This window comes from Colwellia sp. MB3u-45, from assembly GCF_014077005.1.
Lineage (GTDB): Bacteria > Pseudomonadota > Gammaproteobacteria > Enterobacterales > Alteromonadaceae > Cognaticolwellia.
This window is the reverse complement of record NZ_JACGVC010000042.1, coordinates 1-57,671: the sequence shown is the minus strand read 5'-3', so window position 1 is coordinate 57,671 and position 57,671 is coordinate 1. Positions and strand designations below refer to the sequence as shown.

The following is a 57,671-nucleotide window of genomic DNA, read 5'->3' as shown; positions in this document are numbered from 1 at the left end:
CCTTGAAGTACTTTCACCATGTCTTCAGATTTTGCGTACTTTAAATGATAGACCCGTGTGTTACCGTTCGATTCTAATTCACTGTCCAAGCGCGACACTAATCTTGCCACACGCTCACGTGCTTTGACTTCGCCGCTAACAATAACGCTATTGGTGCGTTCATCAGCCACAATTTTAGGGATTAAAAAAGTCGGTGTAGCAGAGCCTTGACCTTGGCCAGATTTGTTCATTGCCTCAATGATACGGACCATTTCGCCAGCCGATGCATATTTAAGACTAATGATTTGTACGTCTTGATCGCCCGCTTTATCAACCCGTTCAATAATTTTTACCAAGCGATTAACGACAGCTGCGGTGCCCGTTAACATAATAACGTTGGCAGGATCATAGTTAACCACGTTGCCGCCGCCAGCTTGATCTGATAATTGGCGCAGCAATGGCGTAAGCTCACGAACTGTGACGTTTTTAACTTCAACCACACGGGTAACCATTTCGTCACCTGCACCGGGGTTTTCATTACCAACTACTGGGATAGATGAGGTTTTTGCATCTTTATTTCGAATAATTTTGACAATATTATTGTCCATTGATACGGCAGAAAAACCATAAACTTCTAAAACATTTAGGAAAAATTGATAATATTGCTCTTCAGTTAATAAGTCATAACTACGAACATTCACTTTGCCGCGTACGTTCGGATCGACAATCATGGTTTTTCTTAAGTTTTTACCGACAATATTAATAAATTCCCCAATTTCTGTCCCTTTGAAATTGGGCGAATATTCTGCAGCACTAATATTGGCAGAAAGCAAAACACTATTGAGTAAAACTGCAGTAACAACCCCGGTAAAGCTTCGCTTATACCAAGGCGCGCTTAATAATTTGCGCATTTATTATTCCTTTTATTCTAATTGTCTATACTGAAGAGTATTTCTGTTATGTCACCATTACGGTCAAGTAACAGCGAAACTTCGCGTTGTTCTTTTAAAGATTGTAGCGCTTGAGCTGCCTCTTGTGGCGCGGTTAAATCGAAACCATTCATTTGTACCGCAACATCACCGGACTTAAGACCCGCACTTTGAAAAAAAGTTGGATCTTTTGCCGGCATTAATTGATAGCCGGTAATTTTACCATTTTCTCGTTTAGGAGAGATTTTTAGGTAATCAGTAATGTTACCGGGGTCGCTAGCCAATTCTGTTCGCAGCGACTTGGTCACTTGCGCTAGCGCTTTATTATCTCGTTGATCAACAATATTGGTGGGTGAAAAATCATCAGGTGAAGACTTTTGACTGGTATTTTCTGTTGGCTGCGTCACAGATTGCTGGTTGTAACGTGGTTTAATAATATTAATGTTTTTATCAAATATTAAGCCTTCAAACATTAAGGTTTCTAAGCCACCTGATACTTTTAACAGGACACGATCGTGAAAAACATCTTCTAGCACGGCCCGAGTGCCTTTAATATTTTCACCGATACTATAGGTTTCTTGCTTTCCACCACTTTCTATTACGGCCGCGGCAGTCGCTTTGTTAGTACTGGCAACCACACCGGTTAGAATGAGTTGCAGCCGTGTTTCTGGCGCGTCTTCAACAACCTCTTCAACACGATTTACGTTTTGCTGAGAAAAAACACCAAAAAGATTCAGTACTTGAATGGCTTTTACCTGAACTTGTTCTTTTGGCGCTACTGAAACAGACGATAAATCATTAAGTGTTAAGTTTGCATTATGATCGCTCTTTGCTAACCCAAGCCAAGTTATTTGCGCAAAGAGAAAGGCAATATAACTAAGCAACACCAAGATAATGACTTGGGTAATTTTTTGTTGCGGCAGCTTAGCAAGCTGCTCAAAAGCGTTTGATAGGTTATTCGATAATGTCATTTTTTATAATTTTTTATTATCTGGAAATTTAAAGTCACTTTGATGATACTTGACCAAACGTCTGGCAACAAGACGTCATATTATTTTTTACCTATAATTATGCCATTTTTCATGATGTTTGTGATCTAGTTGCGCACAGCAAAAGTAAATCAGGGTAAGTGTTCATTGCTTCAAACTAAACATAACCGGCGCTGTCTTAGTGTATTTTAAGCAATAAAGGTGAACAATAATTTAATGACCTTATTTAATGACCTAGTATAAGCTTAAAAATGTAACCAAATGCATTCTAACTAGCGTAAACATTACCGTTATGTTAACTTTCGCCAATTTATAATGCCTGCACGGGATATAAACAAAACAATGAACAAACCTAACGTTATCGAGACAAACGATACCCAGTCAACCCGCTTAGATAAGTGGTTGTGGGCAGCGCGCTTTTATAAAACCCGAGCGATTGCAAAACAGATGATCGATGGCGGTAAAGTATTCTATAATGGCCAACGCAGTAAATCAGGCAAAGCTGTGGTTTTAGGTGATCGCGTTACCATTCGCCAAGGTTTTGAAGAAAAACATGTTTTGGTCATTGCTTTGGCGGATAAACGCCGAGATGCAAGTTTTGCTCAAACACTTTATCAAGAAACGCCTGAAAGCGTTAAAACCCGTGAGAAAAACAACTTAGCTCGCCAGCAGGGTATTTTGCTCAGCCCAGCCAGTGACACTAAACCAGATAAGAAACAACGTCGACAAATTCGGCAATTAAAAGAAAGGATATAAACAGTGACCATGCAAAAAGATATCTTAAATCGCTATTTGTTTGACAACCTACATGCTCGAGGCGAATTGGTTAACTTAAGCCAAACCTTCCAAGACATTGTTGCTGCACACGACTACCCGCTGGGCGTAAAGCAATTGTTAGGTGAATTGGTGGCAGCAACTTGCTTATTAACGGCAACATTAAAATTTGAAGGTGAAATCGCTGTACAACTTCAAGGCGATGGCCCAATAGGATATTTAGCCGTAAATGGCAGTAATCACCAAGAAATGCGCGGTATTGCACGTATGGTGAGCGAAACCGATGCAACAGCGCTGAAAGACCTTATCGGTAAAGGCAATATGATCATCACTATTCGGCCGAACAATGGCGAACCTTATCAAGGTGTTGTAGCGCTTGAGCAAGATACCTTGGCCGAATGCTTAGAACACTACTTTGATGTTTCAGAACAAATCCCCACTAAAATCTGGCTATTTAGTGATGAGCAAAGCTCGCAAGTAGCAGGCACCTTAATTCAATTACTACCTGATGGTGATGATAAAGAGCAACAACAAGCCGATTTTGAGCACTTGTGCCAACTAACCAATACGATTAAATCTGAAGAGATATTCTCATTAGCTAGCGAAGACTTACTTTACCGGTTATATCATCAAGAAGAGGTTAGACTCTTTGAGCCACAAGCCGTTAGCTATCAATGTAGTTGCTCAGAAGAAAAGTGTTTAAATACCATTTCTCAAATTGAACCGAGCGAACTTGAAAGTATTATTGTTGAGCAAGGTAGTGTCTCGATGACTTGTGATTATTGTCTGACCACTTATGAATTTAAGCGTCCTCAATTAGCACAATTTATTGACGGTACAACCCATTAAGTAAGTCTAAGCTAAGTTCACCCTCTGATTAGCTTACGAATTACTCGTAGGCTATCAAAATTAAAAGCTATATGTCCCTACACAACTTCTTAAACATACCTACTGATTTCAATCAAAATATTACCACAGCCCGCATTTGATTATTAAAGCCCCCCAAAAAATAAAGTAAAGTAAATCCCTCAAACTCTAGCGTTAAACAAAAATACAAAGTAACTTACCGACTAATTGTCAGCCTAAAGACGTGTGTTTTTCAAACACAAGAAAAATTAAATAAATATTTTGTAGGCACTGTTTGCCACTTTAAATGCTGATGATAATAATGAAGTAAATATTTTAAATCTAAAAATTTACATTTAATTTACACATGGTATATTAAATTTTCATATTTTTAGAATTCTTAAATTGTTTTTATATACAATCAATTAAGAATAAATATGCAACCTAATTTGAATATAAACGGCTAAAGTTTGTATCAGTTAAATATAATAAAATGCGCTTGTATAAGCGTAAAGGAGATTATCATTGAAAAATAAAGTCGCATTAGCTGTTTCTACAGCAATAATGACCGCATCATTAAGTTCTATGGCAAGTATCAATGATGCTCGTCAAATAATTGCTTCAACAACACATAGCAAAGGTGCTGTAAACAGCCCAGTTGCTAAGAAATTCTTTTTTGAAGCTGATTTAGCTCAAGGCCAATACACTTACATTGTTCGTTTAAATGATATGGCATTAGCTACTTATGATGGCAGTATTACTGGTCTTGCAGCAACCAACCCTAAAATAGCTAAAAAAGATTTATATGCTAATTTAGCAAAAAGCAAAATGTCATCTCAACAAGTTCGTGATGCGTTGCGTTTGGACACGAAGTCAAAAGAAGCGATTCAATATGCTAATTTTCTTGAAACTAAGCAACAAGACTTCCTGGCGCAAGCATCTAGTAAGATAGGAAAAAAAGCAGAAGTTGTTTACCGTTATAAAAATGCCTTAAATGGCATGGCTCTTCGCCTAACACAAGCACAAGCAGCGAAACTATCAAGGTTAAGCAGTGTTGCATTTGTTGAGCGTGAGCGCATGGAACACATGGACACTGATACAGGTCCAATCCATATCGGTGCAACAACAGTATGGGAAGGTAAAGGCCCATCAGCAACGAATATGGGCGAAGGCGTAATAATCGGTGTAATTGATAGTGGTGTAAATTCAGATCATGATTCCTTCGCTGATGTTGGCGGTGATGGTTATGATCACATAAATCCATGGGGCGCTGGCGTTTATGTTGGTGACTGTGCCGGTGATTTCGCGTCAATGTGTAATGATAAGTTAATTGGTGTGCGTTCATACTCAGTGGTTACAGATAACTATGATGATACTGCTGTATTTGGTGATACTCCACCAGCCAAAAACGGTGAAGATTACGGTGGACACGGTTCTCACACGGCAAGTACAGCCGGTGGCAATATTTTAAAAAATGTTCCTTTAGTTGATGCAGAAACAGGTAAAGCCGAAGGCGATGGCATAAACACAACAGGTTTCGAGTTCGGTCAAATTTCAGGTGTTGCTCCGCACGCAAATATTGTAGCTTACCAAATATGTAACGCTGGTGACCAAGGTGATACCTATTCAGGTTGTCCTGGTGCAGCGATTATTGCAGCACTAGATGACGCATTAGCAGATGGTGTAGATGTACTTAACTATTCAATTAGTGGTGGTGGTGATCCGTGGAGAAGTTCAACAGAACTTGGCTTTTTAGCGGCACAAGAAGCAGGTATATTCTCTGCAGTATCCGCAGGTAACAGTGGACCAGATGCATATACAACCCCTAAAAGTGCCCCATGGTATACCGTTGTTGGTGCCTCAACCCACGGTCGTGAAGTGGCTTTTGATAAAGAAATTGGTGACTTTACTGGTGGTAATACAGATCTAGCAGCTATTGAAGGTAAAAGTGCTTCTGGTGGTATTACAGCAAGTATCGTTTGGGCTGGTGATTACACTAACAGCAACGACCCTGATGGCGATTCTGCACAATGTTTACAACCTTTCCCTGCGGATACTTTTAGTGGCGAAATCGTTGTATGTGACCGCGGCGAAATTGCTCGTGTTGCTAAAGCAATTAATGCTGCTGCAGGTGGTTCTGGTGGTTTTGTACTTGGCAATATTGATGGCGGTTCAAATAGCATAGCTAATGATGTTTATGTTGTTCCAGGTATTCATATCGATAGTGCCAGCGGTAACGCTTTACGTACATGGTTAAAAAGTGGCTCAGACCACATGGCAACCATTACAGCTGCAGAAGGTGAGCTTAAAATTGGTCAAGCTGATGATATGGCTGAGTTCTCGTCACGCGGTCCTAACAACACTGTTGCGGATATCATGACGCCATCAGTGACAGCGCCTGGCGTATCTATTTATGCTGCCTATTCAGATCAACAATTTGGACATGATGTAACTGGCACAGCTCCTGCAGATTTTGCCTTCTTGCAAGGTACTTCTATGTCAGCTCCACATACTGCAGGTGCAGGTGCGGTATTGAAATCAGCTCACCCAACATGGACACCTGATAATATTCGTTCAGCATTAATGTTGACTGCTGTTACTGATGTTCGTAAAGAAGATGGTGAAACTGCGGCTGATGTATTTGATATGGGGTCGGGTAGCATTCGTGTTAATTTAGCAACGGATACTGGTTTAATCATGGATGAAACTTTTGCTAACTACATGAAAGCAAACCCTGCTGTTGCAGGTGTTCCTTCATCATTAAACATCCCTTCAATGTCTAACACTAAATGTATCGATACCTGTTCATGGACTCGTACATTTACAGCAACTAAAGATGCAAATTGGACAGTTACAGCAAACACACCAACTACCGGCACTGTAGAAGCTCCAATTGTGAGTAAAATGGCGTTAACCGTTACACCAACAAGCTTCGATATTAAAGCGGGTGAAACACAAACCATTACAGTGACTTCTGACGTTAGCGAAGCTGAAGTAAGTGCATGGAACTTCGGTGACGTGACCTTAACTTCTGAAGCTATTCCTAGTGCTAGATTACCCGTAATGGTGCAAGTATCAGGTAATAACCTGCCTGCAGAAGCATCTGTTGTTGCCAACCGTGCTGATGGTTCTATTACTTACACAGGTTTGAAAGCCAAAAACCTGACAGGCACAGTAACTGCTTCAACATACGAAGCGAAAGTCATTGAAGAGCGTACATTAGCGGTTACAGATGGTGATTTTGATTTATTTTCAATTACCTTTGATGCAATTATACCTTTAGCTGTATTTTCGATGATCTCTGATGAGGCGCCAGATGCTGATTTAGAAATATATGATGGCAACGGCACATACCTTGCTGGTAGCTTTAGTAGTAGCTCTAATGAAATGGTATCTTTAACAGATTTACCGGCTGGGGATTATTTGGTTGTAGCAAGAGCCTACACACCATCTGCACCTGGTGCCACTGATGCTGTCGATGTAAAAGTGTCTACAACGCAATTGGTTGACGGTTCAATTAGTGAAGTTGTCACTACATCGGTAATTCAAAATAATGCAGATTTCGACTTAACACTAAGCTGGACAGGCGCAGAAAATATAGCTGGCTTGATTGAATTAAAAGATGCTGGTAGTAATATCGTATTACCTTGGTCAATCACATTAGGTGAACCAGATGTTGTAGAAAGTGTATCGGATGAGCTAGAAAATGGTGTGCAAACAATAACACCAGGTGAAGCACATCCTGTAGCTTTCAACATTGCTCCTAACTTCACTAACAGTGATAAAGTTTACACGCTAGTTGCTGAAGTCACTTCAGGTCAGGAAATAGCAAACGTAAATAACGATGGTGTTGTTGCAGATAACACTGTTACTTGGACAATTACTCGTGCTGTTGGCATGTCAACTGAAATGTTGTCAGTTGGTTTTGACTTAATTCCTCGTACTGCAAGTATGGATAATGAAGTTAGACTAACGAACACTTTAGGCAGTGATGCAATAGAGTCTGTTTATACGTTTGGTGTGGTTGAAGTGGCTCCTGTAGCTTTAATTACAGGGTTTGCAACAGCAATAGAAGGAAGTTCAGTAACTGTTGATGGTTCAACCTCTTCAGATGCTAATGCTGATGCATTAACCTATTCTTGGGTTCAACTTTCAGGTACGCCTGTTGGCTTTGATGCAAGTGCTGCATCATTTACCTTTGTAGCGCCAAAAGTATCGAAAGATGAAACAGTATCTTTCCAACTAACGGTTAATGATGGAAACGGCAACACTAATACAACAGCGGCGTCAGCTTCAATTGTTAATAAGAAAGAAAGTGGTTCATTCGGTTGGTTAATGCTACTACTAACACCTATGTTATTTACTCGTCGCAAAAAAGTATAGTTTCATAGCTAGGTTGTTAATTCAAAACCTATAAAAGTAAAAGCCATCAACATTAAGTTGATGGCTTTTTTATTATTTATTCAACAGCAAGAGTATTAAAACTTTATTCACTCGTTAAACGTCCCTCTTATTAAGCCATTAGCATCAAAAAGTTAACCGAAGTAAGTGACTTACTGCTTAAGCTAGCTAGCTAATAAGGCATTATCACTACCTCTGCACCCTAGTATTTATCAACGCATTGAAAGTTAAATACATCTAAGCTAAATGTTTAATCTAGCGCTTTAACATTGATAAGGAAGGAAGCAGGCATCTGCATTAGAAAAGACGGCCAAAGCGGTTAATAATACCAATTCAATTATTGCCCTCGTGTGCGGGTTAAAATATACCATGACAGTGTTACTCGCATGAATGTGGGTACTTAGGTTTTTCCTAGAACTAAAAACCTTTACGCTCTCCATGATAGTAAGCGATTGCTGAGTCGAGCGTCTTGTCCTGATATATTTCACCTAAGCACAACAGCTTTAAGCATGTGCTAAGTTTCTTATGCTTCTGAGAATAAGTAATCGCTTGGTTTGCCGATAAGGTGCCAAAAAATGCTTTAAATACACATATTCTCTGGGGGAAATAAAGTGCACTATCATTAATCCCTAGTACTAAATGGCATTTGACATGACTATAGAGAATAGCGTGATTCAAATAATAAAAAACAGAGCTGATTACTCAACTCTGTTTTTTATAATGTGACTAACTTAACGCGTTAAAAGTGAATAGTGGTACCAATAAACACACCGTCAAATTCAATATTGGTGTACAAGTCATTTAAGTCATCTAACTCTAACTTAACGGCACGGTAACCGGCATTAATATTGACATCAACCACTAGGTTATCAACAAGCTCATAGCTCACGCCGACTTCATAGTCGTAAAGTGTATGGTCATCAAATGATAAAAAGTTACCTTGGGCATATAGATTTAACCCCGTTAAAGGTAAGCCAACGTTAGTTCTCGCATATAACATAGGTACTACGTCAGTCACTTCAATGCTAGCTGATTGTGTAACCGATTCAGCCCCTGAATTGGCTTGTGCTGATACCGTTACGTCACCATCAAAATCACGGGCGGTCAAACCAAAATCAAATGATAATAGATCATTATCAAATAACTCATAATAAAGTGTGTAATCAAGATAACTGACATTAAAATTAGCATTAATATTAGCATCTGTGCTAAAAGTTTCACCTTCAAATTCAAAGTCAGTCGTTAAGCTTGTGTTACCTATAGTCTCTAGTGAAGTAGAGGCAATACGTATATTTGGAATTAACGGCACAGGGTGCTCAAAGGCAATAAAAAAGCTGTTTTGTTTTTCATCTGCTAAGTTAAAATCAATTTGTGAGCTACCATCGCCAAAAGTGCCAGAAGCTTGGTTGTCCCATAGTTGACCACCCAAATAAATACCTAAAGCATCCGCTTGAACATTAGTAGATAAAATCGATGCAAGTGCTGCTGCTAGTGCTATTTTTTTCATGTTTTATTACCCTTGACTCAATAAGTCGTCTAAATCAATCAGTGCTGCATTTGCACGTGATATATAATTGGCCATTACTAACGAATGATTTGCCAGCACACCAAAGCCATCCCCATTTAAAATCATGGGACTCCAAATCGGTTCTTGGCTTGCTTCTAGTTCGCGAATAATTTGTTGTACACTCACTTTAGCATTCTTCTGATCTAGGACATCATTGAAGTCTATTTCGATGGCCTTCAAAAAGTGCAATAAGGCCCAACAAGCGCCACGGGCTTCATAAAATTCATTATCTATCACCCACCAACTTGTTTTTAACGCCATGCTTGCTGCGCTTGATGTTGATTGTTTTGCGACTCTATCGCCAGCAAGATCAACGTTAATTTGTTCACGGCCAACACTGGCACTTAAGCGTTGAGAATAACTGCCTAAACGTTTAGTGGCTTCTTGGATCCAAGCGCGTAAATTATCAGAACGCGCGTAAAACTGAGCTGATTGATTATTTACCTGAGTCAATGCAGTTCTGTAGGCATATAGCTCATTCACTGCTTTTTGGTATTCACCCTCAGCGCTAGGAATAGCCCAACTGGTGTTATCAATATTGAGCTGTGGTTGAGCCACTTTTAAATTTTTGTTTTCAACTGACTGAGATTGCGATCGACTAAATTCTTGGCGCATAACCAACGACATATCTCTTATCATTTCAAGTGCGCCAAACTCCCATGCGGGGATATTATCTAAAAACACTGACGGTGGCAGCGCATCATTAGATAAATAACCACCTGGCTTATGCAGTAAGGTTTCAGTAACACGAATTAATGCTGTTGTGGTGGTATAACCCACAACAGGAGTGACATTTTCTGCTGTTGCTGCTTTTGTCACTTCAGCACGAATATCGAATTGTTCTGGTTCAAAGCTCCAATAAACGCCAAGTAAATACAGCACAAAAAATAGCGCTAAAAATCCTGAAATAACAGTTTTTATTGAGATATTAACTTTCATAACTACTCCTAATGGTGCTCATGCTTTTTCTGTTTAAGACCTTGAACCGTATAATTTACATCTCTGCTAGATTGATCGTCAAAAGACAGGGTAATTATAATATTTTCTTTCGCCTTTAATGGTTGTTTTAAATCAAAAATCATTAAATGAAAACCTGAAGGCTGAAATACGGTACTATTTTGAGCTGAAATTTCTACATAGTCACGTTGGCGCATACGCATTAAGCCATCAGACATGGTATGTTGATGAATTTCAATCCGGTCGCTTACTGCACTTGCTGCGCCGATAAGTCGAATATTTTTTGCTGATAAATTTTTTATCGTCATATAAGCAGAAGAAATCGACGTGCCGGGGATACTCTCCCTTGCATAGCCATTTTCAACTACCAGCTTAGCGTTCTCACTTGCCAAGCTTACATTGGCAAAAACACTACTCACTACTATCATCAGTAAAATTATGGGTAAAAGTACATTCCTCATAAGCTGCTATACATCCTTTTTATTCATATTATGATTCGTTACTATCATTGTAACTAAGCTTGGGCGAAATGGATAACTTAATTATTTCAAATAAACCCCTGGGTATTCTGCTCATCGGCATTAACTCCTTAATAAAAAAATCCATATTGAGCTCTGTGGTTTATTTACGCTGAGGAATACCAGTGATGAAATTTTCTGGATATTGACCCAAGATGAAAAAAAGTGGTTTCGTGTAGGTAATGACTTCAATGACTTTATTAAGTGTAGCTAATGTAGTTAATAGCAATCAGTAAGCTATTTTAACGACCTTCTGCTCATAGCTTTATGGGCCATAGGTTCAATATAGAAAGCTGAAAGCTAATACTACTAACTACTAACTACTACTATTAGTGTCAGTGTTTTTGCTGTGAACATAAGTGTAAAGATCAACTAGCTATGTTGAACATTTTACTATTTTTAACTTTTCTGCTGACATTTCATCTCCACTAATATTAATATCCGCAGAAAAGCATTAGCATTGAACAGAGCTTTTATCTCGTGTGATTAACCAAATAACACCAGCCACTAAGAGTATTGGCCAAAACACACCCACCAATAACATAGCGCCGCCACCTAGCAACAGCATAACAATAAAAATCAATGAACCAAATACACTCATCGCTATTGCTAAGGCAACTAACACCAGTAGCACCACCACTAATGCTGAAATACTAATGGCCTTTAAAGGTTCAACCAATTGCTCTCCCATATAAATGTCAACATCAAATAAATCTATAAAGCTGACACCTAACACATAAGTTAAAAATAGTGTGGCAAAAATGGCTAGAAATAATGATTTAAAAAATGACATAGCTGGCTCCCTTTAATATCTTCAAAAATATATTCAAACAAATTTAACGCGTTAAGCTTTAGTCGGCATTAACATGGTAGCGACTAAATAGGCGACACCTGTGGCAACAGGAAACATCAATAAAGCGAGAATAGCGCCTACTCTAACGGCTATTCGAGGCAAATTGTAATACTTAGCAATACCACCACAAACACCTGATAATTTTTTATGTACTACATCTTTAGTTAAGGTTTTATTAACTGAATACTCGCGATTAAAGCTCATCACTTACTCCTCGTGCCCAAGCTGAGCACTTTTATACATTAAATTGAAAAATATTAATAACACGCCAATAAAGTAACTAACCACAGGCGTTATAAACATAACACTAAGGATTATCCAAGATCAAAGCGCGGCCTTAATAATGACTGCCCGTTAACTTTTAGCTACCTTTAGCTACTTTTTGCTTTAATTGCGCTAACGCTTGCTCAATGGTTTCATCATTTTCTAACGCGCGAAACTGGCTATCTAAAGATTTTGATGATGTCATATCATAGGCTTCAACTGCCGCTTCAACACGGTCAATTTTTTGTTGATAAAGCTCAAATTTACTGATCGCTTGGTCCATATTATCAATGGCAACTTTCTCACGCACTTTCAAGCACACTTCTGCAGATTGTTGGCGTATTGCAAAGGCCTCCTGCTTGCGCTTCGCCTCCGTTAACTTATCTTGCAAACGTTGACTATCTAGCTGAAGCGCATTTAAGTACTCATCAAATTGGCTTAACTCTTGATTAAATTCTGCTAGCTTTTGTGTACAACTTTGTTTTTCAACTAGCGCAGATTTGGCTAAGTCTTCACGACTCTTATTTAAAGCAAGTTCAGCTTTTTCTTGCCAATGTGCAACGCGACTTTCCATTGCACGGATATGACGCATCACTGTCTTCTTTTCAGCAATCTGCTTAGCCGCTGCTGAACGTACTTCAACCAAGGTTTCTGCCATTTCTTCAATGATCAACTTGATCATTTTTTCTGGTTCCTCTGCCTTATCTAACATGGCGTTAATATTGGCGTTAATAATGTCGGTAAATCTTGAAAACATGCCCATGGTATATCTCCTATTAATACGCTGAAGTTTGTTGTTTTTTTGTCACTAATTTTTTTTGCTTTGAAACTGCCGCTAACTCTTGAGTTTTCACTGTGCTGTAACGAGTCGAAAAACGATCTAACTCAGCCTTAATTGAATGTGCGAGTTCTGCAGATAAATCAAGCTGAACTTTTTGTTTTTGTGCCTGCACGCTTAAGGTTAAATTTTGCGCTAAGCCGGTATCTTGCGCATAAGTATTGATCGTAAATAGCAACGTACAAGATAATAAAACGGCGCGTAATGTCTGTTTGTTTTGTAATAGTTTCATTATTAATATCCTTATGTGAGTAACATGAAGCGTGAATAGTTAACGCTTCATCTTGGTATCTGATATTACTATTACAAGTGCTGTGCCAATTGCTTAAAAACATTTAACTAATTGTTATTATTACTATTATTAAATTATAGAGATAAAGCCCCATCGCAAGACATAATATGTCAAACTATAATATGGTCAATATCTACACTGAAATTAGTGAAATTGACCAATAATTAATTTAAGATTTTACTTGGCCGCTTTGTAGCTATAATCAAATTTATAGCTAGGCCATTAGCAGGTAGATTTGTGGCTATGATGACAGAAAAATAAACGCTGGTGTCATCATAGTTGGGTTGGCGGGACAGTACTGATAACCTTATTTTTACTCAAAGTTATTCGTGGCGGTTTCAACGATGGTGTTAGGTAACGAGCCCCATTCGCTCCAAGATCCGTCATATACTCGCACATTTTTATGACCGATAATGTCTGCAGCCAGCGCCAAAATGCAAGCGGTAACACCTGAGCCGCAGCTCATGATCATCGCTTGTTTATTAGCGTTAATATGCGCAAAAATTTTGGCTAATTCATCAGGTGATTTAAACCGCCCTTGATTGAACAAATGCTTGTAGGCTAAGTTTTTTGCATTTGGCATATGGCCACTACGCACACCCGCACGAGGCTCTGCATCTAGTCCCTTAAAGCGACGTTCAGCACGCGCATCGAGAATAAGTTCAGCTTGCGAATCAGTTTGAGTGGCAACTTCACGCCAGTTACAAAAGTAGCCTACTTGCTCTTTGGCAACAAAATTACCAATAACTTGGTGCTGCTTAGCATGGATATTGGTTTGGGGATCCGCGACAGGTTTCTTCAATTTGAGCCAATAAGGTAAACCACCGTCTAATACGGCAATATTTTTATGGCCCATGGCTCTAAACATATACCAAGCCCGCGCGGCAGAAAATAAACCTAAATCATCATAAACCACAATTTGGCTTTGCTGGTTAATGCCTAACGCTTTTGCAGCTAGCTCAAAATGACTCGCTGATGGCATGGTGTGGGGTAAATCACTAGCGAGATCTGAGAAGTGTTGATTTAAGTCGAAACGGCGAGCGTTGGGCAGACGATATTCAGGCCAACTATATGCTGGTGCAGTCATGTTACCCACAGGTGGAATACTTGCATCTAACACCACAAGGTCTTTACTCCCTAGTATTGCGTGCAAATCGATACAGGAAATTAATTGCTGAAAATACGTCATAATCTAAACTTTTGCTGATAAGCGTAAAGCAAAATTAGCCGAGTTAAACACGAAAGTACAGTATTTAGCTAAAGAGAGCTTTCAAAAGCGTAATCAAGGTATAAAATGCAGTTAGATTGGTGAGTTATATTACTAAATAGCCATAAACAATTTTAGGTCATTTTTCGTTAGCTTTACGTTTTAAGGTAACAGATAACAAGGATTAATTACCTTGTTCTAAATGAGCGACAATCAATGAGGTCGCCAGCACACAAACACTAGGCAACATAAATAGCGTAAATAATAGCGTGAAACTTAGCATGGTATAATTCCTTTTAAGCTGTTTATAACACTATATTTTTAACGTGTTATTAAATAAGTTATATAAACACTTACAAAGGTTATGCCAAGATTTAAATGAAACCTAATTCATTGTTTTTAAAGTTAATTTATTTTAATACAAACATTAACTAGGCTAAGTAGACGCTAATATCCCTTCGATGTGGTTAAATTTACTAATATATAGTGAGATTTGTGCAAACATCAATTAAACAAAACCCTACTGATAAAATGATAGCGAAGTCCCAAAATCGAGTACAGACTTTCCGGTATTGGGACCCTTAAAGCGCTAAATAGCGCTAAGTATTCAGCATATAAAGTACCTAGTTCAGTGATAATAAACCGACATTAAGGCTAGATCACCTTTAGATCACTGTTAGCTCAGGGTTAAGTTGTAATACTTTATCAAAAGCTTGTTGCAGTACTTCACCACCGACATTTTCGCCATTGGCATTTTCACTTAAATAACGACGAAATTGTTTAGCGCCTGCTAAGCCATTACATAAACCTAACATATGTCTTGCCACATGCCAGGCACGACCACCACTGGCAACGTGACGGTCAATATAGTCAACCATTTCATTGAGCACGGCTTGTCGTGACTTAACCTCAACACCAGCTTGCCAAATTTCATTGTCAGCTTCGGTTAGCATATAAGGATTTTGGTAAATTTCGCGGCCAATCATCACGCCATCAATATGCTGCATGTGCTCATTCGCTTGTGCAAACGTTGTTATACCGCCATTAATTGAAATATCTAACTGTTGGAAATCTTGTTTAAGTTGATAAACCCGCTGGTAATCAAGTGGTGGAATATCTCTGTTTTGTTTTGGGCTTAAACCACTTAACCAAGCTTTGCGAGCATGAATAATAAAGTGCTGACACCCCGCCGCACTAACTGTTGTTAAAAACTGCTGCAAAAACTCATAACTGTCGAGATCGTCAATACCAATACGAGATTTTACCGTTGTGGGGATCTTAGTCGCGTTTTGCATACTAGCAACACAATCGGCAACTAACGCTGGCTCAGCCATTAAACAAGCACCAAACTTGCCATTTTGCACTCGGTCTGACGGACAACCCACATTGATATTGATTTCGTCGTAACCTTGCTGCTCAGCAATTTTTGCACATTCAGTCATCGCCTTTACATCACTACCACCAAGCTGCAACACCAATGGGTGCTCCTGCTCGTTATAGGCCAAGTAATTACCTTTTCCGTGCAATATTGCCCCCGTAGTAACCATTTCGGTATACAAGACCGTTTGCTTAGACATTACGCGATAAAAATAACGACAATGGCGATCAGTCCAATCGAGCATAGGGGCAATAGAAAGTTTATGTGAAATCATAAAGTGATAAAAAACCTTTAAGTGTAAAGCGAAGGTAGCTGTAGATAACAACTCCTGAAATATTGACTAATTATAAAGGCTTTAGTGATGCGAAACAAAAGAAATTATATTGTGCTATGGCACTTAAAATACCAATAGCTTGCAATTTTTTGTTTAAATATGACTAACAAGACAAGCTTAAATAATTAAATTTAGCTAATCATTAATGAACAACTTATCACTTAAGCTGCTAAATACTGCTTAAGTTTAGCCCTTAATTCTTCGTTAGACTTACCCAATATAGCGATATCAGCTAACGCTAGTTCTAACTCAGCTTGCACAGCCAAGATGTTACTTATGGTCTTTTTTTTATCTGCCTGTGCTGAAACCTCACGAGCTTTTACTTTAGCTAATTGCGCTTTGGTTTCGCCCAACAGCGCTAGTAAGCGAACCACATCTTTATTTTCTTTAACTATTTGGTCACTGCCTACTTTAACTATCATCGGTTCATCTGCGTCAATAAACTCATCGGTTTTATTGAGTAAATAAAGCATCGACAAACGCAGAATAAAAAATAATAGGGTCAACAATAACACCAGTACATATTGATGAGAATGTTCAACTAATGCAGCATTTAATCGTTCTGTAAAACCACCATGACTGACAAAAAAAGTAATAAAAATTTGATTGTGCCAAGCCAGTGATATTAAAAGATAGATGAGGATAAAGTTTGGCGCTTTATTTTCTGAACGATTAAAAATTAGCACTGATTTTAGAAATTTTGAAAACATAAAAATCCTTTTTTATAGATAACAGGGGTTAATATCGCTGAATATCGCTGAATAAAGCTGAATAAAGCACTGGTTCTGCATACTTTACGACTACAAAAAATTCGTGAAATTTAACCGGCCTATTCTTGTTATAGATTACAAAACGCTAAGAGCTTTTAAAATAATTCATCTTGTATTCACTATACCAAATAAACAAACTTATACTGCTGAAAAAACAACAGATTTTAATCGGTCAGTGCAATCTTTTCATCTTCATTAGCATGAGTTAATCATAACTTTCGCTGCATTATCTCTTCAACAGTTCGAGGTTAACATAGTTTTTAAGCTCAGTAATATCACTAAAACCTAGGTGTTGAATGGCGTGATATTTTGTCTATGACTTGAATCCAATAAACAATTTTTTGATAGAAATGCTGTAACTATTGGATACCAGAATGTTAACAGCTGCCAGAAAGTATTGAGTAAAGTGCTGGTATTAATCCTTAGTGCCTAATCGGTTCCGTCACGATAAACATTCAACAGCAACAACTTAACCTATTTATTGTGCAATTTGTCGCATATTTCACTTCACCAACCTGACCTATTGGTTAAAAAAGTGTTATAACGCATGATTATTAAGAAATTACTCGGTTTACAACTATCAGGGGAATCATGAAATATTCAATTAAATCAGCCTTACTTTGTGTTTGTATTGCTGCTAGTGGCCAGGCCTTAGCAAAAAACAGCATAAGTGACGATAAATTTCGTCAACTGGAAGAGAGCTTACCAACGCCAAATACTTATCGTACCGCGTCTGGCGCACCGGGTCATCAATATTGGCAACAAGATGTTGATTACAAAATTAATATTCGATTAAATGACGAAAAGCAAACCCTGTCAGGTGATGAAACTATTGATTACACGAATAATTCTCCTGATACCCTGCGTTACTTATGGATGCAGTTAGACCAAAATAAGTTAGCCGAAAATTCCGGTGCAAAAACAACACAAACCGCGCCTAAGAAAAAAGTGACTTACAGTAGTTTCCGCAATGCCATTCAAACAGACGAGTTTCAGGGCGGTTATGATATTACTCAGGTTACTGGTGCAAACGGCAAAGCCTTAAGTTATGTCATTAATGGCACTATGATGCGCATCGATCTGCCAAAAGTACTTAAATCTGGCGATAGTGTCGAGTTAAACATTAATTGGAATTACCAATTACATGAGCAAAAAGTACTAGGTGGCCGCTCAGGTTACGAATACTTTAAAGAAGATGACAATTACCTTTATGAAGTTGCTAGCTGGTTCCCACGCGCGGCAGCCTATTATGACGTAATGGGTTGGCAAAATAAGCAGTTTATTGGTAGCGGTGAATTTGCCTTAGAGTTTGGTGATTATAACGTCAGCATTACTGTTCCTGCTGATCACGTTGTTGCGGCAACTGGTGTCTTGCAAAACCCGAAAGAGGTCTTAACAAAAAATCAGCGTAAGCGTTTAGAAAAAGCTAAAAAATCTGATAAGCCCGTTTTAGTTATTACCCCTGAAGAAGCGTTAGCAAACGAAAAGTCTCGCGCGACTAAAACCAAAACTTGGCAATTTGAAGCGAAAAATGTTCGTGACTTTGCCTTTGCCTCAAGCCGTAAATTTATTTGGGATGCACAAGGCTATCAAGAGGGTAAAACTGACACTATGGCAATGTCTTACTACCCGAATGAAGGTAATCCATTATGGGAAAAGTACTCTACTGAGGCCATTATCCATACGATGGAACAATATAATAAGTATACCTTTGCTTATCCATATCCTGTTTCTATCTCAGTAAACGGTCCTGTTGGTGGCATGGAATATCCCATGATCACTTTTAATGGCCCACGCCCGACGTTAGATAAAGAAACCGGTGAAAAAACTTATTCTCGCAAAACTAAATACGGCTTAATTGGCGTTATTATTCATGAAGTAGGTCATAACTATTTCCCCATGATTGTTAACTCTGACGAACGTCAGTGGACCTGGATGGATGAAGGATTGAACACTTTCCTACAATTTGTCGCTGAGCAAGCATGGGAAGAAGGCTATCCTTCTCGCCGTGGTAATGCCGCTAATATGATCAGTTACATGAAAAGTGATAACCAAGTGCCCATCATGACTAATTCAGAGTCAATTTTGCAATTTGGTAACAACGCTTACGGCAAACCAGCAACCGCATTAAACATTTTACGTGAAACTATTATGGGTCGTGAATTGTTTGATTTTGCTTTTAAAGAATATGCCCAACGTTGGAAGTTTAAACGCCCGACCCCTGCTGACTTTTTCCGTACCATGGAAGATGCCTCAGGTGTTGATTTAGACTGGTTTTGGCGTGGTTGGTTCTACACCACAGATCATGTTGATATTGCTTTAGGTAACATTCACTTGTACCGTCCAAATAGCCAAAACCCAGATACGGAAGAAGCTTGGGAACGAGCACTATACAACGAACAACCTGATTTTATTAGCAAAATTCGCAATAATGGCCAGTGGCTTCGCACGGATGATAAACCTCAATTGTTAGATTTTTACAACGAACATGACAAGTTTACCGCGACAAACAAAGCACGTAATAAATATAACAAAAGCCATAAAAAATTAGAACAATGGCAAAAAGACCTACTACTTGACGAAAGAAACTTCTATATTGTTGATTTTGAAAATAAAGGTGGCTTAGTTATGCCGATTATTTTAGATCTTACTTATGCTGATAACAGCGTTGAACGGGTCACAATACCCGCTGAAATCTGGCGTCGTGACAGCAAAAAAGTGTCTAAATTATTTATTCGTGACCAAGAAATAACTGGCATTGCGATTGACCCTAACTGGGAGACAGCGGATGTAGATGTTAGTAACAACTACTGGCCTGCACGTCTAATTAAGTCTCGCTTTGATTTATACAAACGTAAGAAAAAAGACATGATGCGTGATTACAACGTTGAATTAAAAAGTGCTGATGAAAAAAATGCAGAAGCACAAGCGGAGGTTGAACAGCAATAATGTTGTTAAACCTAGCTAAACAAATTTTTGTTTTGCTATTGTGTGGGTTAGCCGTTAACGCGGTTGCCCACCGTTATTTTTTTAGCATGACGGATTTAACCTTAAATGAGCGTACTCAGTCGATTGAAGTTATTCACCAAATAACCGCTCACGACATTGATAACGCGATTGCAGAATCAAAGCAGATCCATTTTTCAATTGCTCATCCAGATTACGAAAATATTATTCGCCAATATATTGAAGAAAATTTTCAGCTTTATTATCAAGGCCAAGCAATACCCTTGAACTGGATCGGATTTGAAGTTAATAAAGGCAAAATTTTTCTTTATCAAGAAGCGGCGTTCGATCATTCGTTGATTGGACTAAAAATAATCAACAGCTTGCTAACCAAGCGTTATCCACAACAGGTCAATACCGTTAATTTTTACAGTACAAGGATAAAAGGTAGCTTAACTTTCAACAAATCAGTTACTATGCATCACATTAAAATTAATGATTAATATAGTTACATTTAGGTTTTGCTGATAAATGTGCAAAATCAAGTAACTACATTAAAGAAAAGCTTTTGGAAAAACATTTATGAATGTAGACTTTATCAACCCCTTTCTTTCTTCAATGCTAAACGTTATGTCAACCATGGCGCAAATGGAATTAAAGCCTGAAAAACCTCGTTTGAAAAAAAATGAAATAGCAAAAGGCGATGTTTCAGGTTTAATTGGTATGGTAGGCAAACAAACTAAAGGTTCTTTATCTATTACCTTTGAAGCCAAGTTAGCACTGGCCACTATGAAGAAAATGGTTGGTGAAGGCCCAGATGAAATCAATGACGAAATTACTGATTTAGTGGGTGAAATTACCAATATGGTTACTGGCGGCGCAAAACGTATGCTAAGTGAGAAAGGCATTGAGTTTGATATGGCAACCCCTATAGTGGTTTCTGGCATTGATCACACTATTCATCACAAAGCTGACGGACCCGTTATCATCATGCCGCTAACGTCTGAATACGGTAATGCGTATATTGAATTTAGTTTCAATAAATAATCGCTTTGCATAACAATATTTAGCCTCGTTTAATACGGGGCTTTTTTATGTTCAGAAAAAACTAATTACCTAAACTAAGTACCTGCATACAAACACGTGGGATTCGTTCTAGTCACAACCCAAGTATCAAGATCCATGTCGCTACAGGTTTATGGTTTAAGCAAACATTAAATCAACATTACATATAGCGCCTATGGCAGGCTATATAGTGTTTGGCCATTTCTTTAGGTCGAACTTCAGTCTGTCAACGTGACGGGCCAAATATAAACAACCCAGTTAATTTCATCTGAGGCGTCAACCATTAACCACAACAAAGCGGCATATTAAGACCTGACTCTAACGACCTATATTCATCCCACAACATACACCTCAATGTAAAAAACCTATACACTATAATAATACGTTAATTAAAATTACCTTTGGAGAAGCCTCATGTGGCAACAAGTAGAGTTAACACTACAACCTTATCAACGTGGTTTTCACTTAATCACAACTGATATTGAGCAAATACTCGCTGAGCTCTCCCCCGTGCGTTTTGGCTTGTTACATCTTTTCATCCAACATTCTTCAGCATCGTTAACGATTAACGAAAATGCTGACTCAACAGTGCGTGATGATATGGAACGTCACTTTAATCACTTCGTCCCAGAAAATGCCTCTTATTATCGTCATACTTATGAAGGCCCTGATGATATGCCGGCTCACATTAAGGCAAGTACCTTAGGCAGTAGTGTCAGTATTCCGTTAAAAAATGGCCAAATGAACTTAGGACTTTGGCAAGGAATTTATCTAGGCGAGCACCGTGTTCATAGCAGTGCAAGAACCCTAATACTGACCGTGAGTGGCGAGTAATGTATCGCCATATTATACCAATCTCATTACGTTATTGCCCACTTGTGCTGGTTAAAATACACCAAGGCTAAGGTGCTCTCAATCACAATAGCCAGCTATTGCTCAATCAAGCGTCTTGCCCAGATGCATTTTCTCTGCGCACAACAAGATCACAAGCTTAATGAAAGTGGTATTATACCAATCTCACTAATTATCTGATCATGTTTACTGGTTAAAATAACCCACTACTGCGTTATTTATTTAATAATTAGAACAACTAGTTATTAAAATAAATGCCTTATATTTGGCCATTTTTCCTGCGTATAAAGTAGACCACCTAATTAATGAAATTGGCATTACTCGGCTACACACTAGATTTCTGTGGTTAAAAGTTTAAAACATAGCTATTTATCTGCTATCGAAGCATAGTTTTATAAGTGTTTTACCATGCCTATTTGAGCGATTGAACTTAAAAATACCCTTTGGTACAATATAGATATTCAAACAAAGTGAACGGATATTGTTGTGGTTAGTGGTCGCAAACGCAAATTTAATGAGCAAACTGCATTGCAAGCAGCAATGGAAGTGTTTTGGGCGAAAGGTTTTGTGGGCGCTTCTTTAGCTGATTTAACAACGAGTATGAATATTAACAAACCTAGTATGTATAGCGCGTTTGGTAATAAAGAAAGCTTATTTATTAAAGCGACTCAACACTATATAGAAAATAATATGAAAGCCCACCTTGGCGCTTTATACGCACCAAACATACCCTTAAAAACGCGTTTAAAAAACTATATGATGTCAATTGTCGGTATGCAATGCAGCACTGAGCAACCCAAAGGTTGTTATCTGGTACTGTGTCAATCAGAAGTTGCTGGTGGTGATATTCCAACAGAAGCGGCAAAGTTACTTATTGACATAGAAGCAGCGCCCAAAGCTTTATTGACCGAGTTATTCTCCACTGATGAGGAAGCAATATCCTTAGGCTTAAATGAAAATTCAGCCGGTAACGCCTTAAGTTTATACACGGCACTAAAAGGCACCGCGTCGATGGCGCGCTCAAAAGTACCACCAACAGAACTTGAATTTGTTATTGATACTATGTTGACTGGCGTATTTAGTACCGGTAAAAACCATGCTGCGCCAACACCAAAATTACCCTAGTATTCTCTACTACCTGCCTCAACTTTACTGCTGAAATTCGAAGGCCCTATACCTATTGATAGCCATTGATATGCATTATCGTGAGTTCAGCTTAGCGCTACAACTGCCTACGCTTTATTTCCTTGCTCAACTTTAATTACGCTTATTCAACTTCAGTAACTCTAAATCAAGTTTAATTACTAATAATCAAGGCAATATTAAATACCATATACATACATAACCACATGATTTTATAACTTAATAAATATTTTACTTAACAAAGCCCTAACAAACTAAATTATTTATATTGCTGGCTGTTGACTTAAGTATACCGATCGGTACAATAACAGGCAATTACTTACCGACCGGTATGTTAAATATATTCTTAACTGGTTGGTCAATTTTTTAAGCATTAAATAACAATAAGCTTGTTGCAACAGCAATCTGTTGTTACAAGCTGCTTTTATAAAGGAAATTTGATATGACGACATTAACTACACACACGATTGAATCAGCACCACAAGAAAGTAAAGCCCTATTAGAAAAATCAGTTAGTGCATACGGTATGTTACCTAACTTGCACGGCGTGTTAGCTTCGTCACCCGGTTTATTAAGCGCATACCAAACATTACATGAGCTTTTTGTTAACTCTTCATTTGACGCAGAAGAACTCACCGTAGTTTGGCAAGGTATCAATGTTGAGCACGGCTGTACATATTGTGTACCCGCTCATACCGGCATTGCACACTCAATGAAAGTAGATCCTGATTTAACGCAAGCATTGCGTGATCAACAAGCAATGCCTACGGCTAAACTGCAAGCTTTACTTGATATGACCTTAATTATTGTTCGTAATCGAGGCAATGTTACTAATGAAGAATTAGCGACATTCTATGCTGCTGGTTACGGTGAGCAACAGTTGTTGGAGATTATTTTAGGTTTATCACAAAAAGTGATCAGCAATTATACCAATCATATTGCCGAAACACCTGTTGATGATGCATTCAAGCCATTCGCTTGGGAAAAAACAGCCAAGTAACGGGCGTTTTTATTTAGCGACTAAACCATCTACATGGCTTTAGTCGCTATTTTCTGTGCTAACAGCAAAAGGCAAAGTGTACGATTGATAACCGCGCTATTATAAAATGCAATCTAGAACGGCTTCACTGTCATAGCCTAGCCACTTTTTATAACTTTTTATAACTTTTAAGAGTGAATGTTTATTGTTACTTTGCCAGCTGAATATGCACACGACGGGTAATATTACACAAAAGTTCGTAAGGAATAGTTGTAGCAAATTCAGCCACTTCTTCAACTGCTAAACCTTTGCCCCATAACGTGGCAATATCGCCAACGCTATCTTGGCTTTGAGCGCCTAAATCTACCGTGATCATATCCATAGTTACTCGACCAATAAGCGGCACACGTCGACCATTAATTAAAACCGGTGTACCGTTAGGGGCATGGCGGGGATAACCATCACCATAGCCAATAGCAACTACACCTATAATAGTGTTACTTTCACTCACCCAAGCACCGCCATAGCCAACCGCAGATCCTGCAGCAATTTCACGTACAGAGATCAAACTTGATTGCAAAGTCATGACTGGGGCAATACCGTCTATGTAGCTATCTGCTGCTAGTGGTGAAACACCATAAAGTAATAAGCCAGGTCTAATCCATTGATAATGGCTTTCTGGCCAAAGTAAAACGCCAGCAGAATTAGCTAAACTTTTTTCGAGGGGTAAATCAGCGCTAAGTTGATCAAATAAGGAGATTTGTTTCGCTGTTGCTAAGTTGTTTTTATCATCCGCACAACCTAAGTGGCTCATCAGCACTATGGGCTGCTGAACATTTTTTGATTGACTTAACGCTTGATAAAAATGTGCTAGTTGCTCGGGATTAATACCCAGTCTATGCATGCCAGTATCGATTTTCAGCCAAACTTTTAGCGGAGCATCCAGCTTAGCATCCAAAATGGCCGCCAGCTGTTGCTCGTTATGCACTATGGTTTGTAAGTTACTCGCCGCCAGTATATCAATATCTTCTTTAGCAAAAAAACCTTCAAGCAATACAATAGGTTTTACAATGCCCGCGGCTCTAAGTGCCAACGCTTCATCAATACGCGCGACACCAAAAGCATCGGCATTGGGCAGTGCTTTAGCAATCAGCTCTAAACCATGACCATAACTATTCGCTTTCAGTACCGCTAAAATTTTAGCCTTAGGCGATAATGACTGAATAAGCTGGTAATTATCACTTAGTGCATCTAAATCAATAATCGCCGTGGCTGTGTGCAATGTCATGGGCGTTTAATCTTCGCCTAATACGTGCGGGCCAGCATAATTATCGAAACGAGAAAATTGTCCTTGGAAGGTTAAAGGTACTCGACCAATAGGGCCATTACGCTGTTTACCAATAATAATTTCAGCCATACCTTTGTATTCAGAATCATCGTGATAAACCTCATCACGATAAATAAACATGATTAAGTCGGCATCTTGCTCAATTGAACCTGATTCACGTAAATCTGAGTTTATTGGTCGTTTATCAGAACGCTGCTCCAAGCCACGGTTAAGTTGAGATAACGCCACTACTGGCACTTCTAATTCTTTTGCCAAGGCTTTTAATGAACGAGATATTTCAGCAATTTCCAAGGTTCTGTTATCAGAAAATTGTGGCGCACGCATCAATTGCAGGTAATCGATCATGATCATACTAATACCGCCATGATCTCGGGCAATACGTCGTGCTCGCGAACGCACATCGGTTGGTGTTAAGCCCGCCGCATCATCAATAAACATTTTACCTTTTTCAATTAACAAGCCCATGGTTGATGATAACCGCGCCCAATCTTCATCTTCTAATTGACCGGTACGAATTTTAGTTTGGTCAATACGACCAAGTGACGCCAGCATACGCATCATTAGTTGCTCTGACGGCATCTCTAAGCTGAAGATTAACGCGGGTTTATCTTCAGTCATGGCAGCATGTTCGGCCAAGTTCATGGCAAAAGTCGTTTTACCCATAGACGGACGGCCAGCAACAATGATGAGATCAGATTTTTGAAAACCTGCAGTCATTTTATCTAAATCAGTAAAGCCACTTGAAACACCAGTAACACCGTTAGTCGGTGATGCACAAAGTTTCTCAATACGATCAACCGTTTTTTCTAAGACTGAATTAATATTTTCTGGGCCTTCCGACTTATTAGCACGTTGCTCGGCAATCGCAAAAACCTTAGTTTCGGCAAAATCGAGTAAATCGGCACTACTACGCCCTTGTGGATCATAACCCGCTTCTGCAATTTCATTGGCCACACTGATCATTTCGCGCGTTACCGCACGTTCACGCACAATAGTCGCATAGGCGGTGATATTGGCGGCACTTGGTGTGTTTTTCATCATTTCAGCGAGATAAACAAAACCACCAACATCATCAAGCTTTTGATCGTTTTCAAGCGCTTCAGATAAGGTGATCAAATCGACCGGCTCACCTAACTCAATTAACCGACCAATAGTCTCAAAAGTAATACGATGTGATCTACTATAGAAGTCTTGTGCAACAACTCGTTCACTTACGCGGTCCCAAGTTTCGTTATCTAACAATAAACCACCTAGCACTGATTGCTCTGCCTCTAAAGAATGTGGCGGAACTTTTAACTCATCAATTTGTTTGTCTCGAGGAAACTGATTGTTTTTACTAAACTTGGTTGGCTTGCGATCGGCCATATCACACCTTAAATGCTTGGCGATAATCTCTGCTTATTGGCGAGCATACTGGCGCAATAAACTTTATAAAATTATTCGAAAATAAAGAGAGCAAATATAGCAGAAATTCCCCATAAGCAAAATGATATTAACAAGAAATATTTCACTATTTTAGCCGCCAAACAGGATTGAATTTTCTTGTTATAACGTCAATAAATAAAGCACTACTCACCGTATTTAACGCGCTATTTAGCTATTTCAAAGCGTCGAGATCCACGCGTATGTATATTTTGTAAGGTATTTAGCAACTCTGCTATATGGCCAAATCACGTGATTTAGCTATGATGAACAACTTAAAGCGATCTTGGCAGTTAAGAAAAATAACAAAATTTATTTTAAGCGACGTTAAGAGGATAAAAATGTTGAGTTAACATGACACACAAGCTTAATTTTTGACAAAAAAAAAGCACCTAAAGGTGCTTTTTTCTACTGGTATATTAGCAGAATTACTTCTTGCTAAGAGCACCAAAACGCTTGTTGAATTTATCAACACGACCACCGGTCTCAGCAGATTTTTGCTTGCCAGTATAGAATGGGTGACATTCTGAACACACGTCAAGATGTATGTCTTTAGTTACAGTTGAACGAGTTGTAATAATGTTACCACAAGAACAAGTTGCCTTGAACTCTGTATAATTTGGATGGATACCGTCTTTCATGGGAAACCTCTGTTAAGGCCGCATCGCCACTCGGTCAGTCATTATTGCTGCCAAGCACCATACGAGTTAAAAATAATGGAGGCGAATGTTATAGTATCGCTCCTCCTATGGCAATAAAAATTGCTAAAAAATTGAGCAATAAATTGCTTAATTTCATAAAAATCCTCCTAGTCGAATTTTCGAGCTTGGCATTACGTCATTAAGCAGTAGAATATGCATAACATTTTATTTCTATATGACAGTATTTTTGGCAATAACTTCAACAGATATATACCTGCAAGTTGCAATACCCGTTCCTATGCGCCAGTTGTTTACTTACAAACTACCGGCGGAACTCAACACTAACGCCGTGCAATTAGGTGAACGAGTTATTGTGCCTTTTGGCTCTCGCCAAGTGGTTGGTATTGTTTTGTCGATAGATGAAAGCACTGAATATGCAGCTAAAAAATTAAAATCAGTGCTCAGTCGAGTTAATGACAACTTCAGTTTTTCACCTCAATTACTGCATTTTATTCAACGCTGTAGCGACTACTACCATCATCCTATTGGTGATGTGTTCCAACAAGCATTACCGGTTTTATTGCGACAAATAAAACAACCTGATGTTGAGCTACCGCAAGTTTGGTTAACAAAAGCAGACTTAAGCGAGGAAGAACAAACAACTACCGCCAAACGCTCACCCAAACAAGCTGAGTTACTCACTATGCTTAACCAGCATCAAGGCATGACATGGTCAGAGCTATTAACCCTTGGCTTTAATAAAGCACAGCTTAATGCGCTGGAGAAAAAAGAATTCATTTATAGTAAAAGCCGTGCGGTAACTTTATTTCAATGGCAAGAGCAAGCATTACAGCAAGATAACCGACTAGAATTATCAACAGAACAAGCGCTAATTGTCGCCACGGTGAAAGAGCTGCAAGCGCAGTTTTCTTGTCACTTAGTTGATGGTATAACCGGTAGTGGTAAAACCGAGGTTTATTTACAGGCCATGGAGCAAATACTGGCCAACAACAAACAAGTGTTAGTCTTAGTACCTGAAATTGGCCTAACGCCGCAAACCTTAAGTCGCTTCGAACAACGCTTTAATGTGCCGATAAGCCTGCATCACTCAGGTTTGAACGACAAAGAACGCTTACAAACTTGGCTAGAAGCACAACGAGGAACCGCGGCGATTGTTATTGGTACCCGCTCGGCTATCTTTACTCCGCTTAATGATTTGGGCATGATCATTGTTGATGAAGAACACGATGCTTCATTTAAACAGCAAGACAGCTTTCGCTATCATGCGCGCGATATTGCCATACTCAGAGCTAGACAACTTAATATTCCCATTATACTCGGCACTGCCACACCCAGTTTTGAGTCACTGCAAAATGCCTTGAGCGGAAAATATCATTATCATCAATTACGCAAACGTGCCGGTAATGCCTCAACAGCAAAAATCAGCTTAATAGATGTGGCGCAACAACAAATGGAACATGGCCTTTCCGGTAGCTTAAAACAAGCCATAAAAAATACCTTAGCCCGTGGTGAGCAAGCATTAATTTTTCTTAATCGTCGTGGTTATGCCCCCGCTATTAACTGCCAAGAATGCCATTGGATTGCTGATTGCCAACGCTGTAATAAACCTTTTACCTTACATCAAGGCCAAGGGTTGCTGATTTGCCATCATTGCGCCAGTCAAAAACGCATTCCACCACAATGCCCAAGTTGTGGCAGTGTTCGCATTAAACCCTTAGGACAAGGCACAGAGCAATTAGAAGAAAAAATTGGTGAATTGTTTCCTGATTATTCTACCGTGCGCATTGACCGAGACAGCACGCGTAAAAAAGGTGCCTTAGCTAAGTTATTAACCGAGGTCAGTAATAAAGAGCATCAACTCTTGATTGGCACACAAATGCTAGCAAAAGGCCATCACTTTCCTGATGTCACCTTAGTTGCTGTGCTTGATGTTGATGGGGCTTTATTTAGTTACGACTTTCGCGCGGCTGAACATATGGCACAACTTTTAGTACAAGTGTCAGGCCGAGCCGGTCGAGCAAGTAAGCCTGGTAAAGTCATGGTACAAAGTAAATTCCCTGATCATCCATTACTGCAAGACTTAGTACAAAATGGCTATCAACACTTTGCTAAACAAGCGCTTATTGAACGCCAACAAGCCTTATTGCCACCCTTTAGCTTTCAAGCATTATTTAGAGCTGAAGCAAACTACCCTTCTTACCCGGAAAAATTTTTACGCGCTATGACCCAAATAGCCTTTGAAGGTTGCCAGTTTGCTGGGCCTGTGCCAGCAGCAATGGGAAAAAAGGCGGGTAAATTTAGATTCCACTTAATTTTGCAAGCCAAATCTAGAAAGCAGCTGCATCAAGCAGTATTTAAGCTAATTCACCATAGCGCCACAAATGAATGGCAATCAAAAGTTAAATGGTCAATTGATATCGACCCAGTAGACTTAAGCTGGTAATTGCTGCGTCGAAAAACACAGCCTAGCAGCCTATTTCACAAGCAGTAAATTGGGAGGACTGCAGAAGCAAAAACACAGTAACAACAAGCTCAAAGCTTCTTTAACTTACTGACAGCTGACAGCTAAAAACTTGTCTTTAAACTTCCCTTAATCCCTACTCATGTTTAGCCTAGGCTGAGTTTTATGCAATTAATGCACTCAATGGGTGATATTTCTTTAGTAGTTGGTTAGAATTGACGAAAGTTTTCTAGTATAAAGTTTTTCATGGCACATCAAGATTACGTTTCCCGCTCTCGAGTAAAAAATAAAAAACAAAGCCCATATAAAAAAAATGTTGAACCAGCTCAAGGTAGCTCATTGAAAGTAAAATTAATTGCCGCTTTTTTAGTGATCGCTTTGCCCAGTTTTGGCTACCTGCTGTGGAGCATTAAAGACAAGCAACCTGCAGTCGTTGTTGCCCCTAAAGTCATCAAGGTAAAAAAGACTACAGAAGTCGCTGAATTACCTGAACTACCAAAGGAAAAATGGACCTACGTTGATGACCTAAAAAGTAAAGAAATTGAAGTAGGTCAGTACGAAGTTAAGAAAAAAGGCCCCTATAAAATGCAATGTGGCTCATTTAGAACTCGTAAACAAGCAGAGTCATTAAAAGCAAAAATAGCCTTTACCGGCTTAGAAGCACAAGTGGGTAAATCTGTTGGTAGCTCGTCAACTTGGTATAAAGTTTATTTAGGCCCTTACGATAAAAAACGTAACGCAGAAAAAGATAAACATAAATTAAAAAACAACGCAATCCACGCTTGTAAAATTTGGGGTTGGGATTAACTCAATATTGATACTTTAGCAATGTATTTATATATGTATGAATTGCTTAAGGCCTTTTCCAGCGGATTTATTAAGGTATCTAAATTAGTATTAAACCGTCAGTTTCAAGGCATAACTTGGCGTGGTCAACTAGCCCCATTTTAAAGCGACAAATACTAACTCTGTATTCAAAGACTGACTCAATGCTTGCCTCGTTTATCGGTATTAATACCGATAAACGACAACAATAAAATACCGACAGCCGATCATAAAAATAGTCACTTCATCTAATAGCTACAAGCTAAAATTCAACCTACAGCCAACTTAACACTGAACGATATTGTTTTTAACAGACAACGCAAATGTATAGCTTAAAATCGTTTAAAGTTGTCTGTTTACTATTATTCATCACCGCTCCCTTGAAAAAGCTTAAGCCACCCCTTATCTAATCTACATTAGACAAGCCGACTATCTCAGTTGGCAATATGGAAGAGGTTAATTGTGACTACTATTGTTTCTGTCCGACGTAATGGCAAAGTTGCCATTGGTGGTGATGGTCAAGTTTCCCTTGGCAACACTGTAATGAAAGGTAATGCACGCAAAGTGCGCCGTTTATATAATGGCAAAGTACTTGCAGGTTTTGCTGGCGGCACAGCTGATGCATTTACCCTATTTGAACGTTTTGAAAGCAAGCTAGAAATGCATCAAGGTCATTTAACTAAAGCGGCCGTTGAACTAGCAAAAGATTGGCGCAGTGATCGTGCGCTGCGCAAACTAGAAGCTTTATTAGCCGTTGCTGATGAAACAGCCTCACTCATCATTACCGGTAATGGTGATGTTATTCAAGCAGAAAACGATCTCATTGCCATTGGTAGTGGTGGAAATTTTGCCCAATCAGCAGCCACAGCATTACTTGAAAATACCGAGCTTTCTGCCAAAGAAATCGTTGAAAAATCATTGAAAATTGCTGGTGACATTTGTGTATTTACCAATCAACAACATGTGATTGATGAACTATAACCGCCAATTTGTAAGGAATTAATATGTCGAATATGACACCACGTGAGATAGTTCACGAACTCGATAACCACATTGTTGGTCAAAGTGATGCCAAACGAGCGGTTGCAATAGCACTGAGAAACCGCTGGCGTAGAATGCAACTGAACGAAGAGTTGCGCGATGAAGTTACCCCTAAAAATATTCTGATGATTGGCCCCACAGGTGTCGGTAAAACAGAAATAGCTCGACGCTTAGCAAAACTAGCCAATGCTCCCTTTATTAAAGTGGAAGCAACTAAATTTACCGAAGTCGGTTATGTCGGTAAAGAAGTCGAAACTATTATTCGTGATCTTGCTGATATGGCCATTAAGATGACCAAAGAGCGGGAAATGGCTCGTGTAAAACACTTAGCCGAAGAAGCTGCTGAAGAACGTATTTTAGATATATTACTGCCACCAGCTCGCGACAGTTCAGGCAACGACGAGCAACCAGAAAACAGTTCAACTCGTCAAGCCTTTCGTAAAAAATTACGCGAAGGCCAACTCGATGACAAAGAAATTGAACTCGACTTAGCCGCACCACAAGTTGGCGTTGAAATTATGGCACCTCCTGGCATGGAAGACATGACTTCACAATTACAAAATATGTTCCAAAGCATGTCGAGTGATAAAACCAAAAAACGTAAACTGAAAATTAAAGAGGCTTTCAAGGCCTTGCAAGAAGAAGAAGCGGCGAAAATAGTTAATCAAGACGACATCAAAGAAAAAGCAATATACGCGGTTGAACAAAACGGTATTGTCTTTATTGATGAAATAGATAAAATTTGTAAACGTGGTGAAAGTTCAGGCCCTGACGTATCAAGAGAAGGTGTACAACGAGACTTGTTACCATTAATTGAAGGTTCTACCGTTAGCACTAAACACGGGATGGTTAAAACTGACCATATCTTATTTATTGCTTCTGGCGCTTTTCAAATGTCAAAGCCCTCTGATTTAATTCCAGAATTACAAGGTCGACTACCGATCCGTGTTGAGTTAAAACCGCTCACCGCTGAAGACTTTGTGCGCATACTCACTGAGCCTAATGCCTCTTTAACAGAGCAATATATTGCCTTGTTAGCGACTGAAGGCGTGCATATTTCATTTAGTGAAGATGGTATTAAAGCGGTTGCTAATGCCGCGTGGCAAGTTAACGAAAGTACTGAAAACATTGGTGCCCGGCGTTTACATACCATGATGGAACGCTTAATCGAAGAGCTTTCGTTTACCGCCAATGATCGCGCTGGAGAAAGCATTCTCATCGATGCTGAATTTGTTGCTAATATTTTATCTGATCTGATTAAAGATGAAGATCTCAGTCGCTTTATTTTATAATAGATAAAATACGGTTAGGAGTAATACATGAGTAAAATTAAGCGCTTTGTGATCAATAATGCTACAGCGAGTTTGTCGGTTTCTTTTGGTAGGACTGAGCTTGAAGATATTGAACAACAAAACGGCGAAGCGATTGATTTAAGCTTCGAATATTTACGTGTGTTTGCTCCAACCACAGACAAAGGTCAGGTAGCTGGTTCAGCGCCAAAGGTTTATCATAAAAAGCAGGTACGTCTGCTAAAAATTGAATCTGTGGGCAAACATGGCTACCGATTTATTTTTGATGATGAACATAGCAGTATTTATAACAGTGATTACTTAAAAACACTCGGCGCAGAATATCAACAGCGTTGGCAGAATTACCTACAAAGTACAGGCTCAACGGTAAATAGCCGAGAAGCATCGATAGAAATTACAGAAGTTAAGTAATACCCCTTAGGCACTGTAATACCGGCCAGCACAGTAAAGCGTCACTGATTTTAAATGTAAAAATTTTCACTGAAATCTTTTACGCTTTAGTTACTGAGTAAACGCATATTCCATTATCGCCTACTAATGCACTAGCCTTACTGATAAAACCCCCTTAAACAGCATCACTAGCGATATAACCTAATAGCTACAATGGTGAGTAAATTTCGCATCTTTTTGCTAAAGCTATTTACCCAGACCGATTTGCTTAAATCTGACAATAATCCACCGATTTCCAGCGCTATGATAGTTTCTGGAGAAAAATCAAGCACAAGCTACCCCCCAACAAGCATAAATATAACGCTTATTAAAAGCTAATAACCATGATTAAGTCCCGCTTTTTATGTATGCTTTCGTTAGGTTTATTTAGCAAGTATAGCGGCTTAGCGGTTGTGCCTGTCTATTCAACCGTTATACTAGTTAATAAGAAACGCGACCTAGGAAAAACTTACTATGGAATACAACACCTCAGAGCTGTGTGATATATACACTGATTTAATCGATGTACTTGAACCCTTATTTAGTAATTATGGTGGCAAAAGTTCTTTTGGCGGTAAAGTTGTCACGGTAAAGTGCTTTGAAAATAATGGCTTAATTGCTGAGCTAGTTGACACTGACGGTACCGGCAAGGTCTTGGTTATTGACGGTGGTGGCTCAACACGTCGCGCACTGATTAATATTAGTATTGCTGAACAAGCCGCAAAGAATAATTGGGAAGGCATTATTTGTTTTGGTAGCGTACGAGACGTTGACGCCTTAGAAGATATTGATATTGGCATACAAGGCTTATTGTCGATCCCTGTTGGCGCCAGCACCAGCAACATTGGCGAAAGCGACTTGGCAATAAACTTTGCCGGCGTAACCTTTTTACCTGATGATCATATTTATGCCGATAATACCGGTGTTATTTTATCGCCTGACCCCTTAGATATTGACTAGTTAAGCCTAGTTTTATCTCGTTTGAATATGTAAATACTGTTCATAATGCCACTTGCCATACTTAAACCGTATGGCAATACTTGCTGGCTTATCTTTGCTATAGCACTGGCTTTGAGCAAACGCCTTGTCTGTCGTCATCAAGGTGTTGTCGATTACGACTATATAATATGCCAGTTACATCGACTAAGTAAGGCTGAGCAATCACTAGCTGTTCTAGTGACCCATGCAACTTCAAGTTAACTCACCCTAAGCTAAATCACTATTTCCCCAGCCTTCATTAGACGAGTAAGCGGATTCACTCCAAACTGATAACATAATTCAGCCGGCTGATTAATATCCCAACAAGCAATATCCGCATCATAACCCACGGCTAACTGCCCTTTACTACTCGACAAGCCTAGCGCTTTTGCGCCGTGACAGGTCACTCCCGCAAGAACTTCAACCGGCGTTAACCTAAAAAATGTACAAGCCATATTGAGCATTAGCTGCAGTGAGTTAATCGGCGACGAACCGGGATTTACATCGGTAGCAATAGCCATACTCACACCGTGTTTACGCAATAGCTCAATTGGGGGTAACTGGGTTTCACGTAAGAAGTAAAATGCACCCGGCAATAATACCGCAGTCATATCGGCCACTTTCATGGCCGCAATACCTGCCTCGTCTAAAAATTCAATATGATCAGCCGATAGCGCTTGGTATTTTGCGGCTAACTTAGTGCCACCAAGATTAGACAGCTGTTCGGCATGCACTTTTATTGGTAAATTATGCGCCTTGGCTGCCGCAAACACTTTTTCGGTTTGCGCTAAATTAAAACCAATACCTTCACAAAACACATCAACTGCATCCGCTAGTTTACTTTTTGCTATGTGCGGTATCATCTCTTTACAGACCAAATCAATATACTCATCCGCACGACCTTGATACTCAACAGGTAGCGCATGCGCACCTAAAAATGTTCTTTGTACTGTCATCGGTAATGTTTGCCCTAATTTAGTAGCGACATTGAGCATTTTAATTTCAGTATCCGTGTCTAAACCATAACCTGATTTAATTTCGATGCTAGTAACACCTTCTTGATGCAAAACCGTTAAACGTTTTAATGCGCTGATAAATAACTCATCTTCGCTAGCAGCACGGGTTGCTTTAACCGTTGAAATAATACCACCGCCAGCCTTGGCTATTTCTTCATAACCTTTGCCTTCAAGGCGCATTTCAAATTCATTCGCGCGGTTGCCACCATAAACAATATGGCTATGACAATCGATAAAGCCTGGCGTTAACCAAGCGCCCTTGCCGTCAATTACCTTTACCCTAGCCGTATCAAAGTCAGGCAGTTCGGCGGTTGTGCCTAGCCAAGCAATTTTTCCATTCGCAATCGCTATAGCGCCATTTTCAATCGTGGCGTAAGTTTTTGCTCCGTCGGTCATAGTGGCTAAATTGACATGAGTCCAAAGGATTTGCCAGTGTTGTGTTTTCGTCGACATAAAATTCCAAATTGCTTATTTACCGCTAACCTTAATACTATTTTTAGGTGCCTTTTCAAACTGCCATGACTTTTAGCAGATGAATATGACCCAACAAAGCTTAGGGTTTATTTATAATTTCACTTTAACTGATAGCAAATTAACAAGCAAGCTTGTATATACAACTCTTGACCTTGCAGAGAAAAAATGAGATTGTATATACAAGTAAGAGTTTACTCTGCACATTATCCCGTATTAGGTATGACAATGACACAAGTAAAAACCGCAAAGTACCGTGTTATCAAACAGCACATCTGTGAAAAAATAGAATCTGGCCAGTGGCTTGAACACAGTAAAGTCCCTTCAGAAAATGAGCTTACCGAGCAGTTTTCGGTCAGTAGAATGACCGCTCGACGTGCTTTACAAGAACTTACTGAGCAAGGTTTATTGGTGCGTTCTCAGGGCTCTGGTACTTTTGTCGCAAACTTTAAGTCACAGTCTTCATTACTAGAAATTCGTAATATAGCCGATGAAATACACGAGCGTGGTCACCAATATCATGCTGAGCAACTCATCTTAAACGCCGTTAAAGTCAACGAAGAAGTGGCGATTTTATTAGCCCTTAAAGCCGGTGATATCGCCTATTACTCAAGCGTGCTGCATTTTGAAAATAATGCCCCCATACAATTAGAGCAACGCTTTGTTAATCCAAAATTAGTGGCTAATTATCTTGAACAAGACTTTACACAAATTACGCCACATGCATATTTATCATCCGAAGCACCATTGACCGAAGCAACACATGAGGTGGAAGCCGTATTAGCCAGTGAAGATATTGGCCGCTTATTAGCGATTAGCCATATCACCCCTTGTTTACAGGTTAAACGTCGCACCTGGTCAAGCCAAGGTGTGGTGAGTTTAGCCACTTTAACCTCACCAGGAAATAAATACCGCTTAGGCAGTCATTTAATTTTTTAATTTACGCATCTTTAATTTACGCATATCGAAGCGAGAAAAGTTCTCATTTTAGCCAACAATTTACATTTGTAGAGGTCCACCATGACAATAAATAATAGAATCGACACTAGCCGTAAAATTCGTGCCGCACGTGGCAGTAAAATCACTGCAAAAAGCTGGTTAACTGAAGCGGCAAAACGCATGCTAATGAATAATTTAGATGAAGAAGTTGCCGAACACCCACAGTCATTAGTGGTTTATGGTGGTATCGGCCGTGCTGCACGTAACTGGGCATGTTACGACAAAATTGTAGAAACATTGGATCGCCTAGAAGATGACGAAACCTTGATGGTGCAATCTGGTAAGCCAGTTGGCGTTTTTAAAACTCACGCCGATGCTCCACGCGTATTAATTGCTAACTCAAACTTAGTGCCGCACTGGGCAAACTGGGAGCACTTTAATGAGTTAGATAAACAAGGTTTAATGATGTACGGCCAAATGACCGCCGGTTCATGGATTTACATTGGCTCGCAAGGCATAGTGCAAGGCACTTATGAAACTTTTGTCGCCATGGCAAAACAGCACTTTGCTGGTAACGCTAAAGGTAAATGGGTACTTACCGGTGGTTTAGGTGGCATGGGTGGCGCTCAACCACTGGCAGCAACTATGGCAGGTTTTTCTGCACTAGTTGTTGAATGTGATGAGTCTCGCATCGATTTTCGCCTAAAGACTCGCTACGTCGATAAAAAAGCCACCTCGTTAGATGAAGCATTAGCGATGATCAATGATGCGACAGCAAAAGGCGAAGCGATCTCTGTGGGTTTATTAGGTAATACCGCTGATATTTTCCCTGAATTAGTCAAACGTGGTGTTACCCCCGACATAGTAACGGACCAGACCTCAGCACATGATCCGCTCAACGGTTATTTACCACAAGGCTGGAGCATGGCGCAAGCGGAAAAAATGCGTCTTGAAGACGAAGCTGGCGTTGTAAAAGCGGCTAAGCATTCAATGGCTGTGCAAGTACAGGCCATGCTTGATCTACAAGCGGCTGGTGCTGCTACCACAGATTACGGTAACAACATTCGCCAAATGGCCTTGGAAGAAGGGGTGAAAAATGCCTTTAATTTTCCTGGCTTTGTACCGGCTTATGTTAGGCCACTATTTTGTGAAGGCATTGGGCCATTTCGCTGGGTAGCATTATCGGGTGATCCAGAAGATATCTATAAAACTGACGCCAAAGTGAAAGAGCTTATTCCAGACAATCCACACTTACATAACTGGTTAGATATGGCGCGTGAACGTATTGCTTTTCAAGGCTTACCTGCCCGTATTTGTTGGGCAGGTTTAAAAGACCGTGCTCGCTTAGCATTAGCCTTTAACGAAATGGTAAAAACTGGCGAATTATCAGCACCCGTTGTTATTGGCCGCGATCACTTAGACTCTGGCTCAGTTGCTTCACCAAATCGTGAAACTGAAAGTATGCTTGATGGCTCTGACGCGGTATCTGATTGGCCACTACTCAATGCCTTATTGTCAACTTCAGGCGGCGCTACTTGGGTTAGCCTACATCACGGTGGTGGCGTAGGCATGGGCTTTAGTCAGCATTCTGGGGTGGTTATTGTCGCTGATGGTACTGATGCCGCGGCAAAACGCATTAGCCGTGTATTATGGAACGACCCTGCTACCGGTGTTATGCGTCATGCCGATGCCGGTTACGACATTGCAATTGATTGTGCAAAAGAACAAGGCCTAGACCTACCTATGATTGATGGTGCTAACGGCAAGGTTTAGTAACAACCTGTTTAGCTTAACGTATAATTGCACCAATTTTGGCGATAATTTTGGTGCTCTTTTCATTGAACTCATAAAAATTTAAAGATAGGACAGATAACATGTCAGTAATGAACACATTAAATATTATTCCAGGCCAGCTTACGCTAAAACAATTACGCGCCGTAACTAAGTATGAAGGTATACAATTTAGCTTAGATGAAAGTGCCTTTGAAGGTATTAACAAAAGCGCTGAAGCGGTGCAAAAAGTTATCGCGGAAGATCGCGTGGTTTACGGTATTAATACCGGCTTTGGTTTACTGGCCAGTACCCGTATCCAAAATGACCAATTAGAATTATTACAGCGCTCAATCGTATTGTCTCACTCAGCCGGCTTTGGCGAGTACATGGATGATGCCACTGTTCGTTTAATGATGGTTTTGAAAATCAACTCATTATCACGCGGTTTTTCTGGTATTCGCTTAGAAGTTATTCAAGCGCTAATTACCCTATTAAACGCAGAAGTCTATCCATGTGTGCCTAAAAAAGGCTCTGTTGGTGCTTCTGGTGATTTAGCGCCGCTTTCTCATATGGTATTACCCTTATTGGGTGAAGGCGAAATGTCGCATAACGATGAAGTTATTTCAGCGGTTGAAGGCTTAAAAATAGCCGGTCTTGAGATAATGACCTTAGCGGCAAAAGAAGGTTTAGCACTACTCAATGGCACACAAGCGTCAACGGCATTTTCATTAGAAGGCTTATTTCACGCGGAAGACTTATTTGCTGCTGGTGTGGTTATTGGCTCTATGTCAGTTGAAGCGGCCATGGGCTCTCGCGCCCCTTTTGATGATCGCGTACATCAAGCTCGTGGTCAACGCGGACAAATCGATGCCGCTCGCGCATACCGTCACATCTTAGACCACAACTCAGCCATAGGTTCTTCGCACCTTGATTGTGAAAAAGTGCAAGACCCTTACTCACTGCGTTGTCAGCCACAAGTGATGGGTGCATGTTTAACACAAATTCGCCAAGCGGCTGAAGTACTTCACGTTGAAGCTAACGGTGTGACCGATAACCCGTTAGTTTTCGCCAACGAAGGTGACTTTATCTCTGCGGGTAACTTCCATGCCGAGCCTGTTGCCATGGCAGCAGATAACTTAGCGTTAGCGATTGCCGAAATTGGTTCAATATCAGAGCGTAGAATGGCGCTATTAATCGATGCAAACCTCAGTAAATTACCCGCGTTTTTAGTCGATAATGGCGGAATAAACTCTGGCTTTATGATTGCACAAGTCACCTCTGCCGCTTTAGCCTCAGAAAATAAATCATTAGCCCATCCAGCCTCTGTTGATAGCTTACCCACTTCAGCAAATCAAGAAGATCACGTCTCTATGGCTTGCTTTGCCGGCCGTCGTCTTGCTGATATGGCTGAAAATACTAACGGTGTGTTAGCTGTTGAATACTTGGCTGCGGCACAAGGTCTAGATTTTAGAGCGCCATTAAAAGGTTCTAAAAATGTTGAATTGGCTAAATCAATTTTACGCCAAGTTGTCAGTTTTTATGATAAAGACAGATACTTTGCGCCAGATATTGCTGACGCATCGTCGATTATTGCTGAAGGTGAGTTCAACAATTTCATGCCTGAAGCCTTATTACCTAGCTTCTAGTTCCAGTTAAATTTAAGTTAACTGAATCAAGCCAAACATTCATGTTTGGCTTTTTTATGTTCAGGAGGAAGGGTATGTTACGATCACATGGATATGAAAGAGTAACGATGTTCAGGATGAACGGTATGTCACCATCACATGGATATGAAGAAGTAACCATGTTCAGGCCTTGCTCAGACATCCTGCCTTGCAAGGCATTAGTACCTTCATTAACTAAAACCATGCTTATACCCAATTGATTACTTATCTTATCAAATAATTCCTAGCGCCAACTTTCTTTCACATAATTGCCTTTAACCTGAATCACTTGACATAATATGTCGTGCTTGCTACTTTGAATGGATCGCTGTTAACGTAAAATTAACCGCACATACATCATAGAGGTGGCAATGGAATACATACTATTTTTTGAAACTTGGCTCGCCCTAGCTATTTTATTCGCCTGTTTAGAGATTTTTGTTCCAGGCGGTATTTTACTTAATTTAGGCATAGCCTCATTGCTTGTCGCTGTTGGTGTACAACAACAAATACTTGATACTTGGGTATTAACCCTTACCACCTGGTTCATCCTCGCCACCTTTCTACTGATTTTAGTTTATTTTATTACCGAGCGATTTTTTGCGGGTGAAACGATTATTGAAAATATTTATGAAGAGGTCGATATTTATGGTAAAAAAGTACGCGTACTCGAACAAATAGGCCCAGGTACACAAGCAGGTAGAGTTGAGTATCAAGGCACAACATGGACAGCGTTAAGTGATGGTTCTATTATCCAGGCGGGTAGTGAAGCCGCTATTGTATGTAAAGAAAATATTTCTTTAGTGGTTGAACCTATCAAATAGACCGTAGAGGTTAAGCCTCAATTTAACGCCATTTAAAAATTATAAAATAAGAAAAGGAGCATCTTTATGTTAGCTACGGTTACCTTTGTTTTTCTAGCCTTACTGTTTATTGTTGTCAAGCTAGTACTGATAGTGCAAATGAAAGAGGTTTGTGTCATAGAACGTCTAGGAAAATTTCGCGCCATTACGCCACCAGGGCTGCATTTTCTAATCCCTTTTATTGACCGCGTCGCTTATCGTCATGAAACCCGTGAACAAGTGTTGGATATACCGGCGCAAAGTTGTATTTCACGCGACAACATTCAAATTAATGTTGACGGCTTAGTCTATATTCAAGTAATGGACGGTGCTAAAGCCAGTTATGGTATTGAAGATTACCGTCGCGCTAGCGTTAATTTAGCGCAAACAACCATGCGTTCTGAAATTGGTAAATTAAACTTAAGCCAAACATTTTCTGAGCGCGACACGCTAAATGAAACTATTGTGCGTGAAATTGATAAAGCCTCAGACCCTTGGGGCATTAAAGTATTACGCTATGAAGTGCGCAATATTACCCCCTCTGACAATGTTATTCATACCCTAGAAAAACAAATGGAAGCTGAACGGCAAAAGCGGGCTGAAATTACCTTAGCAGAAGCGGAAAAAGAGTCGACGATTAATCTATCCGAAGGTGTTCGCCAAGAAGCGATCAACTTATCTGAAGGCGATAAACAAAAACAAATTAACGAAGCCCATGGCCGAGCACAAGAGATAGCGATTCTTACGCAAGCGTCGGCAGAAGGCATCAACTTCATTGCCAAAGCGGCAGCCCAGCCGGGTGGCGAAAAAGCGATAAAAATGCGTTTATTAGAACAGTTTATTGCGCAAACCGGCAATATTCTACAACATGCTGACGTGTCAATCGTGCCAAGCGAAGTGGCTAAATTAGAAGGCTTTTTTCAAGGTATGGAAAAAGTAACACAAAATACTCAAGGAGCAAAATCATGATAGCTATTGATGCAAACACTATCGATTTAGCGGTATTGGCTATTTGGGCATTTATCTTCTTGTTTCTAGCCTTTAAGTTTTTCCAAGCTATTTGTTTAGTACCAACAAAATCAGTTTATATTATTGAACGCTTAGGGAGATATCGTTGCACCTTAGAAGCGGGCTTTCATTTACTCTTACCTTTTATTGATCGCGTGGCATTTATTCAAGACCAGAAAGAAGAAACCATAGATGTGCCGCCTCAAGAGTGTTTCTCAAAAGACGAAGTTTATGTCGAAGTTGATGGTGTTATTTACATCCAAGTGATTGATGCCTACAAGGCAAGCTACGGTATAACCGACTACCGCTTCGCTGCTATGCAACTTGCCCAAACCACTACCCGCTCAGTCATCGGTACTTTAGAGTTAGATCGCACTTTTGAAGAGCGCGATGTCATTAGCGCGAAAGTGGTAGAGGTGCTTGATAAAGCAGGCGAAAGCTGGGGCATTAAAGTTCACCGCTACGAAATTAAGAACATTACCCCACCCGTGACTGTTCGCAACGCGATGGAAATGCAGGTTAACGCCGAACGTGAACGCCGCGCTATTTTGGCAAAAAGTTTAGGTGATAGAGCGAGTCGCATTAATCGTTCAGAAGGAAAAATGACCGAATTGATTAATTTGTCTGAAGGTGAAAAGCAGCGCAGAATTAACTCGGCTGAAGGTAAGGCGGCAGAAATATTAACCATTGCACAAGCCACTGGCGACTCTATTAGTAAGCTAGCGGCGGCTATTGAGCAACCCGGCGGTGAACAAGCTTTAGATATGCAATTAAGTGAGCAATATCTGCAACAAATGAAAGGCTTGAGTCAACCATCCACCAAAGTTATTCTGCCCGCGAATTTGCTTGATTTTAAACAATGGCTAGCCACGGCAGGTATTCACAATAAACCTTAGCACAGCTTAAGTAGGCAAAAACCCGACCGAGTAAAGTCGGGTTTTTTATTGGCTATTTTCCATTGGTTTTAAAGGTTTTATTGCTGCTTATTTTTCTTAATTTTGTGATAGCGACAAAGAACAGGGTGGTGATTAAGGCAATTAAAAAATGTGTTTGAATAGTCCGTAATTCGCTATTTTCTTGCCAGAGAAAAATAGGCCCACGGTAATTAACATAAAATAAATTCAACAATGAAACATGCGCCCACAAAATAAAAAATAATAAGGTCATTTTATATTGATAGATTGCTTTTAGCATTTTGGTAATGACATTATTCGCCATAGTTTTTACACCTTAATTTTTTCAAAATCACAGATTAAGCGCTCTCTAAGTCGATGGGATCAGTCTTTTTTAACCAAGATAATAAGTCGTCATGGCGATAGTGATAAGCCAATTCATCACGCAATGCGGTACCAATAATTTTTTTACCTGGGCTCTGCTCTTGCTCGAGGGCAAATTGTGGTATCGGTAAATTTAAGGCTTGCGCGGCTAGCTGATAATAACCTTGGCGATCACTATCGGTATTACTGACCACATTATAAATGCTTTGTTTACTATCATTACTGTCAAGATGAATAAGGCGGTCAAGAATATTCACGACATCGGTTTGGTGAACCAGGTTCACTGTCGCACTCGCATTTTCAAAAACACGTTTTGCTTGTAAAAATTTACCCGGATGTCGATCAGGCCCAACCAATCCCGCTAACCTTAAAATATGCACCCGTTTAGAGAAGCTTTTAACCGCTTGCTCTGCTGCCAGTAAGCTAGCAACTTTTTCAGCATTCATATTTAACTGGCTGGCTTCATCGACTTTACCCACCAAACCATTATAGATGGCTGTCGAATTCAGTAAAATAATATGTTGAGTGTTACCAAACTCAGCCAGGTGCACTAGCTGTTGAATTTTCAACGGATAATCTACCCGACCTTTTTTCAACTGGGGTGGTATGGCAATAATCAGCACATCTTGTTGAAATAATCTGGGGTCAACACCGGCAATCTTATCTAGCTGCTTACAGCTCATCACATCATCAACAAGCGGTAAAATAAGCTGAGTGGCGGGAATATTAAGCGCCTTAAGTTTGTCATGGCTTTGCGCTGATTGGTAGCTGGCAATAAGCTTAGTATGGCTGGCAAGTAAACGTTGCGCTAACGCCTGCCCTAACCAACCACAGCCGATAATACTAACACTGGTCATTCAAATTTCTCCATAAAATTACACCACTAACCGTGATGATTAAGCTGACTTTATTTTTTAATAGTAGTGGCTCGATAACCCTTAATAGACGCGACCACCTGCAGAGCAATAGCATTTGGCACCGGAATAGATAAATTGTATTGTAATATTTTCCATCCATTTTCAGTATTAATTAACAAACCACTTCCACGACACATGCCATAACTTTTATTTTCCAGCAACTCATCAAAAAAGAAAATATCACCCGCTTTAGTTGGCATTATATGACGTTTAACTGGCTGATATAACCAACCTTTACCTTGACTAAAATAAGGTTTTACAAAAGCTGAAAATTCGCTTTTATTCCAACGTTCAGCACTGTCTGTACCCAGAAAAATAGCATCTTCTGCCAATAAGCCAAGATATTTTTCCTCGTTAGCTTCGCCTGCCGCTTGATGAAAACTATCTAATACCGCATCAAGCTCGCTGTTTACCGGCACAGTTGCCGTGGCAAGGAAGCTGCAAAATATAAACCCTATAAAAATTTTATACATATTGCTCTACTTTTAGTTTGAATTTTTCGCTCAATAATGACTCAACAACAACAACTCAACAATAACTCAGAAATGGTGTTATGCGAGCAAGGTTAATACCTTGAGTACCACTGCCAACAGGTTATTGTCGTTTTGCCATAGCAACATAAGCCCCGGTAAAAAGTGCGACAACCTTATCACCACAACACACTTCAACTTCGATATTAAAGCGAGCATTTTTTCCCTTTAATAACGGCTCTAGGCTACCTGTGACTCGGTTTAACGAGGTTTGGGCATAGGCGACACCTAGCAGCGGCGCACTATAGCGAATATTTCCTTCTGCTAATACAATGTCAGCTTGCTGTGCTTGTGCTTGCAGAGCCATATACACCCAAGCCCAACCGGTCAGGGTTGCCAACGTATAAATGCTGCCTGCAAACATAGTATTATGAAGATTTTTATTAAAGTTTGGCTCACAATTAGTGCGCAGTTTTTGTTGATCAAAATAGCAAATATGAATATTCATGGCTTTACTAAGCGGAATAGTTTGATGCCAAAGTTGCTGTAAGTTGTCGGCAAGTTCAGCTAAATGATTATCAGGTTTTGCTATGCTCTTAATCATTTTGTTGTGCTTTACGTCACCAAAAAGCGTATGTGAATATCCTTCATCGCTATAACCAAGTCGCTGATAAAAACTAATCGCATTAACGCGCGCATTTAACGCTATGGTTTTCACCCCAGCTTCTGCTGCGATCCGTTCCAACTCACTGATCAGTAACTTCCCTAGCCCTTGGCCACGGACAGGGTCACTGATCGCCATATAGCGAATTTGTGCTTGCGCTTGACTAGCATTGTGTAATCGCCCAACGCCAACAATGTTATCCATATCGTCAACGATGACCCGATGGTATGATTGCGCCTCAAGCTCATCTTTTTCGCTACCCATGGGTTGTTGCGATGGCTGGCGGAGCGCTTGCCAGCGTAGTTGATAATATTGTGCTAGTTCAGCTTGATTTTTTGGCGCTCTACATTTGTACATCGTCTATTATTCATCTTACGGCAAGTGAAATATATTTATTTCAGGAATTTAACAACACGTGAAACTTAACCAACATGTTAACCAAGGTCAACTAGTGTACCTCAGTAACACCACAGACCAAATAACCATTAGTGAAAATGCACATTATCGCTGGTTAGCATTTGACGACGTTATTCAAAGTGTTATGCATTTACGGTGTCCCGAAAAACTGACCTTACCTCATCACTACGCGGCTTTGATGCCTTTATTGTTTTTTCAACCCAATCAGGTGGTAGAGTTGGGTCTTGGTGGCGGAAATTTGAGTCGATTCTTAAGTGCGCTACAGCCCAATATCCAAGTCACGAGTATCGAACTGTCTCAAGCGGTGATCGAGTGCTTTCAACATTATTTTAACCCGCTACAACAGCAGATAGTGATTGAAAATAGCGAAGCCTTAGCTTGGCTGCAACAAAGTCAATGTCCAGCAAAGTCATCCGCTGATTGGTTAATTTGTGACGTTTATCAACACCATGCTAATAGTTTTCAAAGTCGAGTTGCGCTGTTAACCGCACTGATAGATAACTTACAAGATGATGCTTGTTTAACACTGAATTTACCTGATCTTGACGATCAAGAAATTAACTTATGCTTGACCATTTTAAGGCAACTACAAAGTTCGCATCATATTATCTACTTTCATATTCCACGCTATCTCAATGTGATTATTCATTTGTTGCCAAAGCATTGGATGCTAGATAACCTAAAAAAGCGTTCAAAAATATCCTATCTACCCGCAACACAATACCTTAGATGGCGAAAGTTTTTTAGTCATCATATGCGCGCTAACTAGTAAATATTATTGCTATTAATTTTGTATTAACCTTGTAGATTGATGGTTACCGGACCGTCATTTAATAAGCGCACCTGCATGTCAGCACCAAAAACCCCGGTCGGAGTTCTAAAGCCAAGCTCGCGCAATTGCTGACAAAAATATTGATAAAGCGCGGCACTCAATCTTGGCGGTGCTGCACGGGTAAAACTCGGTCGCATTCCCTTTGTGGTATTCGCCGCTAAGGTAAACTGTGAAACGACTAATATTTCACCACCGACTTGCTGAACATTTAGATTCATTTTACCCTCATCATCAGCAAAAATTCGGTAACCGGCAACACGTTCAGCTAAGCGCTTAGCCTTTGCTTGGGTATCTGCAGGTTCAATCGCTAAAAACACCAATAAACCCTGCTCGATTTCCCCAACAATATTATGATCCACGGTGACACTTGCTTCGGATACTCTTTGCATCAAGGCTATCATTTAATCACGCTCTCTGCGTTCGGCAATAAAATTAGCCATAGTGTCTGTTGCTTTGCAAAAGCCATCAATCGTTTGAGATTCAAAACCGCTATGCCCTGCTTTGGGTAATATTTGTAATTGTGCATTGGGCCATTTTTTCACCAACTGATCCGCGTTACGCAATTGGCAAACCATGTCATAGCGACCATGTAAGATAATCGCCGGTATCGCTTTAATTTTTTCAATCGACGCTAAAATCAGGCCCTCCTCAATAAAGCATTTATTGACAAAATAATGGCTCGATATGTTCGCCATACATAAGGCTTGATGTGAATCTTCTATGTGATGGATATCAATAGGGTGATGCTCAATGGTTGACAACCTAAGCTCCCATAAGCACCAAGCTTTACTGGCGGCAATAGCGGCAATTTCATTGCTTCCCGTCAGCACATCATAATAGCCTTGAACAATATTATCAGCTTTAACGTCAATAAGTTGCTCAGTAAATTCTCGGTAATATTCAGGAAAAAATCCGGCGGCGCCATCTTGACCATACAACCAGTCGTATTCAGATGTTGTGCCAAGGAAAACGCCTCTTAAAATAAAACCTAACACGGTTTCAGGATATTGAATGCCATAAAGCAATGCCAAGGTGGTGCCCCATGAACCTCCAGCCACTAACCAATGTGAAATACTTAAATGTTGACGGATTAGCTTAAGATCAGCAACTAAATGCGCGGGGGTATTATGGCGAACACTGGGCGATGGTGTAGAACGTCCACAACCGCGTTGATCGAATAAAATAATACGGTATTTGTCGGGATCAAAGTATCGGCGATGATCTTTACTTGTTCCGCCGCCAGGGCCACCATGTAGATATACCACGGCAATACCATTGGGGTTACCTGACTGCTCAAGGTAGAGTTGATGTCCATCTCCAACGTCAAGCCATTGTTGTTGATAAACCGTAATATTGGGGAAAAGCACTCTAGACATATACCGCTCCTTATAGATAATCTATTCAGTCTACTTATATTTAATCAGCAGCTTGCTGAGATGATTTTGCCTTTTTTTCGCTGTCATAATCTTCTAATGACACGGTAAATAATGCCCCTACAAGCACCACCAACCAGCTCAAGTATACCCATAAAAATAGAATAGGAATACTTGATAACGCACCATATATAGCCTCATAAGAAGGAAGTTGTGTCACATAAATTGCAAAAGATTTTTTTGCTATCTCAAATAAAACCGCGGCTAAGGTCGCCCCCGCAAGCGCAAATCTAGCAGGAACAACCTTATTGGGCACCACCATATATAAAATAAAAAAAGCGGCTATTGAAGCGACTAACGGCAGAGCCTGAACAGCAATATTGCTTAGCCCTAATAAATCATAATCCCCTATCGATACCAACGACAGAATATAGGAGGTCATGACCAAACTACTCCCCACCAAAACTGGACCTAAGCTTAATACCATCCAATACATTGAAAATGATGTGATAATTCGACGTTTTTCATTGACTCGCCATAATTTATTTAAACATTGATCAATCGCTGAAATCAGTAACATGGCAAAAATAAATAGCGCAGTAATGGCTATAGCAGACATTTTAGAGGCATTGCTGACAAAGCCAGTAATGTGCTCTTGCACAACATCACCAGAAGCTGGGACAAAGTTCTGATAGATAAAATTTTCTATCAATTCTCTTATTTCAGAAAAAATAGGGAAAGCGGTCATCACCGATAACATCACCACCATCAAAGGCACCAAAGACATCAAGGTAACATAAGATAAATAGCCGGCAGTGACATGAATACGTTCTTTTTGAAAATTGTTAAAAAACAATAACAAAAAGCCAAGTATTGATTTGACGTAACGATGCTGCTTTATTTCTTCTATTCTCGGGTGCATATAAATTACTAGTTAGAGCCATTACATTTATTTTAAGGCAATGACTAAAATAACGGTAGTCATAATCTCAATAATTTTACCTTAGAGCTAAAGTCATCAAGATTATCTATGAAACTATTTAGGGGTATTCGAGGCGGTTTTAAAAAATTGAAAAAAAAAGCCACCTAAATTGCTTTAGGTGACTTTATATAAAGATTAGCTTACCAGGTTATTTTGGTCCACGACCTTCACGCTTACGATCATTCTCTTTCAAAAATTTCTTACGAATTCGAATGTTTAGTGGTGTTACTTCTACCAACTCATCGTTATCAATAAATTCAAGCGCTTGCTCAAGTGACATAACGATAGGCGGCGTTAACGTTTGTGCTTCATCAGTACCTGATGAACGAACGTTAGTTAACTGCTTACCTTTAAGCGCGTTTACGGTTAAGTCGTTGTCACGGCTATGAATACCAATAACTTGACCTTCATAAATATCAACACCGTGTCCGATCAACATGCGACCACGAGATTGTAAGTTGAAGATAGCGTTAGTTAAGGCTTTACCCGTAGCGTTACCGATCATTACACCATTTTTACGTTGGCCAATATCGCCACCCTTGTGAGGTCCGTATTCAAAAAATGTATGATAAATTAAGCCAGAGCCTGAAGTTAAGGTCATAAATTCAGTTTGGAAACCAATCAAACCACGGCTTGGCATGATGAAGTCCATACGAATACGGCCGGTTCCATCAGGTGCCATATCAGTTAATTCAGCTTTACGAACACCCATTCTTTCCATGATAGGTCCTTGATGTTGCTCTTCAACATCAATAGTTACGTTCTCGTAAGGTTCTTGTATTTCACCATCAATTTCACGAATAATAACTTCAGGACGTGATACTGCTAATTCAAAACCTTCACGACGCATATTTTCAATTAAAATACCTAGGTGAAGTTCACCACGGCCCGACACTTTAAATTTATCAGCATCAGGTAGTTCTTCAACACGTAAAGCAACGTTATGAACAAGCTCTTTTTCTAAGCGATCTTTGATGTTACGTGAAGTAACATATTTACCTTCTTTACCACAAAATGGTGAGGTATTTACTTGGAACGTCATATTGATAGTAGGTTCATCAACAGATAACGCTGGTAAACCTTCAACTGCTGTTGGACAACAAACAGTATCAGATATTTTTAATTCGCCTAAGCCAGTAAGTGCAATAATGTCACCAGCAAAACCTTCTTCGATATCTAGTCTTTCTAAGCCTAAGTAACCAAACACTTTGCCTACTTTAGCGTTATGAACCTTGCCAGTCGCTAATTTAATAGTCACTTGTTGATTCGGCTTAACTGAACCACGTGTAACACGGCCAACGCCAATTACACCTAAGTAAGAGCTGTAATCAAGTTGAGAAATTTGCATTTGGAACGGAGCTTCAGGATCCGCGATTGGTGCTGGCACTTCTTTAAGAATAGTATCAAATAAAGGAGTCATGTCGGTGCCAGTTGCGCCTTCTTCAAGCGTAGCCCAACCATTGATTGCTGAAGCGTAAACAACTTTAAAGTCAAGTTGTTCGTCAGTTGCACCAAGGTTATCAAATAATTCAAAAACTTGATCCATAACCCAATCAGGGCGAGAACCAGGCTTATCAACTTTGTTAATAACAAGAATTGGCTTTAAACCTTGAGCAAACGCTTTTTTCGTAACGAAACGCGTTTGTGGCATAGGGCCTTCTTGTGCATCAACTATCAGTAAAACTGAATCTACCATTGACATTACACGTTCAACTTCACCACCAAAATCAGCATGGCCAGGAGTATCTACGATGTTTACACGGTAGCCATTCCAGTTAATAGCCGTGTTTTTAGCTAAGATTGTGATACCACGTTCTTTTTCGATATCATTTGAGTCCATTGTACGTTCTTCTAGACCGCCTCGGGCGTCTAGCGTACCTGACTGTTCTAATAATTTATCAACTAAAGTGGTTTTTCCGTGGTCAACGTGAGCAATAATTGCTACATTTCTTAATTTATCTAACACAGGCGTTACTCGCTGTTACTTTCGTTTATTGCTACTTTAAGCAAATTAACGAATAGGGCTACAATTGGGCGCATATTATACAGTACAAGTCTCAGCAAATACACCGCAATAGAAAAATATAACCAACAAAATATTATTCAGTTGTTATACTGCCGATGATCAGATCAGAGTATACGCACCAAAATACAGCAAACAACGCACTGCAATGGTGCAGATTAAATTAATAAAAAACATAAAAATCATATATTTCAATGACTTTAGCTTTGGCACAGTATTCGCTTAAGCACAAGTAATAGAGAATTAAGTTTTTGAGCATTTAAGCACTAACTACACTGGAGACATTCAATGTCAAACGCAGTTTTAGATCTAATTAAAGAACATGACGTCAAATTTGTTGATTTACGCTTTACTGATAGCAAGGGTAAAGAGCAACACATTTCAATTCCTCATCATCAAGTAACAGAAGATTTTTTTGAAGACGGAAAAATGTTTGATGGATCTTCAATTCAAGGTTGGAAAGGTATTAACGAATCAGACATGGTGATGATGCCTATTGCTGAATCTGCAGTACTTGACCCTTTTACTGAAGCAGTTACCTTGAATGTTCGTTGTGACATCCTTGAACCTACAACAATGCAAGGCTATAGCCGTGATCCCCGTTCAGTGGCAAAACGCGCTGAAGATTACATGCGTAGTACCGGCATTGCAGATAACGTTTTAATTGGTCCAGAGCCAGAGTTTTTTGTTTTTGATGATGTTCGTTTCCACACAGACATGAGTGGTTCATTTTATAAAATAGATGATAAAGAAGCGTCTTGGAATTCGGGTACAGAATACGAAGAAGGCAATATGGGACATCGTCCTGGTGTAAAAGGCGGTTATTTTCCTACATCACCAGTAGATTCATCACAAGATCTTCGTTCAGCCATGTGTTTAGTGATGGAAGAAATGGGCTTAGTGGTTGAAGCGCATCACCATGAAGTAGCGACTGCAGGTCAAAACGAAATCGCTTGTCGCTTTAATACTATGGTATTAAAAGCCGATGAAGTGCAAATATATAAATATGTTGTTCACAACGTTGCACACGCTTACGGTAAAACAGCAACTTTCATGCCTAAGCCATTAGTAGGTGATAACGGTTCAGGTATGCATGTTCATCAATCTCTTGCTAAAGACGGTGTTAACTTATTTGCTGGTGATAAATACGGCGGATTATCTGAAATGGCACTTTACTATGTTGGTGGTATCATCAAGCATGCTAAAGCACTAAATGCTTTTACTAACGCCTCTACTAACTCATACAAGCGCCTTGTACCTGGTTTTGAAGCACCTGTAATGCTAGCTTACTCAGCACGTAACCGTTCTGCATCTATTCGCATTCCAATTGTACCATCACCAAAAGCCATGCGAATCGAAGTGCGTTTCCCTGATCCAACAATGAACCCTTACTTAGGCTTCTCAGCTATGTTGATGGCTGGTCTTGATGGTATTAAAAACAAAATTCACCCTGGCGATGCCATGGATAAAGATCTATATGACTTACCTGCAGAAGAAGCAGCAGAAATTCCACAAGTAGCCACTTCGTTAACTGAAGCATTAGATGCCTTAGAAAATGACATGGACTTCTTAACTGAAGGTGGTGTTATGGATAAAGACATGATCGACGCCTACATAGGTATCAAACGTGGCGAAGTAGAATTATTGAACTTAACAACTCACCCAGTTGAATTTGATATGTACTACAGCGTATAACGTTACAAATAGATAGATAAGTAAAAAGCTCACTTCGGTGAGCTTTTTTTGTGGTAAATTTGATATTATTTGGATAGATTAAGCTTGAACATTTTTAAAAAGGATATTATTTTTGATTCATACTGCACGTTTTTTCATTTTTATTCTCTTACTAACGCAGGCTTTTACTGTATTTGCAGGCTCTGCTCAAGTTTATGTCTGGCGCAGCGAGCAAGGGGTACTGGTTTTTTCTGATAGCCCTAAACCCGGTGCAGTGGAATTAGATGTCAAAGAACCTAACACCATAAAATCCTCAATCGACACTTCAATTTTAGATATAAAACCCAAAGCCATAGATAACAATTATCAAGTAGAGATCATCCAACCCGAGGACAAAGCTACCATTAGAGATAATACGGGTTCAGCTTATGTTTCAGGCCGAATCAAGCCCATCTTCAAGCGTGGTCTTACTATACAATTATACTTAGATGACAAGCCCTATAAAAAACCACAAACACACTCAATGTTTGTCCTTCGAAATATTGATCGTGGTGAACATCAAATAAAAATGGCCTTACTTAATGATAAAGGCAAGGTTATTGCAACGTCTTCTCCAGTAACGTTTTATATGCACAGAATATCGGTTAACAAGGCAAACTAACCGGATTTCAGTGCATATTGCACCAACTTTATTTACACTCGTTACTTAACGCACCATTTTAGTGCAAGGAAAAGTGATGTTTAATAACGTGATCAATTTAAACAAAATAAAAAAACACTATCAACAAGCATTACCTAATCAAATGGTAACAGCTGTTGCTGTGTTAGACCGTGAACTCGCTATTTGCTATGTCAATCCTGCTGCCGAAGCATTGCTAGTTAAAAGCTTAAGTAAAATATACCGACTTCCCATTGACCAAGTTTTTTATAATACCCCTATTAATAATAATCGTTTACAACAACTACTGACGACAGGACAAGAGTTTAGTGATAGCGATGTAACGATTGAGTTTTTTGATCAGCGACAAATCACCGTTGAAATTACTGCCTCTGCAGTTACCTTTGAACAATGCCCACACATTTTGCTCGAGTTCAAGCAAATTGATCAACAAAAACAGATCAGTTCAGAAGCATTTCAACAACAACAATGGGAGTCTGCACGCGATCTTATCCGTGGTCTTGCCCATGAAATTAAAAACCCCCTTGGTGGCCTGCGCGGCGCGGCACAATTATTGGATTTAGAACTTAACCTCGAACAAAAAGAATACACCGCGATGATCATAGAACAAGCCGATCGATTAACCAATTTAGTTGATCGTTTGTTAGGGCCTAACAACCGGCCTCTAATGAAATTGCAAAATATTCATATCGTGATTGAAAAAGTCTTTCAACTGTCAAAATTTGATAACCCCAAAGATATTACTTTAGCCCGTGACTATGATCCATCCATACCTGAATTAACCTTTGATCAAGACAAGCTCCAACAAACCGTTATCAATATTGTCCATAACGCCATGCAAGCATTAAATGGTCAAGGTAAAATCACCTTAAAAACTCGTGCAGCAAGCAATAAAACTATTAATGGCAAGCGTATTAAACTTTGTGCAGAAATAAGCATAATTGATAATGGCCCCGGTATACCTGAGCATATTCGCAGTACATTATTTTATCCTATGGTTTCAGGTAGTGCCTCGAGTACCGGCTTAGGACTTTCCATTTGCCAAACTATTATCCATCAACATCACGGAAAATTATCCTGTAAAAGTCGTCCTGGGCATACAGAGTTTACTATTTTAATACCTTTTGAAAGTGAGAAAAACTAATGATCACCGAACAAGTATGGATCGTCGATGATGATAGCTCAATCAGATGGGTGCTAGAAAAAGCCCTGTCGAACGCTAACATAAGCGTAGGTACGTTTCATAATCCAGAAGATCTGTTAATTGCTTTAGAACATCACCAACCCGAGGTGATTATTTCTGATATTCGTATGCCTAACATTGATGGCATGACGCTATTAGGTAAAATTAATGACCAGTTTGCCCACATTCCTGTCATCATAATGACCGCTCACTCAGATCTAGACAGTGCAGTAAATGCCTATCAAGGAGGAGCATTCGAATATTTACCAAAGCCTTTTGATATTGCTGACGCCGTTACCCTGGCCAAAAGAGCTTTAACCCATGCTCGAGAATTAAAGTCGACAAAACAACTTAATATCCCCTCTGTTGACGCGGTTGGCATAATAGGCGCAGCACCGTCTATGCAAGAAGTATTTAGGACGATTGGCCGACTATCTCGTTCAAGTATCAGTGTACTGATCAATGGCGAGTCCGGTACGGGTAAAGAGCTAGTGGCACACGCATTACATATGCACAGTCCACGTTCATCAGCACCTTTTATACCACTCAACATGGCTGCAATACCGAAAGACTTAATAGAATCAGAGCTATTCGGTCACGAAAAAGGCGCTTTTACTGGCGCAAGTGCCGTCAGACATGGCCGTTTCGAACAAGCGCACCAAGGTACACTTTTCCTAGATGAGATTGGTGATATGCCACTCGATATTCAAACAAGGCTACTTAGAGTACTATCAGACGGTCAATTTTATCGAGTCGGTGGTCATTCTCCGATAAAAGTTGATGTAAGAATCATTGCCGCGACGCATCAAAACTTAGAAGAACGGGTTAGTAGTAGTGACTTTCGTGAAGATTTATTTCATCGACTCAATGTCATCAGGATCCAAATACCTAGCCTGCGCGAAAGAAAGGAAGATATTAATCAATTAGCACAACACTTTTTAAAACAGGCGGCAAAAGAATTAGCTGTTGAAATTAAAACATTACATAAAAGTACCCTAGATTATTTAGAGCAATGCGAATGGCCAGGCAATGTTCGACAATTAGAAAATATATGTCGGTTTCTCACGGTTATGGCCAGTGGTAAAGAAATTTTAATGTCAGATTTACCAAGTGAACTTACTGTAAAACCACTCAGTGTGAAAAATTCACATGATAGCTGGCAAGATAATTTAAAAACTTGGCTCGACAAAGAGCTATCATCAGGTAAGAGTAATATTATCGAACAAGTCCTACCTGAGTTTGAAAAGATATTGCTAGAAAGTGCCTTAAAATACACCCAAGGCCATAAACAAGAAGCGGCCAAACGCTTAGGATGGGGTAGGAACACTTTAACAAGAAAATTAAAAGAATTAAATCTGCCTGATTAGCTAATTAATCGGGTAACACGATAATGTAAATTGAAAGAGTCGACATAAATCATAGCCAGTTTACCAACTGGCTTATATGCTGCTTTAGACAAAATCGCTCGGTAATTAGACCGACACAATCCCTTGGTAATCACACTAATACAGTAAGTTAAGCATTTTCTATCGAAAAGGTAATAACTTGATCAATTTTGCTCGCTGATAAAGCAAGCATAATCAGTCTATCAATACCAAGAGCAACACCTGCACAAGATGGCAGACCATGCTCAAGTGCTGAAATAAAATTTTCGTCAATCCTATGCTTAGCTTTACCTAATTGTGCACGAATTTCATTATCCTGCCCAAAGCGTAATTTCTGTTGCTCAACATCAGTTAACTCATGAAAGCCATTCGCAAGCTCAATACCTTTAAAGTAACACTCAAAGCGTTCTGCAACACGCAGATCATGTGAACTAATCTTAGCTAACGATGCTTGACTTGCTGGGAAATTATAAACAAAGCAAGGCGCATCTTTACCTATATTAGGCTCTATTAACTCAGCCATGACAAATTGCAGTAAAGTATCAAGTGAGTCTTCTTTTTCTAGCCAATCACTCAACTTACCACGACCGGCAATAAGAGCAAGTAATTGCTCTTTGTTGGTCATTAGAGGATCAATATCAACTTCTCGAATAAAAAGTGCTTGATAGCTAATACGTTCAGCTTGGTCACAACCTAAGATTAACTCTATTAACGCGGCAACTTCATCCATCAATTGGAAATGATCAAAATCAATTCGATACCATTCCAACATAGTAAATTCAGGATTATGATAACGACCCTGCTCTTCATGGCGGAACGCTTTGCAAATTTGATAACAACAACCATAGCCACTGGCTAAAAGGCGCTTCATCGCAAACTCTGGCGAAGTTTGGGCAAATAAATTTATTGACTCATCGCAATGGTTATCTTGTGAGTAATTATAGTGTGTTACGAAGGCATCTAAATGCACATCGGTCACGGTTGCATGAGTAAGTATCGGGGTTTCAACCTCAATCACATTTCGTGCTAAGAAAAATGCCCGTATTTGACCTAAAACCTGTGCTCGTTGCTTGGCATGAGGCCAATTCATACTCGGTTGCCATGACATTAATACAGTTACCTGTAAGCTTATAATTTAAAAGAGCCATACTTTAAACGAAATAAATACAGACAGCAAAAAATACAGCACGTTGAAATTGAGCTACTTTAATTGCGATCTGATAAACAGGTAAATAAATTTACGATTAACTTTCGAATATAAATGTAGTCGAATAGTAATCGATTAGCGCTAAGTCGCTATATTCATTTCAGATTGGCTTTATTATAATATTTAAATAGCAGACAGCAAAAAGCCCGACTCTTTCGAATCGGGCTTCTCTAATAGGAGTCTGATAATGTCCTACTCTCACATGGGAACTCCCACACTACCATCGGCGCTAACACGTTTCACTTCTGAGTTCGGAATGGGATCAGGTGGGGCCATGTCGCTATTGTCATCAGACAAAAAACTTTATGAGTTAATTAACTTAAAAATTAGCTAATTCATAAGGTTTAGACAAAAAACCCGTAGCGTCAGCTACGGGTCTCTCTAAATAGAAGTCTAGCAATGTCCTACTCTCACATGGGAACTCCCACACTACCATCGGCGCTAACACGTTTCACTTCTGAGTTCGGAATGGGATCAGGTGGGGCCATGTCGCTATTGTCGCTAGACAAAAAGGGTAC

51 protein-coding genes and 2 rRNA genes (1 of these 53 running past the window's edge) are annotated in these 57,671 nt (G+C 39.7%); 26 read left to right on the top strand and 27 right to left on the bottom strand.

Annotated features, from left to right (window positions below):
- Both gspD and gspC read right to left on the bottom strand, forming a co-directional pair.
- On the bottom strand, positions 1 to 890 hold the start of the coding sequence (gene gspD / locus H4J41_RS04595; RefSeq protein ID WP_182137435.1) for a type II secretion system secretin GspD. The gene continues 1,198 nt to the left of window position 1, outside the view; only the first 890 of its 2,088 coding nucleotides appear in the window; the start codon lies at positions 888 to 890; its stop codon lies off the left edge, out of view.
- Positions 891 to 907: 17 nt separating this feature from the next.
- Positions 908 to 1,879 carry a type II secretion system protein GspC gene (gspC, locus tag H4J41_RS04590; RefSeq protein WP_182137436.1) on the bottom strand — a complete coding sequence of 324 codons (972 nt, stop codon included), beginning with the start codon at positions 1,877 to 1,879 and terminating at the stop codon, positions 908 to 910.
- A 360-nt stretch (positions 1,880 to 2,239) separates the two neighbouring features.
- Here gspC and hslR point away from each other — a divergent pair, with 360 nt between their 5' ends.
- The 3 genes from hslR to H4J41_RS04575 all read left to right on the top strand — a co-directional run bounded on the left by hslR (position 2,240) and on the right by H4J41_RS04575 (position 7,900).
- Positions 2,240 to 2,653: a ribosome-associated heat shock protein Hsp15 gene (hslR, locus tag H4J41_RS04585; protein ID WP_182137437.1), complete on the top strand. Its 414-nt coding sequence runs from the start codon at positions 2,240 to 2,242 to the stop codon at positions 2,651 to 2,653.
- 9 nt (positions 2,654 to 2,662) lie between these two features.
- Positions 2,663 to 3,520 (top strand): Hsp33 family molecular chaperone HslO, encoded by an 858-nt coding sequence (hslO, locus tag H4J41_RS04580; RefSeq protein WP_182137438.1) that lies wholly within the window; start codon positions 2,663 to 2,665, stop codon positions 3,518 to 3,520.
- A 522-nt stretch (positions 3,521 to 4,042) separates the two neighbouring features.
- A complete protein-coding gene (locus H4J41_RS04575) occupies positions 4,043 to 7,900 on the top strand; it encodes a S8 family peptidase (protein ID WP_182137439.1) in 3,858 nt (1,285 codons plus the stop codon).
- Between the two features lie 757 nt (positions 7,901 to 8,657).
- Here H4J41_RS04575 and H4J41_RS04570 read toward each other — a convergent pair.
- The 10 genes from H4J41_RS04570 to H4J41_RS04525 all read right to left on the bottom strand — a co-directional run bounded on the left by H4J41_RS04570 (position 8,658) and on the right by H4J41_RS04525 (position 16,836).
- Positions 8,658 to 9,425, bottom strand: coding sequence for a TIGR04219 family outer membrane beta-barrel protein (locus tag H4J41_RS04570; RefSeq protein WP_182137440.1), 768 nt, complete (start codon positions 9,423 to 9,425; stop codon positions 8,658 to 8,660).
- Positions 9,426 to 9,431: 6 nt separating this feature from the next.
- On the bottom strand, positions 9,432 to 10,424 hold the full coding sequence (locus H4J41_RS04565; protein ID WP_182137441.1) for a DUF2333 family protein: 993 nt from the start codon (positions 10,422 to 10,424) through the stop codon (positions 9,432 to 9,434).
- An 8-nt stretch (positions 10,425 to 10,432) separates the two neighbouring features.
- Positions 10,433 to 10,903, bottom strand: a complete 471-nt coding sequence (locus H4J41_RS04560) for a copper chaperone PCu(A)C (protein ID WP_182137442.1) — start codon at positions 10,901 to 10,903, stop codon at positions 10,433 to 10,435.
- Positions 10,904 to 11,414: 511 nt separating this feature from the next.
- Positions 11,415 to 11,753: a hypothetical protein gene (locus H4J41_RS04555; protein ID WP_182137443.1), complete on the bottom strand. Its 339-nt coding sequence runs from the start codon at positions 11,751 to 11,753 to the stop codon at positions 11,415 to 11,417.
- Positions 11,754 to 11,804: 51 nt separating this feature from the next.
- Positions 11,805 to 12,017, bottom strand: coding sequence for a PspC domain-containing protein (locus H4J41_RS04550; RefSeq protein WP_182137444.1), 213 nt, complete (start codon positions 12,015 to 12,017; stop codon positions 11,805 to 11,807).
- Between the two features lie 157 nt (positions 12,018 to 12,174).
- Positions 12,175 to 12,840 (bottom strand): phage shock protein PspA, encoded by a 666-nt coding sequence (pspA, locus tag H4J41_RS04545; RefSeq protein WP_182137445.1) that lies wholly within the window; start codon positions 12,838 to 12,840, stop codon positions 12,175 to 12,177.
- A 13-nt stretch (positions 12,841 to 12,853) separates the two neighbouring features.
- Positions 12,854 to 13,147 carry a hypothetical protein gene (locus H4J41_RS04540; RefSeq protein WP_182137446.1) on the bottom strand — a complete coding sequence of 98 codons (294 nt, stop codon included), beginning with the start codon at positions 13,145 to 13,147 and terminating at the stop codon, positions 12,854 to 12,856.
- Positions 13,148 to 13,520: 373 nt separating this feature from the next.
- Positions 13,521 to 14,396, bottom strand: coding sequence for a sulfurtransferase (locus H4J41_RS04535; protein ID WP_182137447.1), 876 nt, complete (start codon positions 14,394 to 14,396; stop codon positions 13,521 to 13,523).
- Between the two features lie 683 nt (positions 14,397 to 15,079).
- Entirely contained in the window at positions 15,080 to 16,066 is a 987-nt protein-coding gene (dusA, locus tag H4J41_RS04530; RefSeq protein WP_182137448.1) for a tRNA dihydrouridine(20/20a) synthase DusA, read from the bottom strand.
- Positions 16,067 to 16,287: 221 nt separating this feature from the next.
- The gene (locus H4J41_RS04525) at positions 16,288 to 16,836 is read right to left on the bottom strand and encodes a hypothetical protein (RefSeq protein ID WP_182137449.1); all 549 of its coding nucleotides are present in this window, start codon (positions 16,834 to 16,836) and stop codon (positions 16,288 to 16,290) included.
- Between the two features lie 651 nt (positions 16,837 to 17,487).
- On the opposite strand from H4J41_RS04525, the gene H4J41_RS04520 reads away from it, so the two are divergent.
- The 6 genes from H4J41_RS04520 (at position 17,488) to H4J41_RS04495 (ending at position 23,902) form a co-directional block, all read left to right on the top strand.
- Positions 17,488 to 19,845, top strand: coding sequence for a M1 family metallopeptidase (locus tag H4J41_RS04520; protein WP_182137450.1), 2,358 nt, complete (start codon positions 17,488 to 17,490; stop codon positions 19,843 to 19,845).
- On the top strand, positions 19,845 to 20,345 hold the full coding sequence (locus H4J41_RS04515) for a DUF6702 family protein (RefSeq protein ID WP_182137451.1): 501 nt from the start codon (positions 19,845 to 19,847) through the stop codon (positions 20,343 to 20,345). The genes H4J41_RS04520 and H4J41_RS04515 overlap by 1 nt, the downstream gene beginning before the upstream one ends.
- Before the next feature lie 79 nt (positions 20,346 to 20,424).
- A complete protein-coding gene (locus tag H4J41_RS04510) occupies positions 20,425 to 20,889 on the top strand; it encodes a chemotaxis protein CheX (RefSeq protein ID WP_182137452.1) in 465 nt (154 codons plus the stop codon).
- 432 nt (positions 20,890 to 21,321) lie between these two features.
- Positions 21,322 to 21,741, top strand: a complete 420-nt coding sequence (locus tag H4J41_RS04505) for a secondary thiamine-phosphate synthase enzyme YjbQ (protein ID WP_182137453.1) — start codon at positions 21,322 to 21,324, stop codon at positions 21,739 to 21,741.
- 504 nt (positions 21,742 to 22,245) lie between these two features.
- Positions 22,246 to 22,884, top strand: a complete 639-nt coding sequence (locus H4J41_RS04500; protein ID WP_182137454.1) for a TetR/AcrR family transcriptional regulator — start codon at positions 22,246 to 22,248, stop codon at positions 22,882 to 22,884.
- 460 nt (positions 22,885 to 23,344) lie between these two features.
- A complete protein-coding gene (locus tag H4J41_RS04495) occupies positions 23,345 to 23,902 on the top strand; it encodes a carboxymuconolactone decarboxylase family protein (RefSeq protein ID WP_182137455.1) in 558 nt (185 codons plus the stop codon).
- A gap of 187 nt (positions 23,903 to 24,089) precedes the next feature.
- On the opposite strand, the gene alr is transcribed toward H4J41_RS04495, so the two are convergent.
- From alr to rpmE, 3 genes are all read right to left on the bottom strand, one after another.
- Positions 24,090 to 25,163 (bottom strand): alanine racemase, encoded by a 1,074-nt coding sequence (alr, locus tag H4J41_RS04490; protein WP_220460964.1) that lies wholly within the window; start codon positions 25,161 to 25,163, stop codon positions 24,090 to 24,092.
- A 12-nt stretch (positions 25,164 to 25,175) separates the two neighbouring features.
- On the bottom strand, positions 25,176 to 26,594 hold the full coding sequence (gene dnaB / locus H4J41_RS04485) for a replicative DNA helicase (protein ID WP_182137457.1): 1,419 nt from the start codon (positions 26,592 to 26,594) through the stop codon (positions 25,176 to 25,178).
- Between the two features lie 485 nt (positions 26,595 to 27,079).
- Complete coding sequence (gene rpmE / locus H4J41_RS04480; RefSeq protein WP_182137458.1) at positions 27,080 to 27,292, bottom strand: 50S ribosomal protein L31; 213 nt, start codon at positions 27,290 to 27,292, stop codon at positions 27,080 to 27,082.
- A 247-nt stretch (positions 27,293 to 27,539) separates the two neighbouring features.
- On the opposite strand from rpmE, the gene priA reads away from it, so the two are divergent.
- The 6 genes from priA (at position 27,540) to rraA (ending at position 34,339) form a co-directional block, all read left to right on the top strand.
- Positions 27,540 to 29,756, top strand: a complete 2,217-nt coding sequence (gene priA / locus H4J41_RS04475) for a primosomal protein N' (RefSeq protein ID WP_259364515.1) — start codon at positions 27,540 to 27,542, stop codon at positions 29,754 to 29,756.
- Positions 29,757 to 30,020: 264 nt separating this feature from the next.
- Positions 30,021 to 30,581 carry an SPOR domain-containing protein gene (locus tag H4J41_RS04470; RefSeq protein ID WP_182137460.1) on the top strand — a complete coding sequence of 187 codons (561 nt, stop codon included), beginning with the start codon at positions 30,021 to 30,023 and terminating at the stop codon, positions 30,579 to 30,581.
- Between the two features lie 480 nt (positions 30,582 to 31,061).
- Positions 31,062 to 31,580 (top strand): ATP-dependent protease subunit HslV, encoded by a 519-nt coding sequence (gene hslV, locus H4J41_RS04465; protein WP_182137461.1) that lies wholly within the window; start codon positions 31,062 to 31,064, stop codon positions 31,578 to 31,580.
- Between the two features lie 23 nt (positions 31,581 to 31,603).
- The gene (gene hslU, locus H4J41_RS04460) at positions 31,604 to 32,932 is read left to right on the top strand and encodes an ATP-dependent protease ATPase subunit HslU (protein WP_182137462.1); all 1,329 of its coding nucleotides are present in this window, start codon (positions 31,604 to 31,606) and stop codon (positions 32,930 to 32,932) included.
- Positions 32,933 to 32,959: 27 nt separating this feature from the next.
- Positions 32,960 to 33,361: a gamma-butyrobetaine hydroxylase-like domain-containing protein gene (locus H4J41_RS04455; RefSeq protein WP_182137463.1), complete on the top strand. Its 402-nt coding sequence runs from the start codon at positions 32,960 to 32,962 to the stop codon at positions 33,359 to 33,361.
- 492 nt (positions 33,362 to 33,853) lie between these two features.
- Positions 33,854 to 34,339 carry a ribonuclease E activity regulator RraA gene (gene rraA / locus H4J41_RS04450; protein ID WP_182137464.1) on the top strand — a complete coding sequence of 162 codons (486 nt, stop codon included), beginning with the start codon at positions 33,854 to 33,856 and terminating at the stop codon, positions 34,337 to 34,339.
- A gap of 251 nt (positions 34,340 to 34,590) precedes the next feature.
- Here the strand turns inward: rraA and hutI are convergent, their stop codons facing one another.
- Positions 34,591 to 35,826 (bottom strand): imidazolonepropionase, encoded by a 1,236-nt coding sequence (gene hutI / locus H4J41_RS04445; protein ID WP_182137465.1) that lies wholly within the window; start codon positions 35,824 to 35,826, stop codon positions 34,591 to 34,593.
- 246 nt (positions 35,827 to 36,072) lie between these two features.
- Here hutI and hutC point away from each other — a divergent pair, with 246 nt between their 5' ends.
- From hutC to H4J41_RS04415, 6 genes are all read left to right on the top strand, one after another.
- The gene (gene hutC, locus H4J41_RS04440; protein ID WP_182137489.1) at positions 36,073 to 36,783 is read left to right on the top strand and encodes a histidine utilization repressor; all 711 of its coding nucleotides are present in this window, start codon (positions 36,073 to 36,075) and stop codon (positions 36,781 to 36,783) included.
- Positions 36,784 to 36,870: 87 nt separating this feature from the next.
- Positions 36,871 to 38,556, top strand: coding sequence for a urocanate hydratase (hutU, locus tag H4J41_RS04435; protein WP_310649822.1), 1,686 nt, complete (start codon positions 36,871 to 36,873; stop codon positions 38,554 to 38,556).
- A gap of 101 nt (positions 38,557 to 38,657) precedes the next feature.
- Positions 38,658 to 40,202 carry a histidine ammonia-lyase gene (gene hutH / locus H4J41_RS04430; RefSeq protein WP_220460959.1) on the top strand — a complete coding sequence of 515 codons (1,545 nt, stop codon included), beginning with the start codon at positions 38,658 to 38,660 and terminating at the stop codon, positions 40,200 to 40,202.
- 389 nt (positions 40,203 to 40,591) lie between these two features.
- Positions 40,592 to 41,044 (top strand): NfeD family protein, encoded by a 453-nt coding sequence (locus H4J41_RS04425; protein WP_182137467.1) that lies wholly within the window; start codon positions 40,592 to 40,594, stop codon positions 41,042 to 41,044.
- A gap of 66 nt (positions 41,045 to 41,110) precedes the next feature.
- Entirely contained in the window at positions 41,111 to 42,031 is a 921-nt protein-coding gene (locus tag H4J41_RS04420) for a slipin family protein (protein ID WP_182137468.1), read from the top strand.
- Positions 42,028 to 42,966, top strand: a complete 939-nt coding sequence (locus H4J41_RS04415) for an SPFH domain-containing protein (RefSeq protein WP_182137469.1) — start codon at positions 42,028 to 42,030, stop codon at positions 42,964 to 42,966. Before H4J41_RS04420 ends, H4J41_RS04415 begins: the two co-directional genes overlap by 4 nt.
- A gap of 52 nt (positions 42,967 to 43,018) precedes the next feature.
- On the opposite strand, the gene H4J41_RS04410 is transcribed toward H4J41_RS04415, so the two are convergent.
- From H4J41_RS04410 to H4J41_RS04395, 4 genes are all read right to left on the bottom strand, one after another.
- The gene (locus H4J41_RS04410; RefSeq protein ID WP_182137470.1) at positions 43,019 to 43,288 is read right to left on the bottom strand and encodes a hypothetical protein; all 270 of its coding nucleotides are present in this window, start codon (positions 43,286 to 43,288) and stop codon (positions 43,019 to 43,021) included.
- Between the two features lie 34 nt (positions 43,289 to 43,322).
- Positions 43,323 to 44,204: an SDR family NAD(P)-dependent oxidoreductase gene (locus tag H4J41_RS04405; RefSeq protein ID WP_182137471.1), complete on the bottom strand. Its 882-nt coding sequence runs from the start codon at positions 44,202 to 44,204 to the stop codon at positions 43,323 to 43,325.
- A 50-nt stretch (positions 44,205 to 44,254) separates the two neighbouring features.
- A complete protein-coding gene (locus H4J41_RS04400; RefSeq protein ID WP_182137472.1) occupies positions 44,255 to 44,737 on the bottom strand; it encodes a nuclear transport factor 2 family protein in 483 nt (160 codons plus the stop codon).
- Between the two features lie 121 nt (positions 44,738 to 44,858).
- The gene (locus H4J41_RS04395) at positions 44,859 to 45,755 is read right to left on the bottom strand and encodes a bifunctional GNAT family N-acetyltransferase/hotdog fold thioesterase (protein ID WP_182137473.1); all 897 of its coding nucleotides are present in this window, start codon (positions 45,753 to 45,755) and stop codon (positions 44,859 to 44,861) included.
- A 58-nt stretch (positions 45,756 to 45,813) separates the two neighbouring features.
- Here H4J41_RS04395 and H4J41_RS04390 point away from each other — a divergent pair, with 58 nt between their 5' ends.
- Positions 45,814 to 46,584 carry a spermidine synthase gene (locus H4J41_RS04390; protein WP_182137474.1) on the top strand — a complete coding sequence of 257 codons (771 nt, stop codon included), beginning with the start codon at positions 45,814 to 45,816 and terminating at the stop codon, positions 46,582 to 46,584.
- Positions 46,585 to 46,610: 26 nt separating this feature from the next.
- Here the strand turns inward: H4J41_RS04390 and dtd are convergent, their stop codons facing one another.
- From dtd to typA, 4 genes are all read right to left on the bottom strand, one after another.
- On the bottom strand, positions 46,611 to 47,048 hold the full coding sequence (gene dtd / locus H4J41_RS04385) for a D-aminoacyl-tRNA deacylase (protein WP_182137475.1): 438 nt from the start codon (positions 47,046 to 47,048) through the stop codon (positions 46,611 to 46,613).
- Positions 47,049 to 48,023, bottom strand: a complete 975-nt coding sequence (gene pip / locus H4J41_RS04380) for a prolyl aminopeptidase (protein ID WP_182137476.1) — start codon at positions 48,021 to 48,023, stop codon at positions 47,049 to 47,051.
- A 40-nt stretch (positions 48,024 to 48,063) separates the two neighbouring features.
- A complete protein-coding gene (locus H4J41_RS04375) occupies positions 48,064 to 48,942 on the bottom strand; it encodes a virulence factor BrkB family protein (protein WP_182137477.1) in 879 nt (292 codons plus the stop codon).
- A gap of 208 nt (positions 48,943 to 49,150) precedes the next feature.
- Positions 49,151 to 50,968, bottom strand: a complete 1,818-nt coding sequence (typA, locus tag H4J41_RS04370; RefSeq protein ID WP_182137478.1) for a translational GTPase TypA — start codon at positions 50,966 to 50,968, stop codon at positions 49,151 to 49,153.
- Between the two features lie 345 nt (positions 50,969 to 51,313).
- Between typA and glnA the strand changes: the two genes are divergently transcribed.
- The 4 genes from glnA to glnG all read left to right on the top strand — a co-directional run bounded on the left by glnA (position 51,314) and on the right by glnG (position 55,928).
- Entirely contained in the window at positions 51,314 to 52,720 is a 1,407-nt protein-coding gene (gene glnA / locus H4J41_RS04365) for a glutamate--ammonia ligase (RefSeq protein ID WP_182137479.1), read from the top strand.
- A gap of 112 nt (positions 52,721 to 52,832) precedes the next feature.
- Positions 52,833 to 53,360, top strand: a complete 528-nt coding sequence (locus H4J41_RS04360) for a DUF4124 domain-containing protein (protein WP_220460958.1) — start codon at positions 52,833 to 52,835, stop codon at positions 53,358 to 53,360.
- A 76-nt stretch (positions 53,361 to 53,436) separates the two neighbouring features.
- Positions 53,437 to 54,522: a nitrogen regulation protein NR(II) gene (gene glnL / locus H4J41_RS04355; protein WP_182137480.1), complete on the top strand. Its 1,086-nt coding sequence runs from the start codon at positions 53,437 to 53,439 to the stop codon at positions 54,520 to 54,522.
- Positions 54,522 to 55,928 (top strand): nitrogen regulation protein NR(I), encoded by a 1,407-nt coding sequence (gene glnG, locus H4J41_RS04350; protein WP_182137481.1) that lies wholly within the window; start codon positions 54,522 to 54,524, stop codon positions 55,926 to 55,928. The genes glnL and glnG overlap by 1 nt, the downstream gene beginning before the upstream one ends.
- A gap of 148 nt (positions 55,929 to 56,076) precedes the next feature.
- Here glnG and epmA read toward each other — a convergent pair whose 3' ends face one another.
- From epmA to rrf (H4J41_RS04335), 3 genes are all read right to left on the bottom strand, one after another.
- Positions 56,077 to 57,054: an elongation factor P--(R)-beta-lysine ligase gene (epmA, locus tag H4J41_RS04345; protein WP_182137482.1), complete on the bottom strand. Its 978-nt coding sequence runs from the start codon at positions 57,052 to 57,054 to the stop codon at positions 56,077 to 56,079.
- Positions 57,055 to 57,332: 278 nt separating this feature from the next.
- A 5S ribosomal RNA gene (rrf, locus tag H4J41_RS04340) occupies positions 57,333 to 57,447 on the bottom strand.
- Between the two features lie 97 nt (positions 57,448 to 57,544).
- A 5S ribosomal RNA gene (gene rrf / locus H4J41_RS04335) occupies positions 57,545 to 57,659 on the bottom strand.
- Positions 57,660 to 57,671: the final 12 nt, after the last annotated feature.

Excerpts from the sequence above, each read along its gene's own strand:
- H4J41_RS04495 (WP_182137455.1), top strand. The coding sequence starts at position 23,345 with ATGACGACATTAACTACACACACGATTGAATCAGCACCACAAGAAAGT.
- H4J41_RS04560 (WP_182137442.1), bottom strand. The coding sequence starts at position 10,903 with ATGAGGAATGTACTTTTACCCATAATTTTACTGATGATAGTAGTGAGT.
- glnL (WP_182137480.1), top strand. The coding sequence starts at position 53,437 with ATGTTTAATAACGTGATCAATTTAAACAAAATAAAAAAACACTATCAA.
- dnaB (WP_182137457.1), bottom strand. The coding sequence starts at position 26,594 with ATGGCCGATCGCAAGCCAACCAAGTTTAGTAAAAACAATCAGTTTCCT.
- H4J41_RS04410 (WP_182137470.1), bottom strand. The coding sequence starts at position 43,288 with ATGGCGAATAATGTCATTACCAAAATGCTAAAAGCAATCTATCAATAT.
- H4J41_RS04525 (WP_182137449.1), bottom strand. The coding sequence starts at position 16,836 with ATGTTTTCAAAATTTCTAAAATCAGTGCTAATTTTTAATCGTTCAGAA.
- rraA (WP_182137464.1), top strand. The coding sequence starts at position 33,854 with ATGGAATACAACACCTCAGAGCTGTGTGATATATACACTGATTTAATC.
- hslR (WP_182137437.1), top strand. The coding sequence starts at position 2,240 with ATGAACAAACCTAACGTTATCGAGACAAACGATACCCAGTCAACCCGC.
- H4J41_RS04505 (WP_182137453.1), top strand. The coding sequence starts at position 21,322 with ATGTGGCAACAAGTAGAGTTAACACTACAACCTTATCAACGTGGTTTT.
- H4J41_RS04555 (WP_182137443.1), bottom strand. The coding sequence starts at position 11,753 with ATGTCATTTTTTAAATCATTATTTCTAGCCATTTTTGCCACACTATTT.
- hslO (WP_182137438.1), top strand. The coding sequence starts at position 2,663 with ATGCAAAAAGATATCTTAAATCGCTATTTGTTTGACAACCTACATGCT.
- H4J41_RS04375 (WP_182137477.1), bottom strand. The coding sequence starts at position 48,942 with ATGCACCCGAGAATAGAAGAAATAAAGCAGCATCGTTACGTCAAATCA.
- hslU (WP_182137462.1), top strand. The coding sequence starts at position 31,604 with ATGTCGAATATGACACCACGTGAGATAGTTCACGAACTCGATAACCAC.
- H4J41_RS04425 (WP_182137467.1), top strand. The coding sequence starts at position 40,592 with ATGGAATACATACTATTTTTTGAAACTTGGCTCGCCCTAGCTATTTTA.
- H4J41_RS04550 (WP_182137444.1), bottom strand. The coding sequence starts at position 12,017 with ATGAGCTTTAATCGCGAGTATTCAGTTAATAAAACCTTAACTAAAGAT.
- H4J41_RS04420 (WP_182137468.1), top strand. The coding sequence starts at position 41,111 with ATGTTAGCTACGGTTACCTTTGTTTTTCTAGCCTTACTGTTTATTGTT.
- H4J41_RS04405 (WP_182137471.1), bottom strand. The coding sequence starts at position 44,204 with ATGACCAGTGTTAGTATTATCGGCTGTGGTTGGTTAGGGCAGGCGTTA.
- pip (WP_182137476.1), bottom strand. The coding sequence starts at position 48,023 with ATGTCTAGAGTGCTTTTCCCCAATATTACGGTTTATCAACAACAATGG.
- dusA (WP_182137448.1), bottom strand. The coding sequence starts at position 16,066 with ATGATTTCACATAAACTTTCTATTGCCCCTATGCTCGATTGGACTGAT.
- H4J41_RS04540 (WP_182137446.1), bottom strand. The coding sequence starts at position 13,147 with ATGAAACTATTACAAAACAAACAGACATTACGCGCCGTTTTATTATCT.
- hutH (WP_220460959.1), top strand. The coding sequence starts at position 38,658 with ATGTCAGTAATGAACACATTAAATATTATTCCAGGCCAGCTTACGCTA.
- pspA (WP_182137445.1), bottom strand. The coding sequence starts at position 12,840 with ATGGGCATGTTTTCAAGATTTACCGACATTATTAACGCCAATATTAAC.
- H4J41_RS04520 (WP_182137450.1), top strand. The coding sequence starts at position 17,488 with ATGAAATATTCAATTAAATCAGCCTTACTTTGTGTTTGTATTGCTGCT.
- hutC (WP_182137489.1), top strand. The coding sequence starts at position 36,073 with ATGACACAAGTAAAAACCGCAAAGTACCGTGTTATCAAACAGCACATC.
- H4J41_RS04415 (WP_182137469.1), top strand. The coding sequence starts at position 42,028 with ATGATAGCTATTGATGCAAACACTATCGATTTAGCGGTATTGGCTATT.
- H4J41_RS04395 (WP_182137473.1), bottom strand. The coding sequence starts at position 45,755 with ATGTACAAATGTAGAGCGCCAAAAAATCAAGCTGAACTAGCACAATAT.
- epmA (WP_182137482.1), bottom strand. The coding sequence starts at position 57,054 with ATGTCATGGCAACCGAGTATGAATTGGCCTCATGCCAAGCAACGAGCA.
- rpmE (WP_182137458.1), bottom strand. The coding sequence starts at position 27,292 with ATGAAAGACGGTATCCATCCAAATTATACAGAGTTCAAGGCAACTTGT.
- H4J41_RS04570 (WP_182137440.1), bottom strand. The coding sequence starts at position 9,425 with ATGAAAAAAATAGCACTAGCAGCAGCACTTGCATCGATTTTATCTACT.
- dtd (WP_182137475.1), bottom strand. The coding sequence starts at position 47,048 with ATGATAGCCTTGATGCAAAGAGTATCCGAAGCAAGTGTCACCGTGGAT.
- H4J41_RS04515 (WP_182137451.1), top strand. The coding sequence starts at position 19,845 with ATGTTGTTAAACCTAGCTAAACAAATTTTTGTTTTGCTATTGTGTGGG.
- gspC (WP_182137436.1), bottom strand. The coding sequence starts at position 1,879 with ATGACATTATCGAATAACCTATCAAACGCTTTTGAGCAGCTTGCTAAG.
- H4J41_RS04535 (WP_182137447.1), bottom strand. The coding sequence starts at position 14,396 with ATGACGTATTTTCAGCAATTAATTTCCTGTATCGATTTGCACGCAATA.
- H4J41_RS04400 (WP_182137472.1), bottom strand. The coding sequence starts at position 44,737 with ATGTATAAAATTTTTATAGGGTTTATATTTTGCAGCTTCCTTGCCACG.
- H4J41_RS04565 (WP_182137441.1), bottom strand. The coding sequence starts at position 10,424 with ATGAAAGTTAATATCTCAATAAAAACTGTTATTTCAGGATTTTTAGCG.
- hutI (WP_182137465.1), bottom strand. The coding sequence starts at position 35,826 with ATGTCGACGAAAACACAACACTGGCAAATCCTTTGGACTCATGTCAAT.
- glnA (WP_182137479.1), top strand. The coding sequence starts at position 51,314 with ATGTCAAACGCAGTTTTAGATCTAATTAAAGAACATGACGTCAAATTT.
- H4J41_RS04510 (WP_182137452.1), top strand. The coding sequence starts at position 20,425 with ATGAATGTAGACTTTATCAACCCCTTTCTTTCTTCAATGCTAAACGTT.
- H4J41_RS04455 (WP_182137463.1), top strand. The coding sequence starts at position 32,960 with ATGAGTAAAATTAAGCGCTTTGTGATCAATAATGCTACAGCGAGTTTG.
- H4J41_RS04470 (WP_182137460.1), top strand. The coding sequence starts at position 30,021 with ATGGCACATCAAGATTACGTTTCCCGCTCTCGAGTAAAAAATAAAAAA.
- glnG (WP_182137481.1), top strand. The coding sequence starts at position 54,522 with ATGATCACCGAACAAGTATGGATCGTCGATGATGATAGCTCAATCAGA.